Origin of the sequence: Actinoplanes sp. NPDC049118, assembly GCF_040648555.1 — a bacterium.
Classification (GTDB): domain Bacteria; phylum Actinomycetota; class Actinomycetes; order Mycobacteriales; family Micromonosporaceae; genus Actinoplanes.
Window position 1 is genome coordinate 57,672 of the sequence record NZ_JBEZDY010000031.1, and the last position, 53,062, is coordinate 110,733.

A 53,062-nucleotide genomic window follows, 5' to 3' on the forward strand; every position below is an offset into this window, starting at 1 on the left:
CCTGAGCAGGTGTTCGGTGTTGTCGGCGCCCGCCGAGGGCACCCAGCGGTCGCGCAGCAGCAGCCACATCGGCCGGTTCCCCGCGTTGGTGACCGTCAGAGCCGATGTGGCGGTCTCGCCCAGCCACACCGTCGCGTCGCGCTCGCGGCGCAGCGTGACCCCGGTCAGCGGGGCGGCGGCCAGCACGTCCAGCACGGCCGCGGCGACGGCGATCCCGAGCACGGCGAACGTCATCAGCCATGGTGAGGCGAGCAGCGCCGGCAGCGGTACGCCGAGCGCCAGCAGCAGCGCGAAACGCCTGGTGACCACGGTCGCTCAGCGGGGCGCGGGCACGGCGCCCAGCACGGTCCGCAGCACCGAGTCGGTCGAGATGCCGTCCAGTTCGGCCTCGGCCCGCAGCCGGACCCGGTGCCGCAGCGTCGGGATGGCGAACGCCTTGACGTCGTCGGGCAGCACGTAGTCGCGCCCGCTGAGCCAGGCCCGGGCCTTCGCGACGGCGAGCAGGGCCGTGGTGCCGCGCGGCGACGCGCCCAGCTCCAGCGCCGGGGACACCCGGGTGGCCCGGCACAGGTCGACCACGTACTCCAGCACCGGCTCGGCGACCGCGACGCCGCGGGCGGCGGCCCGGCCGGCGGCCAGGTCGGCGGCGGTGGCGACCGGTCCGACACCCGCGGCCTTGAGGTCCCGCGGGTCGAAGCCGTTGTGGTGCGCCCGCAGCACACCCAGCTCCTCGTCGCGCTGCGGCAGCGGCACGGCGAGCTTGAGCAGGAACCGGTCGAGCTGCGCCTCCGGCAGCGGGTACGTGCCCTCGTACTCGATCGGGTTCTGGGTGGCGACCACGATGAACGGCTCGGGCAGCCGGCGGGTCTCGCCGTCGGTGCTGACCGTGCGCTCCTCCATGGCCTCGAGCAGCGCCGCCTGGGTCTTCGGCGGGGTCCGGTTGATCTCGTCGGCGAGCAGCAGGTTCGTGAAGACCGGTCCGGGCCGGAAGTTGAACGCGGCGCTGCGCGCGTCGTAGACCAGCGAACCGGTGACGTCGCCCGGCATCAGGTCCGGGGTGAACTGCACGCGCTTGGTGTCGAGGTCCAGCGCGGCGGCCAGGGCGCGGACCAGCAGCGTCTTCGCCACGCCGGGCACGCCCTCGAGCAGCACGTGGCCGCCGCAGAGCAGCGCGATGACCACCCCGCCGACCACGGCGTCCTGGCCGATGACCGCCTTGGCGACCTCGTTCCGCAGGCGCTGCAGCGCATCGCGGGCCGCGCCGGCCTCCACGGGTACGGAAGACGTCACATCACATTCCCCTCGTCAGCCCGGTCACGTAGCGGACCAGGTTCTGTACGGTCGTCGCGGCGCGGGCCAGTTCCTCGTCACTGTCCTCGACGCCGCCGCCGAGCGTGTGCCGTACCTCGGTGACCGGGTGGCCGGTGACGGCGGCTACGCGCTCGGCCACCTCGTCGACGCCGGTGTCCGGCGGCATCCCGAAGTGCTCGGCGAGCCGGAGGCAGGCGGCCGTCTGCAGCGTCGCGAGCGAGTTGCCGCGCGCGCCGGCCCGCCGGTACAGCCCGCCCAGGCCGCGTACCGTCTCGGCGGCCCGGACCCGCACCGGCAGGGGTTCGGCGACCGGCGCGCCGACCCGCCGGGCCGAGGCGGCGGCCAGCGCGAGCGCGGCCAGCGCGAGCAGGGCCAGAGTGGCCCAGACCGCCGGCGGGAAGGCCCGGGCCAGCGGGCTGTCGGTGACGGCGTTGCCGCCGCCCTGTGCCTCGCCGTCCTGCCCGCCGTCCTGCGGGTCGCCGGCCGGATCGTCCTGCCGGTCGTCGCCGGGCCGGCCGTTGCCGGACTCGCCGTCGCCGGTGTCGTCGCCGGGCTCGCCGTCCGGTGTGGTGACGGGGTCCGGGTCCTCCTGCGGGAAGGGGTCGGCGACCGGATCGGGCTCCCGCTCGTGCAGGTCGAGCCAGATCACCCGGGACTCGCGAGCCAGCAGGCCGGCGGCGAGGGCCTGGTTGCCGTGCTCGTCGGCGCGGTCGTTGCGGAACGGGTCGGCGGCGCCGATCAACGTCATCGAGGCGCGGGCCGTGCGGAACTCGACGAGCCCGTCCTGGTAGCACCGCACCGCATCGTAGCCGTGCGGGTCGTAGCTGCGGCGCAGCGCCGCGGCCGGTCCGGCCGTGTTGACGAAGCCGGTCGCGCAGCCCGGCTGCGGCGCCGCCGCCGTCCAGCGGGGCCCGCCGACCGCGATGTCGAGGCCCGCGAGCCGCACCTGTTCCGCATCGGGCGCCACGAGGACCACCCGGATCTGCGGCGGCAGCGACGCCAGCCGGCCCAGGTAGACCGGATTGACCAGCCCCGGCGTGGTCACGAGGACGGTCGCGGGCGCGCCCGAGGCGGCGGCGGCCAGCGCCCCGAGGCTTCCGGTCCGCACGTCCACCTGGACGCCCTCGCCGGCCAGGCGGTCGGCCAGCCGGCGCGCGCCGTCACCGTCGCCGCTGGTGGGGGAGAGGAACGACGCGTCGGTGGGTTCCGACTGCTGCACGACATGCGCGATCCCGGTGAACGTCGCCAGGCCGGCGACGACGGCGAACGGCAGCGCGAACCGCATCCAGCGGCGGGACTTCACGGCGTACCCTCGCGCATCCGGTCGCGCACGTCCCCGGTGAGGGAGCGCATGCGTTCGTCGTGTGCGGGCAGGGCGGTGCGGTCGCCGTACCAGATCTCCGAGAACAGGTCGGTCGCGCCGCCCAGCGAACCGGCCACCGCGGGGCGGTGCGCGGCGGCGGAGGCCGCGACCTCCGCGGCGGTCGTGCCGGGCAGCGGCGCGACCACGCCCGCGGCGGTCAGGTCGCCGACGATGTCACGCAGCCGCTGCCGGATGGCCTCGGCGTAGCGCCCCTCGGCGGCGAGCCGGTCGGCCAGCAGGGTGCCGTCGGCGAGCACGACGGTCGGCGCGAAGGTCGGCTCCGGCCCGGTCGCCTTCCCGGCGGCCTTGGGTTTCCCGGTACGCCGAAGCCGCGGCAGCCGCAACCGAGGCAGCCGCAACCGTGGCAGCCGCAACCGGGGCATCCGCCAGCGCGGCCACCGGCGCGGCACCCACGCGGGGAACCAGTACCAGAGCGCGCCGGTCAGCCCGGCCAGCAGCAGCGTGAGCAGCAGCAGGGTCTGCGGCGCGACGACGTCGAAGACCGCGGCCGCGAACTCGTCCCAGGCCCGGGTCATCTCGTGTACACCAGGGGAGCGGAGTCGTCCTCGCCCCGCGCCCGGGCCCGCCCGATGGCGATGTCGAGCCCCTCGGTGCGGATCCGCGTCTCGAGCGACACCACGGCGGCGACGCAGGCGAGCGCGGAGTAGGCCACCGTGTTGGCGATCGTCCAGGCGGCCGGGGTGATCCAGGTGAGCCAGCCCGGGTCGCCGCCGCTGAGCAGGGAGAAGATCGACACCCACCCGCTGCCCAGCGCGAACCGGATGGCGAACCAGGTGACGTAGGCGGCCAGCAACGTCCAGAGGCCTCGAATGCCGCCCCGGGTGGCGAGCCCGGCGGAACGCCCGAGCGCGGTGAACGGGTTGGCGGACCGGTCGATGACGAGCACCGCGGCGGCGAAGCCGAACAACCCGAAGAGGATCAGCCACGGCACGGCACCAAGGAAGAACCCGACCCCGCCGGCGGCGCCGAGCAGCACCGCCGCGCAGACGGTCGCGACGGGCCGGGTACGCACCCAGAGCTCGCGATGCCGCACCGCCCGGCCGATCAGCGCGGGCCCGGCGGCGGCCGCGGCGAGCGCGCCGAGCAGCGTGAGGATGAAGGCCTCGGTGGCGAACCCGGCGGCGGTGGCACCCCACCACGCGGCGAAGTGGCCGCGGGCGGGCCCGTAGTAGGGCGGGGTGGCGAACGCGGCGGTACGCAGGGTGACGAGCAGGACCTGCTCGAGCAGGGCGAGCACGGCGGCGGCGCCGAGTAGCGGGACGGCCCGGGCACGCAGGAGCGAGATCGCCGCGTCCAGCAGCTCGCCGAGAGTCATGGGACGCAGCGGCAGGTCCGGCTGCGCAGGCATGGCGGCGATCCTACGAGATCCCCGCATCCGGTGGTATTCGTGTGCCCGCCGGCCGCCGCACGGCCCCGGACCTCGCACGGTGCGGGAGGCAACCTCCAGGTCACCGCAGTTGGCCGGTCGGCCTCGCCTGCCGATGCATCGGCGGTTATGGTGCCTCTTGGGCGCCCACGAGGCGCCCTGCGCCCTCCCTTCGAAAGGTTCCCGATGACCCTTCCCGCAGGCGTTTCGCGGCGTGGCGTGCTTGCCGCCGCCGCTGCCGGTGTCGCCGTACCCCTCGTTCTCGGCGATTCCGCCGAGGCCGCGCCCGCGCCCGCGCACGGCCACGGACACGGGCCCGCTCCGAAGACGTACGACCTCACCGTGCTCGGCACCTCCGACACGCACGGCAACGTCTACAACTGGGACTACTACAAGGATCTCGAGTACGACGACAGCGCGCACAACGACGTCGGCGTGGCCAAGCTCGCCGGGCTGGTCAACCAGATCCGCGACGAGCGGCGGGGCAAGGCCACGCTCGTGCTCGACGCCGGCGACACGATTCAGGGCACGCCGCTGGCCACGTACTACGCCAAGCAGGAGCCCATCACCACGACCGGCGAGCGGCACCCGATGGCCCGGGCGATGAACGTGCTGCACTACGACGCCATCACGCTGGGCAACCACGAGTTCAATTACGGGCTGCCGCTGCTCAACCTCTGGATCCGTCAGCTGGGCTTCCCGGCGCTGGCGGCCAACGCCGTCGACGCTCGCACGGGGCGACCGGCCTTCACCCCGTACGTGATCAAGAAGGTCTCGCTCGGGCGCGGCGCACCGACGCTGCGGGTCGGGATCCTGGGCCTCACCAACCCGGGCGTGGCGATCTGGGACAAGGCCAACGTCGAGGGCAAGCTGCGCTTCAACGACATGGTCGCCACCGCCGCGAAGTGGGTGCCGGTCATGCGGGCCCGCGGCGCCGACCTCGTGCTGATCTCCGCGCACGGTGGCGACAGCGGAACGTCGAGCTACGGCCCGGAACTGCCCAACGAGAACCCGAGCGCCCTGATCGCCGAGCAGGTGCCGGGCATCGACGCGATCCTGTTCGGACACGCACACGCCAACGTTCCGCAGCGCTTCGTGACCAACGCCGCGACCGGCGCGCAGGTGCTGCTCTCCGAGCCGTCGAAGTGGGGCCAGCGGCTCTCCCGGATGGACTTCACCCTGACCCGGGACCGCGGCCGGTGGACCGTCACCGAGAAGAAGTCGGACCTGCTGAACACGAACACGGTGGCGGAAGACCCGAAGGTGCTCGCGGCGGTGCGCTCGCAGCACGCCAAGACGGTCGCCTACGTGAACCAGGTCGTCGCCACGTCCACCGAGGAGCTGTCCGCGGCGGAGTCGCGGTACAAGGACACGCCGATCCTGGACTACATCAACAAGGTGCAGACCGACACGGTGACCGCGGCCCTGGCCGGCACCGCGCACGCGGCGCTGCCGGTGCTGTCGATCGCGGCACCGTTCAGCCGCACCGCGGTGTTCCCGAAGGGCGACGTCAAGATCAAGGACGTCGCGGGGCTCTACATCTACGACAACACCCTCGAGGCCGTCGTGATGACCGGCGCCGAGGTGCGTGCGTACCTGGAGTTCTCGGCGAAGTACTTCGTGACGCTGCCGGTCGGTGCGACGCCGGACCCGGCGACGCTCAACGACCCGAAGGTGCCGGACTACAACTACGACGTGTTCTCGGGCATCGACTACGACATCGACATCAGCCGCCCGGTCGGCGACCGGATCACCCGCCTGGAGATCGCGGGCGTCGCGGTGGCGGCGGATGCACAGTTCGTGGTCGCGGTGAACAACTACCGGCGCAGCGGCGGCGGCAACTTCCCGGGCATCGTGAAGACGCAGGTCTACAACGCGCAGCAGGAGATCCGGCAGCTGCTGATCGACTGGGCGCAGGCCAAGGGTGAGATCAACCCGGCGGACTTCTCCGTGCCGAACTGGCGGCTGGTCCGGGCCGGCGTCCCGGTCTTCTAGACGGACCGCAAACGGCAGGTGCCGTCGTGATGCGCCCCCCGGCGCACCACGACGGCCACCCGCCCACCCCAGTAGGTCCATGCACCATCGGGGACTTTCTCGGCGACTCGCACCTGCGCGCCGTCCGGGTCTGGCTGACCGCTGCCGCGGTCGTCGGGTCAGTCGGTGCCCTGTGACTCCCAGCGGCCGTCGGAGTCCGCGGTCAGCGTGAGCGTCGCGTTGCGCCCGTCGCTGAGGGTCAACCGGCACAGGTACTCGCGCATGCCGTCGGGGCCGCGTTCGGCGATGGCCCGGCACTCGGCCTCGGTCGCGGTGATGTTCGCCTTCTGGAGCTGGCCGTCGTGGATGACGGCGTCCTGCACGGCCGCGAGCCGCTGACCCTCACGGATGTCGTTGTACAGCGGCTTGACGACCACCGAGCCGACCACGAACCAGATGAACGAGGCGGCGGCGAGGCTGACCAGGAACGTGATCCAGTAGGGTGCGGTGCTGTTGCGCCCGCGCCGGGCGTCGGCGGCGCGACGACCCGCGGAGATCACCCCAAGTACGCCGAAGAGCAGCGTGAACACCGTCACGGGCCAGACCGCCGGCGGATGGGCGCGCGAGGCGTTCAGCATCTCGTCCGGGTACGGAACCAGCAGGGTGCCGTGCTCCGTCACCGGCTGCGCGGGCGCCGCCGGTGCGGGGGCTGTGCTGGTCTGCGCGGTGGCCGCCCACGGCGGCGCGGTCGGATACGCCGCCACCGGCGGATACGCGCCACCTGACGGCGCTGCCCCGGCTCCGGGATACGCGTCGGTCCGGGTCGTGGCGCCCGCCGGGGCGAACCCCACCGGAGCGCCGGCCGGGTGCGCCGCGGGCTGCGGGTGACCGCCCGCCGGGGCATACGGGCGTGCCGGTGCGTATCCGACCGGACCGCCTTCCGGGTTCGCGCCGGGCTGGGGGTGACCGCTTGCCGGGGGGAACGGGCGTGCCGGTGCGTATCCGACCGGACCGCCTTCCGGGTGCGCCGCGGGCTGCGGGTGACCGCTTGCCGGGGGGAACGGGCCGAGCCGGGTGGGCCCGCTCGGCGAGGGATAGGTGGCGGTCCGCGTCTGGCCGGCCGGCGGGTAGGCGTCCGGGTGCGGTTGGTCCCCGGCCTGGCGGTGGACACCGTGCAGCCGGAGTCCGCTCGTCTCCGGCCGGGCGTCGTCATCCGCGGTGCCGCCGTGCCGCGGAGCTTCGGCGACCGGCGCCGCTCCCTGGGCGTAGGCGGCGGCGCCGCCCTGGACGCCGGCGACGGTCAGCTGCGGGTACGGCACCGGCTCGGGGAAGTCGGCCGCGCCCTCCTGCGGGTACGCCACCGCCCGGTACCCGTCGGCCGGGTGGGCCGCGGGCGGTGCGGAGACCGCCGGCGCATAGTGATCCTGCGCCGGCGGGTACTGTGCGTAGCCCGTGGCGAACTGCGGATACTCCTGTGGGCCGTACGGATCCTGCGAGGTCATTGCGGGGGGCCTTTCCCGGTAGCGGCTCGGGAGCATTGCCGTGCCAGTGGCCCACCCCATCGGCGTGCAGCCGTTGGAGTTGAGTACTACTGCCGCACGAGCGCGCCGGTGGCCGAACGGCCGGGTCGTGCCCGGCCGCGGCCCCCGCCCGCGGTACGTCCGGCGGTGCTGCCCGGCGCCGTCAGGTGGCCGGCGCCACCGCCACCTGCATCTCGGTGATCCACTTGCTCAGGTCGTGCATCGGGCAGTCCAGGTAGATCTCGCGGGCGTAGCCGGTGCCGACCGTCCGGTAGTCGCTGTCGTCGATCCATTTCGCGATCAGCTGGCCGGTGCGGAACGCCTCCGACATCGGGCCGTGGTGCAGCAGGGTGGCGGCCCGCTCGATCGCCGGCAGGTCGACCACCTGGAAGCCCGGGTCGGCCGGCACGTCGCCGGTGATCGGGAACGCGGCGTGCTCTCCAACCGCTCGATGAGCTGCGGATACAGCGGGCTGAGCGCCTGGCTGATGTCCGGCCCGTCGTAGCTCGAGGCGGGCGCGGAGCTCACCGGGGTCGACCTTCTCGTCGATCAGCGCCTGGACCTGCTGCAGGGTGAAGCCGAGGTCCACCTCACCTTCGGGCCTGACACGGTGTGAGGGTCGAGCGCTCAGTTACCGGTGTTCTTGCCCCCGCCGTCGCCGCCCTCGGCCGGGCCGGTCGGCTCGGTCGTCGGAATCGTGGTGGGCGGCGTGGTCGAGGTCGGCTCGGTCGCCGGCGGGGTCGTCGCCGTCGCCGTCGGCGTCGCCGAGGCGGTCGGGGAGGCCGTGGCGGACGCGGGCTTGCTCGGTGGCGTCGTGCGGTTCGGCCGTGGGGTGGCGCCGTTCGGCTGGTTCTGGCCCCGGGTCGAGGTCACGGTCGGCTCGGCGGGCTCCTCGGACTCGTCCGGGTCGACGCTCGGCGCGGCCGGCACGACACCCTTGTCGGAATTCTGACCGGCGTCGGCGTCGTTGCGCTGCAGGAAGATCGCCAGGGCCAGCCCGCCGGCGAGGACGAACAGCCCGATCACCGTGAACAGCACGGCGAGCTCGTTCCTCGAACGGCCCTGCCTGCGGGGGACCGTCGCCGGCGCCGGCGCGGCCTCGAGCAGGTTGCGCTGCCCCGGCAGGACGCGGCCACCGGCGGCCGGGCTCATCGGCCGGGTCAGGGCCGTTCCGGTCATCGACGCGCCGCCCAGCGTCGTGGCGGCCGTCGCGGGGTTGAGCATCGACGGGCGGCGCAGGGCCGTGCCGGTCATCGAGGCGCTGGTCTGGCCGCGCCAATCGAGCGATCCCGCGGCGGCGAGCGCGGCCTCGGCGAACTCGGCGGCGTTGGCGAACCGGTCGTCCGGGTGCTTCGACATCGCGCGGCTGATCAGCTCGCGCACGGCGGGCGGTACCACGTTGGCCGGCAGCGGCTCCGGGTCGTCCTCCAGGTGGCGCAGCGCGACCTGCAGGGCGTTGTCGCCGTCGAACGGCGGGTGTCCGGCGATGCAGTGGTATGCGACCGCGCCCAGCGCGTAGACGTCCGTCGCCGGGGTGACGTTGCCCTTGGCGACCTGCTCGGGCGCCATGTAGAGGGCGGTGCCGACGATCGCGTTGAGGCCGGTCACGCTGGTGACGGCGGCCGAGCGGGCCACACCGAAGTCGACCAGGATCACGGTGCCGTTGGGCTTGACGATCAGGTTGCCGGGCTTGACGTCGCGGTGCACCGTGCCGTTCTCGTGTGCGGCGTGCAGGGCGTCGCCCGCCTGCGCCACGATCGACATGGTCTCGGCCACGCTGAGGCGGCCCTGGTCCTTGAGCCGGGCGGAGAGCGGTTCGCCGTCGACGAAAGCCATCACGAGGTAGGCGCAGTTGTCCTCGTCGCTCGCGTCGCCGGCGCTGTAGTCGTAGACCTCGACGACGCCGGGGTGACGGAAGGCGGCCATCATCCGCGCCTCGCCGTAGAAGCGGGCGGCGAACTCCGGGTCGGCGAGCATGGCGGTGCGCAGCACCTTGACGGCGATCGTGCGGCCGAGCACCACGTCGGTGCCGCGCCACACGTCACCCATGCCACCGGTGGCGATGCGCTCGTCCAACCGGTAGCGGTTGTCCAGGAGACTTCCCGAACTGAGCACCAGCTGGACCTATCTACTCGGGTGTCGCCACGGACGGATCATTACCGGCTCCGGCCGGGCTGTCGGCCGGGCACAACTGTACAGATTCACGATGCTTCCCGGCGAGGTCGGTGGGTTGCGGAACGGACGCGATGATCGGTTACCGGCGGGTCAGCGGGGGGTACCGTCCGGCCTGCCGCCGAGTCGGTGATGAGCCGGGCGAGGCGCCGCTGCCGGGTGTCCTCCCGCTTGGCGCTGACCACCCAGTGTGCGGCCGCGCGGCGATACGAGGCCGGTTGCGCCGAGAACCATTCCCATGCCCCCTCCTCGCTCTTGAAGCTCGCCGTCTGCCGCTCGTCGAGAACCGCGTCGGCGGGCTGCTCATATGAGTGCGCCGCCACCCGTTCGGGTTTGCGGGTCTCGAACGCCAGCAGGCCGGCCGGGTGCATCCGGCCCGCCGCGGTCAGCTCGACGATCTTGGCGATGCGACAGGAAGCCGCGGCCGTACGGACCGTCAGTTGTCGTACGCCGGAGTGGTGATCATGGTCGGCTCCGCCCGCTCCAGCTCCTCGTTCTCGGCCTGGCGCTCGAGGGCGGCCCGTGCCGTCGACGCGGCGGTCCAGCCCAGGGCGACGCCGATCAGGCCGGCGCCGACGATCAGGCCCCACGGCAGGCCCGGCCTGCGGCCGGCCAGCGCGTTCGCGGCCAGGTTGGCCCGTGCCCACGCCTCGTCGCTCACCGCGCTCAGCCTGGTGCCGGCCTTGTCGGCCAGCCTGCTGCCCTTCCGGCCGGCCCGGCCGGCCAGCTTCGACGCCTTCGAGCTCGCCGCGGAGGCGCCGGTACCGGCCAGGTCGGCGGTGTGCCTGCCGGCGTCCATGGCGCCCTCACCCGCGGTCGCCATCGCCGACGCCAGGTAGTCCCAGGCCTGTGCCGCGGTGCGCTCGGCGGTGTTCCTGCGAGAGAACATCTTCTCGTTACCTCCTGCGATCGCCGAACCGGCGTTGGGTGTCCGACTGCATTGGTGCCCCGTCCCGGCCGGGAGCAAACCCCCCGCGCCGAGAAAGCGACATGCCGGTGAATGTCCGGAGCCGGTCGGATGTGGACGCGGCCTCGACGGATTAAACGGTGGACATCGCTGGGTACGCTTGCTGCGGTTTCATATGTGGCACTCAGCCACCTGCCAGGTTCGGGCACCACGGTTCAAGGCAGTTTCACCGGACCCGACGGGGGTGGTCTCCGCTGCCCCCCGGATGAGAACGGCCTCGGTTCGGGCCGTTTCTCGTTTCGAGGAGAAGACGCCTGGGGTATCCCAGGCGGGTGGAGGTATTGGCGTGACGCTGTCGATAACGACGTCGACGCTGCCCGGTGGGGTGGTGGAGATCTCACCGTTCGGCGAGATCGACGTCGAGAACGCGTACCAGATCAAGGAAGCCGTGGCGGAGCGGCTCGCCGCCGGACATCCCGAGCGCATCGAGCTCGACATGCACGCCGTGGCCTTCATCGACTCCGTGGGCATCAGTGCCCTGGTGGCCGCGTTCCAGCTGGCCAGCGTCAGCGGCGTCAAGCTGGTGGTCACGCGCCCCAGCCGTTTCGCGCACCGTCAGCTGTGGGTCACCGGGCTGCTCGGGCTCTTCGGCGCGCCGGAGCCGTGCACCGATTGTCCGGATCCGTCCCATCGGCCCCTCGTGTCCCGGCCCTGACCGCGACTGATCATTGTCTTAACCATCTCTGAGACGGCTTGTCGGTGCCCTCGGCGGTAGGGAATAGTGCCCATTCGTGGCGCGACTTCCGATGGGCACCGCCATCCTCGGGCGATATGTGCTGATCGGCGCCATCGGCCAGGGTGGCGTCTCGACCGTGTACTCGGCCGTCGACGCCCGGCGCGGCCGCAAGCTCGCGATCAAGGTGCTGGCTCCGAGCCTGGCGGACGACCCCCGGGCCCGCGAGGACGTCCGGCGCGAGGCCCTCATCACCGACCGGCTGCGGCACCCGAGCGTGCCCCGCGTCTTCGAGTACGGCGAGGCGCCGCTACCGGACGGCACGGTCGTCCCGTACGTGGTGTTCGAGTTGCTGGCCGGGGTGCCGCTGACCGAGCGGCTGGCCGGCGGCCGGCTGGACTGGCCCGAGGCCGTCCGCATCGCCGCCACGGCCGCCGACGTGCTGGCCGTCGCGCACCGCCGCGGCGTGGTGCACCGCGACCTGACCGCCCGCAACGTGATGGTCAGCGCGGCCGCCATCAAGATCATCGACTTTGGACTGGCCACGGCCGCGCTGCGCACCGGCGACTCCGGCGCGCAGCCGATCGTGGTGCGCGGCGACAACCACAGGCTGCCCTCGCACCCGAAGACGGCCTTCGCCCGGCCCTCGGACGACGTGTACACGCTGGGCGTGCTGCTCTACGAGATGCTGACCGGCCGGTCGCCGTACCCGTCGGCGATCGCGGCCACGATCGTGGCCGCCGGCCGGGTCGCACACCTGGCGCCGACGCCGGTCCTGACCATCCCCGGCCTGCCGCCGGAGCTGCGCGACCTGGTCCGCGCCTGCATGGCGAAGCGGCCGGAGGACCGCCCGCGCAGCGCGGCCGTCGCCCTCGCGCTCTGGGGCATCCTGGACGGCGTGCGCCTGCCCGAGCCCAGCGTCAACTAGATCGCGGGCGTCTGCACCACGATCGACTCGAGGTTGAACGTCACGTCCGTGGCCTCGCCCGGCGACCGGATCGGTGTCACCACCGCGTAGCCCGCGGCCAGCGCGGCCAGGTCCGTACCCGCCTCGATCGGCTCGTCGGCGGCCTGCACCGCGGTGCGCACGAAGCCCTCGCCCGCCTCCGCGATGCTCATCTGCACCTGGCCGAACCGGGCCAGCCCGGCCCGGCGCAGCCCGCGGATTCCGTCGACGTGCAGGTCGGGCACGTTCAGGTTGAGCACGGTGCCGGCCGGGGTGTGGGTCAGCGTCGGCAGCAGCTTGATCGCCAGGCCGGCCGCGCTCTCCCAGTGCCGCTTCTCGTCGGCCGCCCTGTCCAGGTCGCTGGCGGCCTGGCCGCCGCTCTCCGCCGTGCCGTCGGCGGAGAGCACGTCCAGGGAGACCGCGAGCCCGTGCAGGCCCGCGTGCGAGGCGGTCAGCGTCGCGCCGACCGTGCCCGAGTGCACGACGGCCGCGCCCGCGTTCGCGCCCCGGTTGACCCCGGAGAACACGATCGTCGGCGGCGGCCCGAACGCACCGCGCAGGGCCAGCAGCACGATGAACGCGGGCGACGCGGCCACCCCGTACGCGGGAACGTTCTTCGCGCCGGTGAGTTCGCGCTGCTGAACGACGATCTTGCCGTTCTGCTCGACGGCCGTGATGGCGGCGCTGCTGCCGCTCGCCTCGGTGAGCGGGGCGGCGACGACGATGTCGAGGCCCTGGCGCGCGGCGGCCCGGACCAGGTGCCGGAGCCCGGGCGAGTCGATGCCGTCGTCGTTGGTGATCAAGATCCGTGGCGTCATACCGGCACCTTCGTGTCGACGGGCGTCAGTTTCACCCGCTCGGTCAGTACCTGGACCGCGTCGAAGCGCCCGGTGCCGAGCCCGTGGCGGGTGACGTTGAGGGCGCCGGCGGCGGCGCCGGTACGCACAGCGTCACACAGCGTGCCGCCCTGGGCGAGCACCGCCGCGACGCCGGCTGTCATCGAGTCACCCGCGCCGCGCGACTCGGCGGCGACCATCCTGGGCATGTCCACCTCGTACATCCGGTCCTCGATCAGGGCGAGCGCGCCCTCGTGGGCGCGGGACACCAGGGCCATCGCGGCACCGTCTTCGTGCAGCCTGTGCAGCGCCCTGGTCAGCGAGCCGGCGGAGTCGTCCGTGACCATGCCGTCGCGGACGAGCTCCTCGTGGCTGACCTTGACGACGTACGGGCCGGCCTCGAGCGCGGCGGTGAGGTGCGCGCCCGACAGGTCGACGATGACCTTGCAGCCGTTGGCGCCGAGGTCGGTGGCGAGCCGCCGGTAGACCTCGGCGGGCACCACCGAGGGATGCGCCGGCCCGCTGAGCACGGCGATGCCCGCCCGCAGCCCCTCCGCCAGCGCGAGGCTGTACAGCTCGTCCATCTCGTGCCGCGACAGCGGTTGGCCGGGGTCCTCGGCGAGCTCCTCACGCTCGCCGCTGCGCCGGTCGTGCACGTACCAGCCGGTGCCCCAGTCGCGCTTGATGGTCTTCAGCGTCACGCCGTTGAACTTCAGCAGCGGCTCCAGCACGCGGCCGACCTCGCCGCCGACGGCCGCGCAGAGGGTGACCTGCGCGCCGAGCAGGGTGATCATCCGGGCCTGCCAGACGCCCTGGCCGCCGGGGTGCACGTGCAGCTCGGCCCGGTCGTTCTGCCGCTCGAGCGTCACGGTCAGCTGGGGCGCGGGCACGAACACCATGACGCCTCTGTGGCTCATGGGCCCAGTCTTACGGACGGTCCGCCCCGCCGGGCAGGATCCGCGATTTAGCCGGCCGGGCTCGGCGCCGGCCGGATCACCCGGCCGGTCGGGATCGGCGATTACCGGGCCCCCGTCACCGGGCGACGGCCTCGGTCAGCTCCTGCACCGCTCTGATCAGGTCGGGGCGCCGGCGCATCAGGTCCTCCAGGCGTACGCGCCACCTGGCGGCCTCGACGTCGGCGATGGCGTGTTCGTTGCCGTCTCTCTCCACCGAGGCGGTGAGCAGCCGCTGGCGGGTGTTGGCGAGTTCGCCGTACCAGTCGGTGCCGAGCTTGCCGAGCATCTCGGTGGCGAGTGCGCTGTATTCCGGGCCGCCCGCGGCGCCGACGAACGCACGTGCGCCGTCCCAGGCGACCTTGGGCTGATGGATGACGGTCCGAGCCATGGTGTCCCCCCGCACTTTTGGCGTCATCGAGGAGTCTAGGCAGCTCACGACCGCCCTCGTGTGGCTTCGCCGCGGTTGCTACCAGCCGGCCGGTGTGCAGGCTCCGCCGGCGGTGACCGGCTCGACCTGCAGGGTCGCGTGCTCGATCTCGAACTCGGCGTGCAGCGTCTCCCGGGCCGTCGCCAGCACCGTGCCGAGCTCGGCGGCGGGCTCGAGGCTCAGGTGCGCCGAGGCCACGTCCATGCCCGAGGTGAGCGTCCAGACGTGCAGGTCGTGCACGTCGCACACCCCGGGAACGGCCGCGAGCCGGTCCCGGACCACCGCGACGTCGAGGTGCGCGGGCGCGGCCTGCACGAGGATGCGCACCGCCGAGCGCCCGAGGGCGAACGTGCGCGGCAGGATCATCAGTGCCACGATCACGGCGACGATCGGGTCGGCGTACGACCAGCCGGTGACCGCGATGATCCCGGCCGCGATGATCACGCCGACCGAGCCGAGCAGGTCGCCGACCACCTCGAGGTAGGCGCCGCGCACGTTCAGGCTCTCCTTGGCGCCCGAGCGCAGCAGCAGGAACGCGACGATGTTGACGACCAGGCCGCTGACCGCGACCACCAGCATCGGCCCGGCGGGCACGTGCGGTGGATCGGAGAAGCGGCGGAGCGCCTCGATCAGCACGTAGATCGCGACGCCGGTCAGCAGCAGCGCGTTGCCGAGGGCGGCGAGCACCTCGAGCCGGTAGAGCCCGAAGGTGCGCTGCGAGTCGACGGCGGCCCGGCCGGCGGCGGTGATGGCGGCCAGCGCCATCGCGATGCCCAGCACGTCGGTGAACATGTGCCCGGCGTCCGAGAGCAGCGCCAGCGAGCCGGTCAGCAGGGCGACGGCGGCCTCGACCAGCATGAACGCGGCCAGTAGCCCGGCCGCCCACCAGAGGCGGGACCGGTGTCGCGCGCCGGCGCGCAGCGCCTGGCCTCCGTGGTCGTGCCCGGCTCCCATGATGGGTCCTACCTTTCCGATGCTCCGCGGAACCCCGGCCAATATATGTTCACATCGCTATATATGCAAGTTGAACTCGGTTGCCATTACCGGGGTACAGGGTGTCGACAGACCGAACCCGCCTGGAAGGAAACGCCCGTGTCCAGACGTATTCTCGCGCTCGTCACCGCGGCCGCACTCGCGGTCGTCATCGGTGCCACCCCTGCGGGAGCCGCACATCGTGCACCGGGGCCGGCCACCATCGCGCTGCCCGACGGTTTCCAGCCCGAGGGCATCGCCATCGGCAGGCTCCCGTACGCCTACTTCGGCTCCCGGGTCGACGGCGACATCTACCGGGTCAGCCTCGGCACCGGCCGGGGCGAGGTGATCAGCCAGGGCCCCGGCACGCCGTCGCTGGGTCTCAAGCTCGACGGCCGCAACCGGCTCTTCGTCGCCGGCGGCAACGGCGGCGACGCCCGGGTGCTGAACGCCGGCACCGGCGCGGTGCTGAAGTCCTACGCCCTGCAGAGCGGCACGGCGTTCATCAACGACGTCGTCCTCACCGGCGGCGCCGCCTGGTTCACCGACTCGGCCAACCCGGTGCTCTTCAAGCTCCCGCTTGACCGCCGCGGCAGCCTCCCCGCCGAGGCGACCCGGGTGCCGCTGACCGGCGCCATCGTGCATCAGGCCGGCATCAACGCCAACGGCATCACCGCAACGCCGGACGGCCGCGGTCTGATCATCGTGCAGTCCGGCACCGGCAAGCTGTTCCGGACGTCGTACGCGGGCGTGACCACCGAGATCGACCTGGGCGGCGGGTCCGTGCCCAACGGCGACGGCATGTGGCTGCGCGGATGCACGCTCTACGTCGTGCAGAACCGGCTCAACGTGATCACCCGGATCCAGCTCGACCGGCACGCCACCCGGGGCGAGGTCGTCAGCCGCACCACCGACCCGCGCTTCGATGTGCCGACCACCATCGCGGAGTACGGCAAGCGCTTCTACCTGCCGAACGCCCGCTTCACCACGACGCCGACGCCGACCACGCCGTACACGGCGGTCGCCGTCCCGCGGCCCTAGGGGGTGGTCCAGTCGCGGGTGCCCACCGTCGTGAGGCGCTGGGTGGCCCGCGACAGGGCCACGTAGAGGGTGCGGGTGCCGCTGGCGTCCGTGGCGATCTCGGCGGGCTCGACCAGCACGACCGCGTCGTACTCCATGCCCTTGGCCTCCAGCGCGGTCACCACCTGGATCCGCTCGGGCAGCCCGGCGACCCACCGCGCGATCTCGTCCCGCCGCGGCACCGGCGTGATCACGCCGATCGTGCCGTCCACGTCGGAGAGGTGCTTCTCGGCGGACTCCCGCACCGCGTCCGGCAGCTGCGCGGCGCCGACGACCAGGTCGACCGGCTCGACGCCGGTGCTGCGTACCGCCGACGGCAGCGGCAGGTCCGGCATGATCGTGCGGATCACCCGGGCGGCGACCGCGAAGATCTCCGACGAGTTCCGGTAGTTGGTCGTCAGCGAGTAGGTGTTGCGGCGCCGCGAGCCGAGCGCCCGGTCGCGCGAGCGGTCCAGTTCCTCCGGGTCGCCGGACCAGGCCGTTTGCGCCGGGTCGCCGACGACCGTCCACGATGCGTACGCGCCCCGCCGGCCGATCATGCGCCACTGCATCGGCGACACGTCCTGCGCCTCGTCGACGACCACGTGCGCGTAGTCGCGGTAGTCCTCGTCGCGTACCACCTGGGCGCGCGACGCCGCCTGCCGGTCCGCGAACGTGCTGACCTCCTGCACCCCGTCGCGGATGTGGAACGGGTTGCCCTTCTTGCGCTGCGGCTGCCGCGGGCGGCCCATCAGCTCGTCCAGCTCGTCCAGCAGCGCCACGTCGGCGATGCTCGGGCCCTGCGTGGCCAGGCCGTCGAACGCGCCCTGCAGCAGCGCGATCTCCTCGCGCGACAGCAGCCCGTTCGTGTACGCCCGCAGCCGGGCCGGCTCGGCCAGCCAGCGCAGCACCCGCATCGGGGTGAGCCGCGGCCACCAGGCCCGCAGGAAGTCCCGGAAGTCGCCGCGATCGGCGAGTTCGGACTCGAACTCCCGCTTCTCCGGCAGGTTGCGGACGGAACCCTTGGCCTGCGCCCAGAGCGCGTCGAAGAGCCGGTCGAAGCCGGTGCCGCGCACCTCGTTGCGGCGGGCGCCGCGCGGCAGCGCCTTGCGCCGGATCCGGTCCAGGTCGTTGCCGTCCAGGCGCAGCAGGGCGCCGTGGTAGAGCAGCCGCAGCTCGGTCGGTCCGCCGGGCACGGCGTCGTGCGAGGCGCGCTCGAGCACCCGGCGCATCCGCAGCGAGCCCTTGAGCGCCGCCACGTCGGTCGGGTCCGTCCGGGCGGCGTCGTAGCCCGAGACCAGCGAGCCGAGCGAGCGCAGCGTCGCCGTGTCCTCGCCGAGCGACGGCAGCACCGTCGCGATGTAGTTGACGAACACCCCGGACGGGCCGACCACCAGGATGCCGCCGCCGGCGAACCGGCCGCGGTCGGCGTAGAGCAGGTACGCCGCCCGGTGCAGCGCCACCGCGGTCTTGCCGGTGCCGGGGCCGCCGGTCACGATCGTCACGCCCGAGGCGGGGGAGCGGATCGCGTCGTCCTGCTCGCGCTGGATGGTCGCGACGATGTCGCGCATGCCCCGACCGGTGGCCTTGGAGAGGCTGGCCAGCAGCGCGCCGTCGCCGACGACCCGCATGTCCGCGGGCGCGGCCTCCGGGTCCAGCAGGTCGTCCTCGATGTTGGTGACCCGCTCGCGGGTGGACTGGATCATCCGGCGCCGGACCACCCCCAGCGGGTCGGCCGGGGTGGCCCGGTAGAACGCCGCCGCGGCCGGCGCCCGCCAGTCCACCACCAGCGACTGCGAGTTCTCGTCGCGGATGCCCATGCGGCCCACGTAGTGCACCGCGCCGGTGCCCAGGTCGAGGCGGCCGAAGACGAGTCCCTCGTACTCGGCGTCCAGGGCGTGCCGGCGCCGCGCGCGGTGGTAGACCATCGCGTCGCGCTCGACCAGCGCGCCGAAGGTGCCGACCCCGGCGAGCTGGTAGCCCTCCTTCTCGGCCCGGGACGCGTCCTTACGAAGCTCGGCGAGCCGGGTGTAGACCCGGTCGACATGCTCCTGCTCGACCGCGATCTCCTGCTGCAGAACGGTGGCGTCGCTCAAGTCGGTTGTGCTCCCCGCTGGTGTTCCGCGTGCTGACGCCGCCCGGCACCGGCGCCAGGGGGCAATCGAACTTACTCCTGTTGCGGTATCCACGTCGACGGCGGCACGCCCGCAAACGCTTGACCTGGGAAATCGCGGGGAGAACCCGGCCCGGCCGCCCGGCGGCGGCGGGCCGGGGGCTCAGGCGGCCTGCTCGAAGCCGATCCGGCGGTCCCGGTCCCGGCGGCGCTCCGGCGGGGTCTTCGCGGCGCGCGCCGCCACCGCCAGCACCGCCGCGGAGACCTCGAAGGGTCGTTCCATCATCAGCATGTGGCCGGCGCCGGAGAAGACCGTCAGCTGGGTGCCCGGCAGGGCCTCGGCGATCGACTCCGCGCACGGCGGCGGGGTCAGCCGGTCCCGGTCGCCGACCAACGCGGCCGCCGGCACGTCGCCCAGCGCCGCGAGGGTCTCCAGCCGCTGCTGTGCGCCGACCGACGCGCGGAACCCGCCGATCGACCGCAGCGACGCCCACCCGAACGCCGACATGGTGATGTCCAGGTCGCCGGAGCGGAAGCCGTCGCCGAAGAGCAGCCAGCGCACGGCGGGGCGCAGGGCCGGCAGCATCGCCCGGTGCGGGCGCCACACGCCGAGGCGGGCGAGCAGCCCGGCGCCGGTGGTCTCGGCGGCCCGCAGGATGGAGGTCAGCCCGGTGGGCAGCCCGTAGCTGGTGTGCGTGGCGCCCTCGGCCGTCGTCGACACGAAGACCAGCCCGGCCACCCGCGCGGCGAAGTCGTCCGGGTGCGAGTCGGCGTACTCCATGATCGTCATGCCGCCCAGGGAGTGGCCGACCAGCACGACCGGGCCCTCGGGCGCATACACCCGCAGCACCTCGGCCAGGTCGTCGCCGAGCTGCCGGAGGGTGGCGGAGTGCCGCCGGGTCGCCGACGAGCGCCCGTGCCCCCGGGCGTCGTACGTGACCACCCGGGCGTCCGTGGCCTCGAGGGCGCTGAGCTGGTAATGCCAGGTACGCCGATCGAGGCACCAGCCGTGCAGCAGCACGACGGTGACCGGCGCGTCCGCCGGCCCGCTCGTCTCGACGTTCAACCGGACGCGGTCTGGAAGCATGAGCTTCGAGCGCTCGGACATGGGCACCTCCGTGATTCGCACGGCCCCCGTCGTACCCACGGGTAATAAGCATCACGCGCGATCGTCGGAATTGCCACTCGGCCATCCGGATCTTGCGCTGAACGGTCGTTCAGTGTCATCGTACGGCGGGGGTGATGTAGCTCGCATCGCCTGTCGGGAGCCCGTCACTCGTAGAGAATCGGTCGTATGACGGGTTCCTCGCCTGCCCAACAGGCCACCCCGGTGGCCGTGCCTGCCCCTTCCCCCGCCCCGGACCCGGCGCGCGAGCGCATAGTCCGCCCCGCGGACGCGCTTGCGGCGCTGATCGCCGGTAACCGCCGTTTCGTGAGCGGCCGCCCCGAGCACGGCCACGAGGTCTCGGCGGCCGCCGCGGCCTCGGGCGGGCAGCTGCCGCACGCGGTGGTGCTCGGCTGCATCGACTCGCGGGTGCCGCTGGAAGCGATCTTCGACCAGACGTTCGGATCGATCTGCGTGATCCGCTCCGGCGGGCACGTGATGGACCGCGCGGTGCTCGGCTCGGTCGGCTTCGCCGTCTCCGCGCTCAAGGTGCCGCTGGTGATGGTCCTGGGTCACGTCCGCTGCGGTGCCGTGGACGCGACGGTCAAGGCACTGCGCACGGGTGACCGGCCCGACGGCGACGTTGGCTACCTGATCGATGAGATCACCCCGGCGGTGCAGGCGGTCGGCCTGGACGACCCGGAGGTCGTCGCCAAGGCGATGCGCGCGCACGTGACCCGCACGGTCCGCCGGATGCGGGACGTCACCGGCGTGCCGGGCGCGATCGCCGAGGGCCGGGTCGCGGTGGCCGGCGCGGTCTACGACCTCGACACCGGCTGGGTCGACCTGTTGAGCTGATCCGGGCGCCCGGCGGCCTGATCAACTTGTCTTGATCTTCGGTGGATGCAAAAAGGCGCTCCCCGGGCGATCAGGCCCGGGGAACGCCTTCGCGGTCGCGTGCTCAGCCGGCGAAGACGCCGGCGTCCTCGAGGCGCTTCTCGGTGGTGTTCCAGCCGTGCTTCGGGAACGACTCGTTGAGCGAGGCGAGCTCGGCGCGGATCTTGGTGCCGTGGCCGGCGGCCGCGAGGGTGCGGATCTCCTCGACGAAGGCGTCCGAGTCGGTCCGGAGGTGGTGGGTCTTGCCGTTGGTGAGGTTGCGCACGTACGCGAAGCGGCCCTCGGCGAGCGGGATGAGGTACTTGAACTCGCCGAGCACACTCAGGGCGTCGCCCTTGCCGGCCTGGCCGGCGCGGACTGATGCGCGGGCGGTCTTAGAGGTGTTGCTCGCCACGGCGGTACTCCTAGCTAATGATTCTCGGCAAAGTTTGTCGGCAGAAAATGCCGCAGCAAGCCTACACGACACCCGCATGGCCGCACCGCCGGAGCGGGTTCGGCCGTTAGGTCAGGTGTGTCGCTGCGGCCCTGCACATGTCGATATTGCGGTTTCTCTGGCGCACCATCAGTACCACCCGGCATCATGGAGCACGATCAACCGCGGTCGAGGTCGTAGGGGAAGACGCACCTCGGTCTCCGGGAGGTCACCGTGCCAACGTGTGGCGTCGTATACGTCCACTCGACTCCACTCGCCGTGTGCCAGCACGTCGAGTGGGCGATCGCGCGCGTCCTGACGGCGGCGGTCAACCTGCACTGGACTGCGCAGCCGGTCGACCCCGGCATGCGGCGGTCCGAGTGCAGTTGGACCGGACGGCCTGGGACCGGCGCGGAACTGGCTGCTGCCCTCCGGCAGTGGCCGATGATCCGTTTCGAGGTCACCGAGGAACCTAGCCCCGGCGTCGACGGGGAGCGGTTCATGCACGTACCCGGCCGCGGCCTGTTCCGCGGCACCATCGGGGCGTCCGGTGACATCCAGATCGGCGAGGACCGGCTGCGGGCCATCATGGCCGCCGCCAGGGCTCCCGAGGCGCTCTCGCACGCCCTGGAGAAGGCGCTCGGCACCGCCTGGGATGCTGAACTCGAGCCGTACCGCTACGCCGGTGACGGCGCGCCGGTAACGTTGCTGACCCGCGTGGGGTAAGCGCCGGGGTAGCATCCGCGGCCCCGGACGACGCCGTTTGTCGAAGTTGCCGGGAGCTGATCCAATGGCGGCCGTGAATAGGGCGCTTCGCGTGGCTGTGGCCGTACCCCTGGCGATGCTGGTGGGGTGCGGCAGCGACGCGCCCCCGGCGCCGCCGCCCGCACCCGGGAGCGCGTCCCCGGCGATCGTGGCGCCGTCGTCGAGCGTGGCGCCGCGCCCGACCGGCGACCCCGCCACCCTGGCGCGGGCCGCGGTCGGCACCTTCACCGACGCGGACCTGGCCGGCCAGGTCCTGATGCCCTACGCGTACGGCGACGCGGCCGACCGGGTCGACAAGACCGCCGCCGCGGGCAACCAGAACCTCGCCGGCGTCGACACCCCGGCCGAGATGATCGCGAAGTTCCGGCTCGGTGGCCTGATCCTGGTCGGCTTCACCCCCGACGACCCGACCCGCGCCACCAACCCGGCGACGAACGTCGAGAACCCGAAGCAGGTCCGCGCCCTGACCGACGGGCTGCAGCGGGCCGCGACCCAGCTTCCCGGCGGGGCGCCGCTGCTGATCGGCACCGACCAGGAATACGGCGTGGTCACCCGGATCAGGCAGGGCGTCACGCTGCTGCCGTCCGCGATGGCCTTCGGCGCCGCCGGCCGGCCGGACCTGACCGAGGGCGCCTGGCGCGCCGCCGGCGAGGAGCTGGCGGCGATGGGTGTCAACCTCAACTTCGCTCCGGTCGCCGACACGCTCGGGCCGCAGGGCAGCTCCGTGATCGGCTCCCGCTCGTTCGGCGCCGACCCGAAGGCGAACTCCGCACAGGTGCCGGCGGCCGTCCGCGGCATGCAGGGCGCCGGGGTCTCGGCGGCCCTCAAACACTTCCCCGGCCACGGGCACACGACCGGGGACAGCCACGACGGCCTGCCGGTGGTCGCGCAGTCGAAGGGGCAGCTGGCGGCCGAGGACCTGCCGCCGTTCGCCGCGGGCATCAACGCGGGCGCCGGAGTGGTCATGTCCGGCCATCTCGACGTCGAGTCCCTCGACAAGGGCGTGGCCGCGACCTTCTCCCACAAGATCATGACGGATCTGCTCCGGACCGAGCTGAAGTTCACCGGCGTCGCGATCACCGACGCGATGAACATGGCGCCCGCCATGAAATGGCCGCCCGGCGAGGCGGCCGTCCGCGCCCTGAACGCGGGCAACGACATGCTGCTCATGCCGCCGAACCTGGCCGGCGCCCGGGACGGCATCCTGGCCGCGCTCGCGAACGGCACCCTCAAGCGCGAGCGGCTCGTCGAGGCGGCCACCCGCATCCTCACGCTGAAGTTCCGGGGCGCCAGGCCGCAGCCCGAGCTGTCCACAGTCGCGTCGGACGCGCACCAGAAGGCCGTCTCCGACGCCGACGCGGCGGCGGTCACCATCTTCCGGGGCGCCTGCACCGGCCCGCTGGTCAGCGGGCCGGTCACCGTGAGCGCCTCCGGCGGCCGGGAGGCGGCGCGGGTCGCCCTCGTCAAGGCGCTGCAGGCCGCGGGCGTGCAGGTGCAGGCCGCCGGCGGCACGGTCGTGCACCTCGTCGGCTACGGCGACCGGCTGACCGATCTGAGCATGGAGGCGGCGGTGACGGCCATGATGGACACCCCGTACCTGCTGGCGGGCTCGCGGTCGCCGACGCTGCTCGCCACGTACTCGTCGAGCCCGCTCGCCCTGGCCGCGCTGGCGAACGTGCTGGCCGGCAAGGCACCGGCGCCGGGACGGTCCCCGGTGCCGGTGAGCACCCTGCCGCGGAGCGCCTGCGTCAAGTGATCCGGCGGTAGCGACCGGGCGCGCTGCCGTGGTGTCGCCGGAACGGGTGGCGAACGCGAACTCCGAGCGGTACCCGACCCGGCGGGCGATCGCGGCGACGGTGGCGTCGGAGTCGCGTACCAGCCGGGCCGCCCGCGTCATCCGCCACCAGGTGAGGTAGCCGAGCGGCGGGCGGCCGACCAGCGTGGTGAAGCGCCGCGCGAACGATGCCCGCGAACGGCCGGCGCGCGCCGCCAGGGAGGCGACCGTCCAGGGCGGCCCGGGCTCACCCCCCGCACGGCGCCGGTGCGATCTCGGGCGAGCTGACCAGCGCGTGTGCGCGTCCGTACGGCCGGAACACCACGTCGCCCGCGGTCGCAGCGCACGGCCGTCGGCGCCCCCGCGCGGCAGCAGCCAGCAGGAGCCGCTCAGAACCACCTGGAAGCCCAGGGCGATCCCGGTGCCGGTTCCGGGCCCGGGGAGGTGCTCCTGCGGGTGGCCGCCACCTCGTTCAACCCGACGGAGACGGCACTGCCTCGGGGCGCCTGGCGCGGCTGCTGCCGGTCGAGTTGCCGCTGACCCTCGGCTGGGACGTGGCGGGCACCGTGGACGGCGAGCCGGTCGTGGCGATGCTGGAATCCGGTGCGGCCGCCGGGTTCGCGGTGGCGCCGGCCGCGGCCGTGGTGCCCGCGCCGGCCTCCGTCGCGCTCGCCGACGCGGCCGCGCTGCCGCTGGCGGCGCTGACGGCCTGGCAGGCGGTCTTCGCACACGCCGGGGTCGCGGCGGGAGGACCTGCCGGACTTGCACCGGCTCGCGGAGGCCGGCGGCGTGCACGGCAAGGTCATCGTGTCGCCGTAGCGGGAGGAGACGGCAGAAGGGGCGCCCCGGCCGGGACGCCCCTGTTTGTCGCCTGCCGTCAGAGCGGGATGTTACCGTGCGCGCCGCGCGCGGCCGGGGCCGCCGCCAGCGCCTCGGCGATGCGCCGGCGGGTCTGCTCGGGCGTGACCACGTCGTCCACCACGCCGATCTCCAGCGCGCGGTTGACGCCGCCCGCCGTCTTCAGCTGCTCCTGGACGAGCGCCTCGCGCAGCGGCTCGCGACCCTCCTGCGGTGCCGCCGCCAGCTGCTTGCGGTGCAGGATGTTCACGGCCGCGCTCGCGCCCATGACCGCGATCTCGGCGCTCGGCCAGGCGAAGACGGCCGTTGCGCCGAGGGCGCGGGAGTTCATCGCGATGTACGCGCCGCCGTACGCCTTGCGGGTCACCAGCGTCACCCGGGGCACGACCGCCTCGGCGAAGGCGTGCAGCAGCTTCGCGCCGCGGCGCACCACGCCGTCCCACTCCTGGCCGACGCCGGGCAGGTAGCCGGGCACGTCCACCAGCACAATCAGCGGCACGCCCAGCGAGTCGCACATCCGCACGAACCGGGCCGCCTTCTCGGCGCTGGACGCGTCCAGGCACCCGCCGAGGCGCAGCGGGTTGTTGGCGATGACGCCCACCGTGCGGCCGCCGAAGCGGCCCAGCGTGGTGGAGATGTTCGGCGCCCACTTGGCGTGCAGCTCCACGCCGGGCTCGTCGAGCAGGGCCTTGACCACCGGCTTCACGTCGTACGCCCGGTTGGCCTCGGCCGGCATCGCCTTGGTCAGGTCGTGGTCCCCATCGGCGCCCTCGGCGACGTCCGCCGGGGTGAGCCGGCCCTGGCGGCCGAGCAGGACGGTGAGTTTGCGGGCCTCGGCCAGCGCGCTCTCGTCGTCCTTGGTGGTGATGTGCACGACGCCGGAGCGGCGGCCGTGCGGCTCGGGACCGCCGAGGCGCTCCATGTCGACCTGTTCGCCGGTGACGCTGCGGACCACCTCGGGCCCGGTCACGAAGATCCGGCCGGCCTTGCTCATGATCACAATGTCGGTCAGCGCCGGCCCGTAAGCGGCGCCGCCGGCCGCCGGGCCGAGCACCACGGAGATCTGCGGCACGCGCCCCGAGGCGCGCACCATCGCCGCGAACACCTGGCCCACGGCGTCCAGGGCGACGACCCCCTCGGCGAGCCGGGCGCCGCCCGAGTGCCAGAGACCGAGCACCGGCACCCGCTCGCGGACCGCGGTGTCGATCGCGTCGACGACGTGCTGGCAGCCCTCGACGCCCATGGCACCGCCCATCCGGGTGGCGTCGGTGGCGAAGGCGATCGCCGGTGTGCCGTCGACCTCGCCGCGCGCCCACAGCACGCCGGAGTCGTCCTTGGGGGCGAGCAGGCGCAGGGTGCCGGCGTCGAAGACCGCCCGCAGGCGCCCCTCCGGATCGCGGTGGTCGACGGCGACGGCGTCGGCCGGATTCGAGGTCAAGGTCACGGCGTTCTCCGATTCAACGAACGATCACGCACGGGTGAAGACCAGGGCCACGTTGTGGCCGCCGAAGCCGAACGAGTTGTTCAGCGCCGCCGGGATGTCGAGCGGACGGGCCTTGTGTGCGGCCACGTCCAGCGCCAGCGAGTCGTCCGGGTCGTCGAGGTTGATGGTCGGCGGAACGACGCTGTCGCGGATCGCCAGGATCGTGGCGATCGACTCCAGCGCCCCGGCCGCGCCGAGCAGGTGCCCGGACATCGACTTGGTCGAGGTGAGGACGGGGTGGTCGCCGATGGCGATCCGCAGCGCGGCGACCTCGGCCATGTCACCGACCGGCGTGGAGGTGGCATGCGCGTTGACGTGCACGATGTCGGACTTGGCGACGTCCGCGTCGGCGAGCGCCTTGGCGATGGCCCGGATCGCGCCCGCGCCCTCGGGGTGCGGCTGCACGATGTCGTAGCCGTCGGAGGTGATGCCGGCGCCGGCGAGCCGGGCGTACACCCGGGCGCCGCGGGCGGCGGCGTGGTCGGCGCGCTCGAGCACGAGCGCGCCGGCGCCCTCACCGAGCACGAAGCCGTCGCGGCCCTTGTCCCAGGGCCGGGAGGCCTTCTCGGGCGCGTCGTTGCGGGTGGACATGGCCCGCATAGAGGCGAAGCCGGCGATCGGCAGTGGGTGGATCACGGCCTCGGTGCCGCCGGCCATGACCACGTCGGCCCGGCCGGAGCGGATGAGGTCCAGGCCGAGGGAGAGCGCCTCGGCGCCGGTCGCGCAGGCGCTGGCCATCGAGTGGACGCCCGCCTTGGCGCCGAGCTCGAGGCCGACCCACGCGGCGGGGCCGTTGGGCATCAGCATCGGCACGGTGTGCGGGCTGACCCGGCGCGGCCCGGAGGCCTCCAGGATGTCGTCCTGCTGCAGCATGGTCTGCGCGCCGCCGATGCCGCTGCCGAAGCTGACGGCGAGCCTCTCGGGGTCGAGCCCCGCGTCCTTGAGGCCGGCGTCGGCCCAGGCCTGGTGTGCGGCGATCAGTGCGATCGCCTCGGAGCGGTCGAGCCGGCGCAGCTTGACGCGTTCGATGACCTCGGAGGGGTCGACCGCGAGCTGTGCGGCGATGCGTACGGGCAGCTGCTCGGCCCACTCCTGGGTGAGGACACTCACCCCGGAGCGGCCGGCAAGCATGGCGTCCCAGGTGGACGCGACGTCCCCGCCAAGCGGGGTCGTCGCGCCGAGCCCGGTGACGACGACGTCTGTTCTGCTCATGTCAGTGATTCGCCTCGATGAAGGAGACGGCGTCGCCCACGGTCTTGAGGTTCTGGACCTCGTTGTCGGGGATCTTGACGCCGAACTTCTCCTCGGCGGCCACCACGACCTCGACCATGGACAGCGAGTCGACGTCCAGGTCGTCGGTGAAGGACTTCTCCTCGGCGACGTCGTCCGGGTTCACCCCGGCGACCTCCTCGAGGATCTCGGCGAGGCCAGAGGTGATCTCAGCGCGGGTTGCCATTGCGGTGGGTTCCTTTCGGTGGTGGGGGTAATCGCGGACAGTATCCAGCCTTATTACGGGCAGCGGATGACCTGTCCCGCGTAGGTGAGGCCGCCGCCGAAGCCGAAGAGCAGAACCGGGGCGCCCGAGGGCACCTCGCGCCGCTCGACCAGCTTGGACAGGGCCAGCGGCACGCTCGCCGCGGAGGTGTTGCCGGATTCGATCAGGTCCTTGGCGATGACGACGTTCGGACCCAGGCCGAGTCGCTTCACGATGCCGTCGATGATACGGGTGTTGGCCTGGTGCGGCACGAACGCCGCGAGCTCGTCCGGCCGGACGCCGGCACGCTCGCAGGCCTGCAGCGCGAACGGCGCCAGCGCGGTGGTCGCCCACCGGAAGACGCTCTGCCCCTCCTGCTGGATGTACGGCTGCCAGCCCTCGATCCGCAGCACGTCGCCCTTCTCCGGCGCCGAGCCCCAGAGCACCGGGCCGACGCCGGCCGGCTCGCCCTCGGGGGCCACGGAGACCACGGCCGCGCCCGCGCCGTCGCCGAACAGCACGGCGGTGGTGCGGTCGGTCCAGTCGGTGATGTCGGACAGCTTCTCCGCGCCGATGACGATCGCGTTGCGGCTGGCGCCCGCGCGGATGGCGTGGTCGGCCGTGCCCAGCGCGTACGAGAAGCCGGAGCACGCCGTGTTCAGGTCCATCGCCGCCGGGGCGGCGATGCCCAGCCGGGCGGCGACCCGGGTGGCCACGTTCGGGCAGCGGTCGATCGAGGAGCAGGTCGCCACGACCACCATGTCGATGTCGGCGGCGGAGAGCCCGGAACCGGCCAGGGCCTTCTCCGCGGCGAAGGTGGCCATGTCGGCGACGGACTCGGCGTCGGCGACGCGGCGCTCGGCGATGCCGACCCGGTCCCTGATCCACGCGTCGTTGGTCTGGACGATCTCCGCGAGGTCGTCGTTGGTGATCACGCGCGAGGGCTGGTAGTGACCCATCGCGACGATGCGGGAACCCGCGTTCATCGTCTTGCTCCTTCGATCGCGGCGGACTGGATCACTGAACCTCTGCCGACGTGGCCAGGGCGGCATTGCCCGGCGAAGCCAGGTTGAGGAAGGCTCATTGCAGCAGTCCGCCGATGCGGGCGACCGGCTGGCCGGGGGCCACCGGGTCGTCGTGGTGGGCCAGCCACTCGGTGAGCACGCCGGCGCCATGCGCGGCGATCTCCACCGGTCCCTGGCGGGTCACCACCTGGCCGACGACCTGACCGGCGCGCACGTCGGCGCCTTCGATCAGGTCCCCGGCGGGCTGGAACACGCCGGCGCTGGGCGCCACCACGACCCGGAACAGCGGGGTCGGCTCGTGGGTGGACACCGTGCCGTGCCGGGCGATCAGGTCGCGGGCGGCGGCCAGGTCGTCCGGGGTGTTCAGCGTGACGATCTCCGGGGCATCGTCGCCCTTGAGCTCGCGTTTTGCCAGGCCGGCCAGGGTGCCGGCCGGCGGCAGCTCGATGATGCCGGTGACGCCGAGGTCGCGCAGGGTCCGCATCACCAGGTCCCAGCGGACTCCGGCGGTGACCTGCCGGATCAGGCGTTGCAGCATCTCGCGGCCGTGGACGACGGCCGCACCGTCCAGGTTCGACAGCAGGATGCGGGTCGGATCGGCGACGGTGACGCCGCCGGCCACCGCGTTGAGGGCCCGCTCGGCGGGCGCCATGTACGGCGTGTGGAACGCGCCGGCGACCGGCAGGTTGATGATCCGCGCCTTGGCCGGTGGCTCGGCGGCGAACTTGGCGAGCGCGTCCAGCGCGCCGGCGGCGACGATCTGGCCGGCGCCGTTGCGGTTCGCCGGGTACAGCCCGTGCTTCCCGATCGCGGAGATGACCTCGTCGGTGTCGCCGCCGAGGACCGCGCACATGCCGGTGGGCTCGAGGGCGCAGGCGGCGGCCATCTCGCGGCCGCGGACCCCGGCGAGGGTGATCGCGGCCTCGGCGGGCAGCACGCCGGCGAGGGCGGCGGCGGCCAGCTCGCCGACGCTGTGACCGGCGACCAGGCCGACGTCGTACATCGGCAGGTGCTCGGCGGCGAGCAGGGCGGCGGCGACGAGCAGGGGCTGGGTGCGCGCGGTGTCCCGGATCTCGTCGGCGTCGGCCTGGGTGCCGAGGTGGATCAGGTCGACGCCGGCCAGCGCCGACCACCAGCGGAGGCGGGCCTCGGCGCCGGGCAGGTCGAGCCACGAGGAGAGGAAGCCGGGCTTCTGGGAACCCTGGCCGGGTGAGAGAACTGCGAGCACGTTGGTGACTCTTCCGGATGGGGGCAGGTTCCGGGGTTGCTGCACGAGACCAAACCCTACGACCGGCGTTGTAGCTTTCCTACAAACACTCCCGAAAAATGTCCGGTTTTGGGGTGAATTATGGGCACCTCGAGTGCTTAACGATCTTTCAGATCCGGCCCGGCCCGGCAGTGATTTAGCTCGCAGGGTCGAGCCGGCCGATGGCGAGCGCGAGCCGCAGCGCGAAGGCGTCCCGCCCGTCCAAGGGGGACAGTCCGGTCACCTCGGCGACCCGCCGGAGTCGGTACCGCACGGTGTTCGGGTGCACGAAGAGTTCGCGGGCCGCGCTCTCCAGTACCCCGCCGGCGGCGAAGAACGCGTCCAGCGTCTCCAGCAGACCGCCGCCGGCCCGGACGACCGCGCCGTACGCGTCGTGCCGCAGCGCCCGCCGGGCCTCGGAGTCCCCGGCCAGGGCGCGCTCCGGCAGCAGGTCGTCGGCGGCGACCGGGGTGGGCGCGCCGGGCCAGGCGGGCGCGGCCCGGAAGCCGGCCAGGGCGGCCCGGGCCGACTCGGTGGCGTGGTCCAGCGACGGCACTGCCGGCCCGACCACGATCGGCCCCTCGCCGAAGCTGGCCGCGAGCTGCCCGGCGGTGGCGAGCGGATCGGCGGCGCCGCCCATGACGATTACCAGGCGGTCGCCGTGCACTCCGCCGATGACCTCGACCCGGGCGCGCCGGGCGGCCCGGTAGACGGTGTGCAGCACCGCGGTGATGTCGCCGCCGGGCGAGCGCCCGACGACCACGGCCACTGGCGGCGCGTCCGCCCAGCCGAGCGCGGCGGCCCGGCTGGCGAGCACGTCGGAGGAGTCGCCGCGCAGCAGGGCGTCGACCAGCAGCGCCTGAAGCCGGGCGTCCCAGGCGCCCCGCGACTCGGCGGCGCGGGCGTAGACCCGGGCTGCGGAGAAGGCGATCTCCCGGGAGAATTTGAGGATGGCCAGTTCGAGCGCCTCCTCCTCGCCCGCGGCGGCGAGGCTGGCGACCTCGGACTCGGCGACGTCGATGGTGACCTTGACCAGCTGGACGGTCTGGGTCAGCGTGATCGAACGGGCCAGCGCGCGCGGCGCGGCGGCGAAGACCTCGTCGGAGATCTCCTGGGTGCCGGCCGCGGTGCCGCCGGAGCGCAGCCACTCCACCAGCGAGCGCACGCCGGCCTGTGCGACGAGCATCACCCAGGAGCGCTGGTCGGCGGGCAGGGCCCGGAACCACGGCAGGGTCTCGTCCATGCGGGCGACGCTGGCGCTGGCCAGGGCCCCGGCGCGGCTCTCGACGCGGCGCAGCGTTGCGGCCAGTGGGGGCCGGCGGCCCGACCCACCGGATTTCGCTGCCTTCGCCACCGGTCCAGCCTGTCACGATCCTGTTCGTCGTGGTCAGGGCGGGCCTCGGGGTTGTACCGTTCCGCGCGGTCACACGTACATCTCAATTCTGTACCTTTTGAGATTTTTGTCCGTAATAGCGGTGTGCCTCGTCGGCGATTTCGGTCGGTGACCTGGCAGTGTGTCGTCCTAGCGCCCCGGTATCCGCCCGCGCCGGGGGGTAATACGGGGCGCCGAGGTGCCGATGAGACCGGGTACCAAAGACCGGCAGGGAAGGAGGCAGTGATGACGGAGCGCGAGGACGGCCAACTGTGCGCCGACGCGGAGCAGGTGGCCGCCGAGGAGTCGCTCACCCCACTCGCCGACGAACCGGCCGGCGACGTCCCCCACCGGGTCGGCTGCCGCACCGAGCTTCGCGGCTGGGCCGGTGCACACCTGCACGGCGCGGTACGCCCGCGCCGGCGCGCCGCGGGCCGCGGCCGCCCCCCGGGCCGCTGGTGCTGATCTCACTCGGTTGAGTGACTGATTGCGGTGTGGCGCGCGCGTTCCGTGACGTCGGCGCCCCCATCCCGACACCGTGAACGGGTGGACGACAAGAGACGGCTCATTCTCGACCAGGCCCTGGCTCTCGTCGACGAACAAGGGCTCGGCGCCATGTCCATGCGCGCCGTCGCGGAACGGGTCGGGCTCACCTCGATGGCGCTCTATCCGTACGTCGGCGGCAAGGACGCTCTGCTCGACGGGCTGGTCGACCTGCTGCACCTGGAACTCGGCAGCGAGTACGGCGAGGACCCGGCCGGTATCGACTGGCGCCAGCGGCTGCGGGCCCTGGGCCGGGCGGTACGGGCGCTCTCCCGCGCGCATCCCGGCGCGTACCCGCTGCTGCTGAGCCGGCCCTCCGCCGGCGCCTCGGCGTCGTGGCTGGCCGCCGCCCTGCGGGGCTGCCTGCACGACGCGGGCGTGCCCGCCGGGCAGGTGCCGCGGCTGACCCGGATGATCTGCGCGTTCCTGCTCGGGTACACCGTCGGCGAGGTGACCGGGGGCCTGCCCGCCGACGACGCCGCCGGGCACGACGACGCCGCCGCCGAGTTCGACGCGGATCTCGACGACCTGGTCCGGCTGGTGGAGGTCACCGTTGGCGTCGGCTGAGGCGGTTCCGCGACGACCGCCAGCAGTAGTGGCCTATAAAGAGATATGTCCGACGGGTACGTTACCCAGCGCTACGTCCATCTGCGCCGCGCGGCGTTCCTGATGTGTGGTGACTGGGCGATGGCCGACGACCTCGCCCGGACCACGCTGGCCCGCTTCCTCAACGAGACCGACGTCGGGGACCCGGACCTCTGGGTGTACGCGGACCTGATGGCCGGCTTCAAGAAGCAGCGCGGCCGCCGCAAGCGGGTCTTCGTCGCCCCCGAGGACAGCGCGGCCGGCAACGACATGCACACCGTGCTGGTCCTCGACGCGCTGCACGGCCTCACCCCGCGCTGCCGGGCGGTGCTCGTCCTGCGCCACTTCTGCGGCCTGGCCATCGACGAGACCGCCGACGCCCTCGACCTCGACGACAGCCGTGTCCTGGCCCTCGAGGCCGAAGGGCTGGGTGCCTTCGCGTCGCTGCTCGCGGCAGCGCGCCCGGCCGGCGCGCGATGAGCGCGCTGCTGACCGAGGTTCTGCAGCGCGCCTGCGAGAGCGAGCCGCCTCCCGGCGACGCCGCCGACGACATCGCCGTGCGCGCCGAGCGGCTGCGCCACCGCCGCGCCCGCGGCGTGATCCTCGCCGGCGTCGCGGCGGTCATCATCATCATTCTGCTCGGGTACGCACTCACCACGGTCCTGCTGCCCGGCCCCAAGCCGCCCTCGACCGCCGCGGTGGCCGTACCCCAGCCGCGCCCGTCGAACGTCCTCGATCCGGTGCTGGCGGTGCTGGCGCCCCTGATCGACGCCAAGGGCTACCGGATCGTGCCGGGTCAGCCGCCCTCGGGCGACGGCTGGCGGCGGTACGCGGTGCAGGACGCTGCCGGTGCGCCCCGCGGCATGGTGGAGGTGGCCATCTTCGACGCGGAGGCCGGGCTCTGCCTGCCGGTCCTCGCCGACCCGGACGCCTGCGCCCTGCCGGACCAGACCACCGCGGGCTTCGAGTACGCCCGCTACTCCGCGACGGACGACGTCGACTGGCAGGTGAACCAGGCGATCGCCCGCCGGGTGGTGGACGGCCGGACGGTGGCGGTCATGGCCACCGGCGAGCGCGGCACCGGCAGCGCGGAGGCGGGCGAGCCGCCGCTGACCGCGGCCGAGGTGGCGCAGGCCGCGACGGACCCCCGCATGCCGGACGCCTTCGGAGTGGGGGAGCGGTGCAACCGCCCGGCCCCGGCCTGCCCGATCCTGAGGTTCCCGGTCCGCCCGAGCGACTGACGACGATCGGGCGGAACCGGGTCAGACCCGGCGGCGGATCAGGTAGGCGATCCCGGCGAGGCCGAGCAGGATGACGATCAGCACCGCCGTGTTGAGCAGGAACAGCCGGCGGAAGTCGGCGAGGACGTGGTTGACGTTCTCGACCGGGTCCATCTCGTCGACCGCGACGTCCTCGCCGACGCCGCCGCCGATGCCGCCGCTGACCACGTCCGGCTTCGCCTTCAGCGGTACCCCGCTCAGGCGCAGCGACTCCGACATGGTCAGTCGCCCGTAGAACCAGCCGGCCTGCTTCTTGCCGGTCGGCTGCTTGGCCGGCCGGTATGCCCGGGGCCCGCCGGCGGCGTTGGGATAGAGGTCGTAAACCTGGGTGGCCTTCTCCTTGACCAGGACGGTGACGACGAACTTCGGGCCCATTTTGTCGGCCTTCGGACGCGACGTCGTCGGCGGCGTGTTCGCCAGCCAGTTGACCTCGCTCAGCAGCCGCTTGAACAGGTCGTCGCGCTCGTCCTGCCGCACGATGATCTTGTCACCGGGGAACTCGCCGGCGATCTGCACCGCCGTGGGCTTGGCCGGCGCCTTGGGCGCGGTCACGGCCGAGTCGGCGAGCGGGGGCACGGCGGCCCGCACCGCGGCGGCCGGAGCCAGCCCGACGCTGAGTGCGACACCCGCCGCCAGAACACCGGCCGCCGATAGAAATCGGGCGATCACCCCTTGAACCACCGTCCGGCCTCCCCGCCCCCGTGGATGTAAACATGCGCGCTGCTCGTGTCGGCTCGGCTCGCTCGGGCCGGCGCCGGCACGGCCGTCATCACAGCCTTGCCGCAGATGGTCTCGGCCGCATCCCGGGCCGGGACGAATTGGAGCTATCTGGGATCGGTTTCGGTGGCGAGGACGGTCGCTGATCAGCGGCCGAATAGTACCCAGGCATGGCAAGTTCCGGCGTGCCCGGTCACCCGTGCTGCTGACGTTCATACCCCGTAGGACGGTCGGGCCTGGTCAAGGGGTTGCCTGGTGCGGTACGCGCGCGCCCCGACCCGGGGCGCGCGCGTATCGAAACGGTCACGAAACAACCGGCGACCGGAGAACCTAGCCCAGCTTGGCGCGGGCCGTGGCGAGCCGGGCGAGCGTCCGCTCCCGGCCCAGTACCTCGAGCGATTCGAAGAGCGGCAGGCCGACGGTGCGTCCGGTCGTGGCGACGCGTACCGGTGCCTGGGTCTTGCCCAGCTTGAGCCCGCGCTCCTCGCCGACCCGCTCGAGGGCCGCCTTCAGCGGCTCGGCCGACCACTCCGGCTGCGCGGCGAACGCCGCGGCGGCGGCGTCGAGGATGTCGGCGGCGCCTTCCTTCATCGCCTTGTTCCACGACTGCTCGTCGGAGACGGGCTCGTCGAGGAAGAGGAAGTCGACGTACTCGACGATCTCGCTGAGCACCGCGATGCGGGTCTGCGCCAGCGGCGCGACCGAGGCGAACACGGTCGGGTCGAAGGCCGACGGGTCCCACGGCGGCGCGGGGATCGTGTCGGTGCCGCCCAGCCAGGGCGCGCACACCGCGGCGAACTCCTCGGCGTCCAGTGCGCGGATGTAGTCGCCGTTGAACGCCCGCAGCTTCTTCACGTCGAAGAACGCGGGTGAGTGGCTGACCTCCGAGAGCTTGAACTCCTCCTCGACGACCGACCAGGGCACGATCTCGCGGTCGCCGGAGGGCGCCCAGCCGAGCAGCATCAGGTAGTTGCGCATCGCGGCGGCGAGGTAGCCCTCGTCGCGGTAGGACTCCAGCGCCACCTTGTCGCGCCGCTTGGAGAGCTTCTGCCGCTTTTCGTTGACGATGACCGGGACGTGCGCCCAGACCGGCGGCTTGACGCCGAGCGCCTCCCACAGCAGCTGCTGCTTCGGGGTGTTGGGCAGGTGTTCCTCGGCACGGATCACGTGGGTGATGCCCATGGTCATGTCGTCGACGACGTTCGCCAGCAGGAAGACGGCCGAGCCGTCGCTGCGGGCGATGACGAAGTCCTCGATCAGCTTGTTCTCGAAGGTTGGCTCGCCGCGGACCATGTCGAGGACCACGGTCTCGCCCTCGTCGGGCGTGCGGAAGCGCAGCGCCCGGCCCTCGCCGGGGCCGAGGCCCCGGTCGCGGCAGAAGCCGTCGTAGCCGGTGTGCTTGTTGCCCGAGCGGGCCACCGCGTCGTCGCGGGTGCAGCCGCAGTAGTAGGCGCGGCCCTCGGCATAGAGGCGGGTCGCGGCGGCGGTGTGTTCATCGGCGTACGTCGACTGGTAGTAGGGACCCTCGTAGGTGCCGCGCTCGATGCCGATCCAGTCGAGCGCCGAGATGATGCCCTCGGTCCATTCGGGACGGTTTCGGGCGGCATCGGTGTCCTCGATGCGCAAGACGAAGACGCCACCCAGCTGCTGGGCGACGATCCAGTTCTGCAGCGCCGAACGGGCGCCGCCGACGTGGAACATTCCGGTCGGAGAAGGGGCGAAGCGTACGCGAACTGTCACCAGGCCAGCCTACGGCGCTCGTCGAGGTCTTTGTCGGCGACCTTTTATCACGCCGTATATTGACGATTATTAGTAAGGCTTCTTAAGCTTTGAACGCTCGATGTCATCCCCGACGGCGCCCCCACGCCGGACAGAGAGAGGTTCCCCCATGAAACGACAACTGGCCGCAGCAGCGGTCGCGGTCACCGTGGCCGCCGCGAGTACGGTCGCCTTCCAGGGCAGCTCCGAGGCCGCCGTCCTGCCCGGCAACTTCAAGAGCGTCGGCTACCAGCCGTCGTGGGCGGGCAGCGTCAACAGCATCCAGTACGGCAAGCTGACCCACATCAACTACGCGTTCGTGCTGCCAAACTCCAACGGCACGCTGCAGGCGGTGCCGGATCCGGGCAAGCTGACGTCGCTGGTCTCGCTCGGCCACCAGAACAACGTCAAGGTCGGGCTCGCGATCGGCGGCTGGAACGACGGGAACGACTCCGCGTTCGAGGCGCTCGCCGGCAACTCCGGCGCCCGCACCACCTTCGTCAACGCCGTGCTGGGCCTGGTCGGCCAGTACAACCTGGACGGCATCGACATCGACTGGGAATACCCCGACCCCGGCACCTCCGCGAACAACTACACGGCCCTGATGCAGCAGCTCAGCACGGCACTGCACAACCAGGGCAAGCTGCTGACCGCCGCGGTCGTCTCCGAGGGCGGCACCGCGAACGGCGTGCAGCCGGCGGTCTTCGGCCTGGTCGACTGGCTCAACATCATGGCCTACGACGGCGGCAGCCCGCACGCCAACTACGACTGGTCGATCGCGAGCGTCAACTTCTGGAAGGGCCGCGGCCTGCCGGCCGCGAAGGCGGTGCTCGGCGTGCCGTTCTACAGCCGGCCCGGCTACCGGACGTACGCACAGATCGTCGCCGCCAACCCGGCCTTCGCCAACCAGGACTGCGCCACGATCAGCGGCGTCAACGAGTGTTACAACGGTCTGCCGACGATCCGCCGCAAGACACAGTGGGCGATGGCGAACGCCGGCGGCATGATGAACTGGGAGCTCTCCCAGGACGCGACCGGCGCGAACTCGCTGGTCAGTGCGATCTACACGACGGCGACCGGCGGCACGCCGCCGACGAACCCGCCCACGGGGCGCACCGGCCGGATCACCGGCATCGCCGGCAAGTGCGTCGACGTCGCCTCGGCCTCGTCGGCCAACGGCACCGCCGTGCAGCTCTACGACTGCAACGGCACCGCCGCGCAGACCTGGACCGTTGCCGCCGACAGCACGCTGCGCGCGCTGGGCAAGTGCATGGACGTCGCGGCCGCGGGCACGGCGAACGGCTCGCTGGTGCAGCTCTACGACTGCAACGGCACGGGCGCACAGCAGTGGCAGGCGCAGGGCAACGGCACGCTGCGCAACCCGGCGAGCGGCCGGTGCCTGGACGCGTCGAACAACAGCTCGGCGAACGGCACCCGCCTGCAGCTCTGGGACTGCTTCGCCGGCGCCAACCAGCGCTGGGTCCTCCCCGCGTAACGGGGTGCTCCGTGCGGTCCCCGGCTAGGGGACCGCGCGGATGCGGACCACCATGACCGCGCCGAGCAGCGTCACGGCCGCCGTCAGCGCGTACAGCGTCGGATAGCCGCCCAGGTGGGTGACCAGCGGCGCCGCGATCGCCGGGCCCAGCACCTGCGGCGCCGCCGTCGCGATGTTGATGACCCCGAGGTCCTTGGCCCGGTCCACCGCCGCCGGAAGCACCTGGGTGATGAGCGCGTTGTCCACGGCCAGGTAGACCCCGTAGCCGGCGCCCAGCAGCACCGAGGCCACGAGCGCCACCGGCCAGGTCGGCCAGATCGCCAGCAGCAGGGCGGCGACCGCGATGACCACACCGGACCAGACCACGAAGATCTTGCGCCGCCCGGACCGGTCGGACAGCCGCCCGCCGACCACCGCCGTCGCCACCATGCCGAGCGTGTACAGCAGGATCATGATCAGCAGGCCCTCGTCCGGGTCGGCGAGCCTGACCCGGTCGGTGAGGAAGTACAGCAGGTACAGCGTGCCGAGCGCGTTGCCGAGCTGGACCAGGAACCGGGTACCCCAGGCCCAGGCGAAATCGGGGTTCTCGCGGAAGATCCGCCAGAGCGGCGTCCGAGAGCGCGGCCGTTTCGCCTCGACCGGCAGCGGATCGTCGGGCGTCAGCAGCGCGAACGGCACCGCGAGCGCGACCAGGACCAGGGCCATCGCCACGTAGCCGGACGCGACGCCGGTGACGACCGCCGTGCACAGCACCGCGCCGAGCACCAGGCCGAGCGCCTGCGGCATGCCGATCCAGCCGGAGACCGCGCCGCGCTGGCCGACCGGCACCCGGTCCGGCACCGCGGCGGTCAGCGTGGCCAGCATCATGTTGAGCCCGACCTGGGTGCCGGCCCAGCCGAGCGCCACGCCCACGATGTGCTGCTGCCCGGAGAGGGCCAGCAGCGACAGGCACGAGATGGCGGCGCCGGCGAGCGTCCACACGTGCCGGCGCCCGTACGCCCGTCCGCCGATCCGCAGCCGGGTCCGGTCGGATAGCGCGCCCGCCGCCGGGTTGACGATGATCGCGACCAGCGCGCCCAGCGCGGTGACCCAGCCGAGCGCCGCCTCCTTACCGACGACGCCGATCTCGGTGATCTGCTCGGGCAGCAGCACCTGCACCGGCGTGAAGAACGCCATCCAGAGGCCGAGGTTCGCGGCGAAGAGCAGGCCGACCCAGGAGCGCCGGACCGGCACCACCGGCTCGGCCAGCGCGGCCGGCGTGCCCTGCGTGACGCTCATGGCACCCCCGGGAGAACGCGAAAGATCCTCGGACCCTAGAGGATCGAGATCCCCTCGGGAAGGGCCCGGCGAACGCTCGCGGGCAGCCCGCCGAACGGCGTGACCGTGGGGTGGTCGCCGACGAGTTTCCAGACACCCTCGATGCGGCCGTTGACCACCAGCGTCGGTGAGATCCAGCCCTGCGGCCGGGACACCGCCGACCTCGGCCCGGTGCTCACCCGGTCGAGCTGCCGCAGGCTGCCCACCACGTACGGATCGAACGCCGGCAGCAGGAGCACGGTCTCCCCACCGGTCGCCGGTGCCGGGTCCGCGTGCCGGAATCCGAGGCCCGGCACCGGCCGCAGCCGGGCCTCGAGCCGGGCGAACGCCCGCTTCGCCAGCGGCGGCCGGAGGTCGATCCAGCGCGCGAACTCGGCGGGCTCGGCGGGCCCGTACGCATCCAGACATCCGAACGCGAGCCGGTCGATCGCCTCGTCGGCCGGCACCTCCGTCCAGTCGCCCAGCCAGGCGCGCGGCGCCACGAAGGTCACGTTGCGCCCGCGCGGCGGCCCCGAGCAGAGCAGCCCCCGGAAGGCCAGCGGCTTGAGGATCGCACCGAAGCCCTGGGTCAGCGGCCCGCGCAGGTCCTCGTGCCCGGTCGCGTCGATGACAGCGCCGGCCAGTTCGTCCCTCGTCAGGACGTCCTCGATCCGCACGGTTGCTCCTCTCGGGACCGGTGCGCGCCTTGACGGGCGAGGGGCGCATGGGTAATTTACCAACTAGCTAATTAACCAGAAGGTAAAATACAGGAGGGCGGAGACGATGGGCAAGATCTACGCGGTGGAGTACGTGACCCTCGACGGCGTCTTCGAGGAGCCGGCCTGGAGCGGGCCGTACTTCAACGACGAGCTCGCCGGCTGGCAGGCCGCGAACCTCGAGGAGGCCGATGCGCTGCTGCTGGGCCGCAAGACCTACGAGGGCTTCAAGGAGGCCTGGCCGCAGATGGAGGCGGAGACGGGCGACTTCGGCAAGAAGATGAACGGCATGGGCAAGCAGGTGGCGACCACCACGCTCACCGAGCCGGAGTGGAACGCCGAGTTCATCCAGGGCGACGTCGTCGAGGCGGTCACGAGGCTCAAGGCCGGGCCCGGCACCCTGATGATCAACGGCAGCGCCAGCCTGGTGAACCTGCTGACCCGGCACAACCTCATCGACGAGTACCGCATCATGGTCTACCCGGTCGTCGTCGGCGAGGGCCGCAGGCTGTGGGACGACGGCACCAAGGTGGCCCTGAAGCTGACCGACTCCTTCACCACCAAGACCGGCGTCGAGGTCATCACCTACGTACCGGCATGAGCGTTGGCGGTGTCGACCGGTTGAGCGTCGTCTTCGGGGCGCTGGCGGATCCGACCCGGCGTTCGATCCTGGCCCGCCTCGCCGAGGGCGAGGCGACGGTCAACGAGCTCGCCGAGCCGTTCGCGATGACGCTGCCGGCGGTCTCCAAGCATCTCAAGGTGCTGGAACGCGCGGGCCTGATCTCCCGCGGGCGCGAGGCGCAGTGGCGGCCCTGCCGGCTGGAGGCCGGATCGCTACGCGAGGCTTCCGAGTGGGTCGAGCGCTACCGGCGATTCTGGGAGTCCAGCTTCGACAGGCTCGACACCCACCTCAGGCGGCTGATGGAGGACGCGGACCCGGGACCGGGATGAGCCGGCACCGAACGCGGAAGAGGGGAGCCCACGGGGCTCCCCTCTCCTCGGCCGTCGATCAGCTGTCGCCGCCGGTCTCGCCGACCGGTGCGGCGTTGACGTCGTCGATCGCGTACTTCTTCGCGGCCTCCGCCGGGACGTGCGTGGGCACCTTGCCGCGCAGCGCCAGCTGGCGCAGCGTGGCCACCGTGACCGACTCCGCGTCCACGTGGAAGTGGCGGCGCAGCGCGTGCCGGGTGTCGCTCATGCCGAAGCCGTCCGTGCCCAGCGACGTGTAGTCGTTCGGCACCCAGCGGCTGATCAGGTCGGGCACCGCCCGCATCCAGTCGCTGACCGCGACGGCCGGGCCCTCGGTGCCCTCCAGCTTGGTCTGGATGTACGGCTTGCGCGGCTGGTCGCCCGGGTTGAGCAGGTTGTGCTCCTCGGTCGCGATGGCGTCGCGCCGCAGCTCCGTCCAGGACGTCACCGACCACACGTCCGCGGCGACACCCCAGTCCTGTGCCAGCAGCTGCTGCGCCTTGAGGGCCCACTGCATGCCGGTGCCGGACGCCAGGATCTGCGCCTTTGGGCCGGACGCCTCCGGCGCCGGTGCGTACCGGTAGATGCCCTTGAGCAGGCCCTCGACGTCGACCCCGGACGGCTCGGCCGGCTGCAGGATCGGCTCGTTGTAGATCGTCAGGTAGTAGAAGACGTTCTCCTGGTGCTCGCCGTACATCCGGTGCAGGCCGTTCTCGACGATGTGCGCGATCTCGAACGCGAACGCCGGGTCGTAGGCCACCACGGCCGGGTTCGTCGCCGCGATCAGCAGCGAGTGCCCGTCCTCGTGCTGCAGGCCCTCACCGTTGAGCGTGGTCCGCCCGGCGGTCGCGCCGAGCAGGAAGCCGCGGGTCATCTGGTCCGCGGCCGCCCACAGCTCGTCGGCGGTGCGCTGGAAGCCGAACATCGAGTAGAAGATGTACAGCGGGATCATCGGCTCGTCGTGCGTCGCATACGAGGTGCCGGCCGCGATGAAGCTCGCGGTCGAGCCGGCCTCGTTGATGCCCTCGTGCAGGATCTGGCCGTTCGTCGCTTCCTTGTAGGAGAGGAAGAGCTCCCGGTCGACCGACGTGTACGTCTGGCCGTGCGGTGAGTAGATCTTCTTCGTCGGGAAGAGCGAGTCCATGCCGAACGTGCGCGCCTCGTCCGGGATGATCGGCACCCAGCGGGCCCCGAACTCCTTGTCGCGCATCAGGTCCTTGAGCAGCCGGACGAAGGCCATGGTGGTGGCGACCTTCTGCTTGCCCGAGCCGCGCTTCACGTCGCCGAAGGTCTTCGGGTCCGGGATCGCCAGCGACTTGTGCTTGGTGCGCCGGCTCGGCACGAAGCCGCCGAGTTCCTTGCGGCGATCGAGCATGTACTGCAGCTCGTCGGACTTCTCACCGGGGTGGAAGTACGGCGGCAGGTAGGGGTTCTCCTCGAGCTTCGAGTCCGGGATGTCCAGGTAGAGCCGGTCCCGGAACTGCTTGAGGTCGTCCAGGGTCAGCTTCTTCATCTGGTGCGTGGCGTTGCGGGCCTCGAAGTGCGAGCCGAGGGTCCAGCCCTTGATCGTTTTGGCGAGGATCACGGTGGGCTGGCCGGTGTGCTCGGTTGCCGCCTTGTAGGCCGCGTACAGCTTCTTGTAGTCGTGGCCGCCGCGCTTGAGGTTCCAGATCTGGTCGTCGGTCATGCCCTCGACCAGCTTGCGGGTGCGCGGGTCCCGGCCGAAGAAGTTCTCCCGCACGTATGCGCCTGATTCGCCCTTGTATGTCTGGTAGTCGCCGTCGGGCGTGACATTCATCAGGTTGACCAGGGCGCCGTCGCTGTCGGCGGCGAGCAGCGGGTCCCACTCGCGGCCCCAGACCACCTTGATCACGTTCCAGCCGGCGCCGCGGAAGAACGCCTCCAGCTCCTGGATGACCTTGCCGTTGCCGCGTACCGGGCCGTCGAGGCGCTGCAGGTTGCAGTTGATCACGAAGGTCAGGTTGTCGAGCTCCTCGCGGGCCGCCAGGCCGATCGCGCCGAGCGACTCGACCTCGTCCATCTCGCCGTCGCCGAGGAAGGCCCAGACGTGCTGCTCGCTGGTGTCCTTGATGCCGCGGTTGTGCAGGTAGCGGTTGTAGCGGGCCTGGTAGATCGCGTTCAGCGGGCCGAGGCCCATGCTGACCGTCGGGAACTCCCAGAAGTTGTTCATCAGCCGGGGGTGCGGGTAGGACGGCAGCCCGCCGCCCGCGTGCGACAACTCCTGACGGAAGCCGTCCAGGTCGTGCTCGCTGAGCCGGCCCTCGAGGAACGCGCGGGCGTACATGCCGGGGGAGGCGTGGCCCTGGAAGAAGATGTGGTCGCCGCCGCCGGGGTGCTCCTTGCCGCGGAAGAAGTGGTTCATGCCCACCTCGTAGAGGCTGGCGGACGACGCGTAGGTGGAGATGTGGCCGCCGACGCCGATCTCGGGCCGCTGGGCGCGGTGCACCAGCATCGCGGCGTTCCACCGGATGTATGCCCGGATGCGCCGCTCGACGAACTCGTCACCGGGGAACCAAGGCTCGCGCTCGGGCGAGATCGTGTTGATGTAGTCCGTGGAGGTCAGGGGCGGTACGCCCACCTGTCGCTCCCGGGCCCGTTCGAGCAGTCGCAACATCACGTAGCGTGCGCGCTTGGCGCCGCCGTCGTCGATGACTCCGTCGAGCGACTCGACCCACTCGCTGGTTTCCTCGGGGTCGATGTCCGGAAGCTGGCTCGGCAGGCCGTCGCTGATCACCGGGCGCTTGCGTTCCGTGGCCACAGGCATTCCTCAAAGTCGGTGTCGGGCCGTGCGCTCATCGTGTGAACCGCACGGGGAATAGGTCCATCCTGCCCCCTGCCGGTGGCTGTCGTCACGCCTACCGCGCTCGTACGCGACGCTCGACACAGGTACTGACCAGTAACTTCGCGTCAGCCGGCGAGAAAGCTGAAGCGGACCTGCCGCTGCGGGTTGTCGCCGTTGGGATCGACGAGACAGATCGACTGCCAGGTACCGAGGGCGATGCGCCCGCCGATGACTGGGAGTGAGGCGTACGGCGGGATCCAGGCGGGCAGCACATGATCACGGCCGTGCCCCCGGGAACCGTGCCGGTGCCGCCACCGGTCCTCGGCGGGAAGCAGGCTGTCGATGGCCGTCAGCAGGTCCTCGTCCGATCCGGCACCGGTCTCGATGATGGCGAGCCCCGCCGTGGCATGCGGCACGAAGACGTGCAGCAGGCCGTCGCCGCGCCCACTGACGAACCGCTCGGCCTCGCCCGTGATGTCCCGGACGGTAGGCCGGTCTCCGGTCCGCACGGTGATCACGGTGGTGTCCATGACGGCAAAGTCTGCCATCCGCGGGTGCGCCGCTACGTGAAGAGGTCCAGCACGAGGAAGGACACGCCGAGGAAGAGAAACCAGCAGCCGCACTGCGCGACCCGACCGACCACCGTCATACCGCCGACTCCACCACCGGGGCGGCCGGCCCGCGGCGTTTCCGGCACACCCTCACCCCCACCGGCGATGCGGTCTTTCGGGTGAAGCGCCGAACGGCGCCGCCGCCACCGACCCCGATGGCACCACGCGCGGTGGCGGTGCCGGCCACCGTCGGCAATGCTGGGTCGCGTGACCACCCCGCAAAACCTCGACGAGCGCTTCCGCGACGCCGTCTCGGCCCTGCAGCCGGGCGAGCAGCGGCGAACGCCCGACGAACCGGTCCGTGACGGCTCCGCCCTGACCGGGGTCCAGGCCCGGGAACTCTTCGACGCACAGCTCGCCAGCCGCCACCTCGACCTCGCCGCGCGCTGGCTGCGCAGCTTCAACGAGGGCTTCTACACGATCGGCTCGTCCGGCCACGAGGGAAACGCGGCCGTCGCCGCCGCGTTGCGCCCCGACGACCCGGCGCTGCTGCACTACCGTTCCGGCGCGTTCTACTGTGTCCGCGCCTTCCAGGCCGGCCTGGAAGGCGACGCGGAGTCCGACAAGGACCCGCTGGTCGAGGCCGCGCGCGACGTCCTGCGGGGGGTGGTGGCCTCGGCCGCCGAGCCGATCGCCGGCGGCCGGCACAAGGTCTTCGGCCGCGCGGACCTGCAGGTCATACCGACCACCTCGACGATCGCCTCGCACCTGCCCCGGGCCGTCGGCCTCGCCTTCGGCATCGCCCGCAACCCGCAGGCGCCCTGGCCGGACGACGCCCTGGCGGTCGCCTCCTTCGGCGACGCCTCGGTCAACCACGCCAGCGCGACCGCCGCCTTCAACGCGGCCGGGTGGTACGACCACCGCGGCCAGCGGCTCCCCCTGCTGCTGATCTGCGAGGACAACGGGTACGGCATCAGCGTGCCGTCGCCCGAAGGCTGGACCGCGGCGACACTGCGCGCCCGGCCCGGCATCCGATACCTCGCGGCGGACGGCTGCGACGTGGCCGCCACCTACGACGCCGCCCGCGAGGCCGTCGACTGGGTCCGTGAGCAGCGCCGCCCGGCCGTGCTGCACCTGACGATGGTCCGGCTCATGGGTCACGCGGGCGCGGACGCCGAGATCGCGTACCGGCCCGCCGAGGACATCGCCCGCGATCTGGCGCGCGACCCGCTCGCCGGCACCGCGCGGCTGCTCGTCGAGAGCGGTTCCGCGACCCCGGAGGAGCTGATCGCCCGCTACGACGAGGTCGGCTGGCAGGTCCGCAAGGTCGCCGAGGAGGTGCTGGGCGAGGCGAAACTCGCCACCGCGGGCGAGATCGTCGCGCCGCTGGCGCCGCGCCGCCCGCTGCGCGCGGCCCGCGGCGTCGCCGACGCCGCCGACCGGGCCGCCGGGCCGGGCGCCGCCGCCCGGTTGCAGGCCTTCGGCGGCCGGCTGCCGGAGCACGGCGGCCCGCTCACCCTCGCCCAGACCATCAACGCCACCCTCACCGACGCCCTGCTGTCCGAGCCCGGCGCGATCCTGTTCGGCGAGGACGTGGCCGTCAAGGGCGGCGTGTACGGCGTCACGAAGAACCTGCACGACCGGTTCGGCGCCGACCGGGTCTTCGACACCCTGCTGGACGAGACGTCCATCCTCGGCCTCGCCCTGGGTACCGGCCTGGCCGGGCTGCTGCCGATCCCGGAGATCCAGTACCTGGCGTACCTGCACAACGCCGAGGACCAGCTGCGCGGCGAGGCGGCCACCATGGGGTTCTTCTCCAGGGGCGCGTTCCGCAACCCGATGGTCGTCCGGGTCGCGGGCCTGGCCTACCAGCAGAGCTTCGGCGGGCACTTCCACAACGACAACTCGGTGGCGGTGCTGCGCGACATACCGGGCCTGGTGCTCGCGGTGCCGGCCCGCCCCGCGGACGCGGCCGCGATGCTGCGCTCCTGCCTGGCCGCCGCGGCGGTGGACGGCAGCGTCTGCGTCTTCCTCGAGCCGATCGCGCTCTACCACACCCGCGACCTGTACGAGCAGGGCGACAACGAGTGGCTGGCGCCGTACGCGGGTCCGGGTGACTGGCCGGGCGGCCACATGCCGATCGGCCGGGCACGGACCTACCCGGTGGGTTCGGCGGACGACCTGACGATCCTGACCTTCGGCAACGGCGTACGGATGTCGCTGCGGGTCGCGGCCCGGCTGGCGGCGCAGGGATACGGCTCCAGGGTCGTGGACCTGCGCTGGTTGTCGCCGCTGCCGGCGGCCGACCTGGTCAGGGAGGCCTCGGCGACCGGCCGGGTCCTGATCGTGGACGAGACCCGGCGCTCCGGTGGCGTCGGCGAGGGCATCCTGGCGGCCCTGGTGGACGGCGGATTCGTGGGCGCGGCCCGCCGGATCGCGTCCGCGGACTCCCTTGTTCCGCTGGGTCCGGCAGCGCAACATGTCCTGATCGGGGAAGATGCCATCACACAGGGTGCCCATGCCCTGCTGGCGCGGTAAATTGCCACACACTCGGTGCGCCACTTGCGCGCAGCGCCGCAACTGTGTGGACTACCCAGACCGGGGTCGGCATTCCGGCCCCACCACGGAACAAGGAGGCATTCGACAGTGAGCGCGACCGCTGGTCAGGCCGACGGCGTACGTAGCCCGGCGGACCGGTTCGGGATCGAACCGGGCATGGTGGTCATGGAGATGGGCTACGACGACGATGTCGACGAAGACCTCCGTGACGCCCTGGCCGAACGTTGTGGCGAGTTGGTCGACGAGGACACCGACGAGGTGGTCGACGCGGTACTGCTCTGGTATCGCGACGGCGACGGTGACCTCTTCGAGCTGCTCACCGATGCTTTGGGGCCGCTGGCCGACACCGGAGTGGTGTGGCTGCTGACCCCGAAGGCCGGCCGCGAAGGCCACGTCGAGCCGAGTGAAGTCAGCGAGTCCGCGCCGACCGCCGGCCTTCAGCAGACCTCCACGGTGAACGCGGGCCAGGACTGGACGGCCGCGAGGCTGGTCTCACCCCGCGGCGCCAAGAAGAAGTAGCTTCGGCGCTGTTCCGGCCGGCACCCCAGCGACGGGTGACCGGCCATTCGACGTGCGCGAGGGTCCGCGAGGCTAGGGTGGGCTGGTGTCGATCAATGTGGGAGCCCAGGCGCCGGACTTCACCCTGAAGGACCAGAACAACCAGGAGGTCCGCCTCGCCGACTTCAAGGGCCGCAAGGCGGTCCTGCTGGTCTTCTACCCGCTGGCCTTCACCGGCACCTGCCAGGGCGAGCTGGCGGAGATCCGCGACAACCTCTCCGAGTACGCCAACGAGCACGTCCAGGTGCTGACGGTGAGCGTCGACTCGGTGTACAGCCACAAGGTCTGGGCGGACCGCGAGGGCTTCGACTTCCCCCTGCTGGCGGACTTCTGGCCGCACGGCGAGGTGGCGCAGGCGTACGGGGTCTTCCACACCGAGGCGGGCTTCGCCAACCGGGGCACCTTCGTGATCGACAAGCAGGGTGTGGTCCGATATGCCCACATGCAGGGCCCCGGCGAGGCCCGGGATCAGAAGAGCTGGCGCGACACTCTGTCAGAGATCATTTTCTGACCTCCGGCGCCGCGAGCCGACGCGGCGGGGCACGGTAGGATGACCACTCCGGTTGCCACCGAACCGGGCGCGTAGCTCAGCGGGAGAGCACTCGCCTTACAAGCGAGGGGTCGCAGGTTCGAAACCTGCCGCGCCCACCATCCTGACCAGGACCGCAACGAATCGCCAAGATCGACGAGTGGCTGCTGACAGCAACGCTGACAGCAACGACGTTCACGACAGCCGCCCGTCGAGCTTGCCCAGCGCCTGACGCATGGCGTCCAGGTTCGTGTGCGCGTAGACCTTCAGGGTTAGTTTCACATCGGCATGTCGAGCAATCGCCTGGACGACGTGCGGCGGCACGCCCAACTCCATCAGCATCGACACCACCGTGTGACGCATGTCATGCAGCCGCACGGTCGGAAGGCCGGCCCTTTCCCGTGTGGCGCTGAAGTGCCGATTGAGATTGCGCGGTTCCATCGGCGTGCCGAGCCCGGAGGGGAAGACGAGCCCGTGCTCCTGCCAGACGGCCGAGAGCCGTTCTCGCTCGGTCTGCTGCGCCTCCTGATGTTCGAGCAGGACCAGCCAGGTCCACTCGGGCAGAGGGAGAGGGGCCTCCGAGTCTTCCGTCTTGGCATCCGAGAGGATCAGCTTCCCGCCGACACGTTGCACGGTCTGCTCGATGGTGAGCGTTCCGGTGTCCAAGTCGAGATCGCTCCAGCGCATGCCGAGTAGTTCGCCACGACGTAATCCCATGGTCGCGGCCACCACATAGAGCGGATAAAGTCGATGGTCCTCGGCGGCCTTGAGAATGGCCCGGACCTGCTCCACTGACAATCCCTTGCCGATCCGGTATCGAGGCGACGGGACGCGTACCAGAGTGGCGACATTGCGCGAGATGAGTTCTTCTCGAATGGCCTGATGGAGCGCATTCCTCAGAACACCATGCACATATTGAATCTGACGAGCCTTCGGATATTGCTTGCAGCACTTACCGACTGAGCAGCACTGCCGGGGAGTGGGACGATTGGCGTCGGCTTTACTCGTGCAGCACAAGCACTTGTTGCGAAACTCGTCGAGGAATTCCCGGACGTGCTGAACCTGCAGTGAGTCGATTCGCTTGGTGCCGAGTGCGGGTATCAAGTGCAGCCGGACAGCGCTCTCATAGCCCCGCGCGGTGGTTGCCCTCAGCGAGCTCACATAAACGCGCAACCAGTACGGCAGGTACTCTCTGAGCTTCCACGCCCGATCTGGCAGCGGGATGCCGCGCTGAGTGCGCGACTTCAGTTCGACCAGCTTGCTGTGCGCCTCCTCCCAGGTGTCGCCGTAGACGTACTTGCGCTTGCGCGTGCCCTCGGTCGTCAGGGCGTAGGCCTGGCCGACCCAGCGGCCATCACTCTGCCGTTGGTATATGGACCCCTCTCCGTTGGCATTCTTTCGTCCAGATGATCTCCTGGGGCCGGTTGGTTCCCGGGCCATCATTCCTCCTCGCTGAGAATGGCGATGGTTTCCTCTATGGCGGCCACCGGAATGAGCCGCCGACTGCCGACCTTAAACGATCGAAGGCGTCCGGTGCGAATCAGGTCGTAGACAAGGGAGCGTCCGATGCGAAGCTCTCGTGCAGCCTCCTCCACGCGTAAGACGCGCGGCGAGGTGTCGGATGTGGTGACCAATGCTGTGCCCTTCCGTGCGTCGACAAGTGAAGGATTATGCTGCCGCCGGAATGCTCCACGGCGCGGATGATCCAATCTCATGGGCCAGCTCTTCACTGGCCATCTCTTGTCGGGCGCGGGCCATGGCTGCGGCGGTGTTGGCGAGCAGGGCGTCGCCGTTGTTGTGCCAGCCGACTCCGGCGAAGGACAAGGTGCCGACGATCAGCGTCGTCTCGTCCGGGTGGTCGACCGCGCGGACGGTGCCGGGGTCGGTGACGCCCTGGTCCTGGTCTTCGGTCCGGCGGTAGACGATCCGGGTCTCGCGCAGGGTGGCGAAGCGGACGACGCGGCGGCGGGTCTTGGTGAGGAAGTGCCCGGCGAAGCCGAACCGGTGTGCCCATCGACGCAGCCGCGCATACGGGTTGGTGGACCCGGCGGCGTTGGCCGGTTTGGTGTCAAGGCTGGCTTGACGTTCAGCGACGCAGACGGGGCAGGCGCGGTAGCGGGTGTGGGTGCCGCAGTCCGGGCAATCCCACGGCTCGACGAAGGGGCCGCCGAGCGGTCCGGTGAAGCCGCGGTAGGCGCGTAGGCCGCCACCCTGACCGGTCCGGTGAGTCTCCGGATCGCGGCCGAGGCGCCAGCAGGCGGCGAGGAGCCGGGCGATGTGGTCGCCTCCGGCGTTGGCGCGGTCGCCGATGGTGTCGGCGTCGAGGCGGGTGGAGGAGAAGCCGGTGGCCTCGGTGCTCTTGGTGGTGTACTTCGCGAGGTAGCCGGCCTTTTGCGAGGCGATCTGTTCGCCGATCATGTCGTCGGTGATGCTGCCGTCCCCGGTGAGGGTGAGCGGCTGGATGTCGAAGCCTTTGTCGGGGTCGCCCCACCGGATTTCCCAGCCTTGGGGCCGGTCGGGGTGTGCCGGTGTGGTGAACGAGATGGATCTGACGGCGTGTTGGAACGCGGCGATGATGTCGTCGACGTCGACCCCGGCCGGGGGGACGAGGACGGCGTCGGGGTCGTCGGGGTGTACGCCGTCGAGGCGGACCAGGGCGTGGAAGTGTACGACGGCGCGGCGTTGCATCTCGGCGGCTTTGCCGTGGGTGAGCTGCGCCGGTGCCACCTTGCGGACCTTGCCGGTAGCGGTGGTTTTCGCGACCGGGGGTAGGCCGCGGTCCTTGCAGAGTTTGGCGAGGTAGCGGTCGGCGGCTTGTTTGGTGCGGTGCCACAGTTCGGTGGAGAACAGGTTCCAGACGACGTGGTGGTCGTGGTCGTAGCAGTCCAGGCACAGCGGCTGCCCCAGGGCGGGGTCGTCGCCGGGGTGGCGTGCCCAGCAGACGACCGGACGTCCGTGCTCGCACGGGCCGGGGGTGTCGCGGCGGGCGTGGCAGGGTTCCGAGCGGCAGTCGCAACGCTTGCGGTTGGTGCAGGTGTGATGACGGACGACGCGGGTGTGCACGGTGCCGAAGCCAGGGGCGGTGAAGGTGGGGAACACGGCCGGGTGCTTCGCCACCGTGGCGGGGATGCCTTTACCGCCGATCAGGAACGAGCGGAGGATCTGGAACGCGTCGCGCTGGTAGGTGCGGGCGCAGGACGGGCAGACCGACGCGAGTCGGGTGCCGCAGGCCTTGTAGATCGCGGCGTCGGGGAGCTGGTCGGTGTGCCGGGAGTCGAGCAGGTTCCCGGCGGTGCTGAACGTGTCGAGGGTCCCGGACAGGCGGACCGGTCGGGTGCACCCGGCGGCGGCCTGCACATGGGTGAGCCAGTCGAAGTAGTCCGGCCGCGACGCGCGGGCGAGGGCCTGCCCGGCAGCGGACAAGGCTGGGGCGGGGGGTGTCCAGGTGGGTTCGGCGTTCGATCCCGTACCCCGGGCAGAGTGCTCCCGGGGTGCGAGGTCCAGCGTCGAACTCATCAGGCAGCAACCCCGGTCGGGGTGGTGGGGTGCTGCGGGCCGTGGTGGCCGGTGAAGGTCGCGGTGACCGAGTGCTCGATGACGGTGACCCGGCAGGCCGGGCACTGCCGTGCGGCGGGTTCGTGACGGCCACAGGCGATGGTGGCGGTGGTGTCGCCGGACCGGATGGTCACCGGTGTGCGGCAGGGGCCTCCGTCGACGACGGCGACGATGCGGCGCCAGGTGTCGTAGGGGTGGGGTTCCGGGTCGGCGGGGCAGGTGTGGGTGCGGTGGTGAACGTCGACGTGGATGAAGGTCATCGGACACCGCCGAGGACGGGTGTGTTGCCGTTGATCTGGTTGTGGTGGCCGGGTTTGACCGTGGCGAGGAGTTGTCCGGCGATGGCCGGGGTGACGCTCATCCGGGCGGCGAGCTCGTCGACGGTGATGGGCTGGCCGGTGGTCTGCTCGTGCTGGACGACGGAGAACCGGGCGACCGAGAGGAGGTGAGCGGGAGGCTCTGGCCGGGGTGCGGTGTCGATGACGGCCGGTGCCGCAATGGCCGGCGTTTCCTCGGTGGCGGCTGTTTCGTCGGTGGTGACGGCGGGCGGCGTCGGGGTGTGGGCGGGGGCCAGGACGAGTTTGACCAGGGCCATGAACGCCAGGGCGGGCACTGCGGAGAGCAGCCATCCGGACGGGCCGGGTTTGGCGACCGCGAGTTGCGCGGATAGGGAGAGTCCGGCGGCGGCGATGAGCAGGGTGAGGGGGTAGCCGATTGGGCCGTTGGTGCGGCGGCGTCGCCGGATGGTGAGCAGGGCGGCGACGGGGACGAGTTCGGAGATGACGGCGTTGGCCCAGCCGAACCAGTCGGGTGTGCCGGTCGGGGTGTTGTCCATCGTCCAGTCGTGGACGTGGGTGAACGATGCGGCACCGGCCGCGACGGCGACGAGTAGGAGGATGGCGACGAGGACCAGGCCCTCGGCCTTCTCCGTCCGGGATTTGAGGGTGGTCATCGGATGCCTCCGTTGTTGGTCAGCGGGATGACGCTGGTGATGCCGAGGCAGTTCGGGCACCAGACGGCGGCGAGGCCGTTGTGCAGGAGCGCGTTGATGCGCTCGTCGAGGGGCATGAAGTCGGCCGGGAACAGGCCGTAGTCGCCGCAGACGTCGCACCAGTCGTCGGTGGGGCACATGCGGAAGACCGGTCCGAGATCGGGGTGAACGCCCATCGGGGTGAAGCCGTCGATGCACCAGGGGCAGGCGGCGTTGGTTTCCTGGTCGTGGGGCACTGGTGTGGTCATCGGGGGCCGCCTCCGGGTTCGCAGATCAGGCATGCGCCGGTTGAGCGGGGGATGTAGTAGGACCGGGTGATGCCGCAGTGGCGGCAGGTCCGCCGGGCGAGCAGCATCCGTGCGATCACGGCAAGCTGCGGCGGGGTGGCGGTGCGTTTGGGTGCGGCGAGGTCGCGGCGGTAGAGGTAGGCGACGCGGCGTTGTCGGCGGTGCCGCCAGAGCATTTGCGCGACGACGGGTTGCCCGCCGGGCCGAAGTCCGTCGGCGCGGAGTTGGCGCCGGGTGGCCAGGTTGTCGGGGGCGTAGTGGTAGGGGAAGGTCGGAAAGCCGTAGCGGGTCCCGAGCGGGTCGTAGAACTCGGCCCGGATGCCGGTGCGGGCGGTGAGGGCGTCGAGGTCGGTCATCGCCGGTCACCGCCCCAGCGCTGTTGGGCGGCCTGGCGGGAGATGCCGAGCCGGTCGCCGATCTCGGCCCAGGAGTAGCCGTGAGCGCGCAGGCCGATGACGGCGTCGCCGATGGCGTCGTCGAGTTCGGCGGACAGTCCGACCATGTCGGTGAGCGCTTCGACGTCGCCGGTGGCGACACGTCGGGCGTAGGCGCGGATGATGCGCCGGATGAAGGCGGCGTATTCGTCGTTCTCGACGACGTCGCGGCGGCGGGGACGCGGTGGCCGGCTGTTGCCGGACGGCTGGATTGTCAAGGTGTGGTTGACGTCGACCAGGCTCACCGGACACCCCCGGTGGGGTGGGCGTTGTCCCAGTCGTCGGCGGCTTCGGTGAGCGCCTGGACGACCTCCTCGACGGTGCGGTTGTGGTCGTCGTTCCAGCCGCC

54 protein-coding genes, 1 tRNA gene and 1 pseudogene (1 of these 56 running past the window's edge) are annotated in these 53,062 nt (G+C 72.0%); 18 read left to right on the forward strand and 38 right to left on the reverse strand.

All coding sequences use genetic code 11. The features are described from left to right. The 5 genes in view from AB0B58_RS35470 to AB0B58_RS35490 are tightly spaced (at most 6 nt apart) and all read right to left on the reverse strand, a layout consistent with a single transcriptional unit that may run on beyond the window. Positions 1–309: the start of a DUF58 domain-containing protein gene (locus tag AB0B58_RS35470; RefSeq protein ID WP_360233194.1), read on the reverse strand. Its footprint begins 1,011 nt before the window's first position; only the first 309 of its 1,320 coding nucleotides appear in the window; it begins with the start codon at positions 307–309; the stop codon falls past the left edge of the window. Positions 310–315: 6 nt separating this feature from the next. After that, positions 316–1,290 (reverse strand): MoxR family ATPase, encoded by a 975-nt coding sequence (locus AB0B58_RS35475; protein ID WP_360233197.1) that lies wholly within the window; start codon positions 1,288–1,290, stop codon positions 316–318. Position 1,291: 1 nt separating this feature from the next. Beyond that, entirely contained in the window at positions 1,292–2,614 is a 1,323-nt protein-coding gene (locus AB0B58_RS35480; RefSeq protein WP_360233200.1) for a DUF4350 domain-containing protein, read from the reverse strand. After that, positions 2,611–3,210, reverse strand: coding sequence for a DUF4129 domain-containing protein (locus tag AB0B58_RS35485; RefSeq protein ID WP_360233202.1), 600 nt, complete (start codon positions 3,208–3,210; stop codon positions 2,611–2,613). The genes AB0B58_RS35480 and AB0B58_RS35485 overlap by 4 nt, the downstream gene beginning before the upstream one ends. Next, the gene (locus tag AB0B58_RS35490; protein WP_360233205.1) at positions 3,207–4,043 is read right to left on the reverse strand and encodes a hypothetical protein; all 837 of its coding nucleotides are present in this window, start codon (positions 4,041–4,043) and stop codon (positions 3,207–3,209) included. The genes AB0B58_RS35485 and AB0B58_RS35490 overlap by 4 nt, the downstream gene beginning before the upstream one ends. Before the next feature lie 204 nt (positions 4,044–4,247). On the opposite strand from AB0B58_RS35490, the gene AB0B58_RS35495 reads away from it, so the two are divergent. Beyond that, positions 4,248–6,056 carry a 5'-nucleotidase C-terminal domain-containing protein gene (locus AB0B58_RS35495; RefSeq protein ID WP_360233208.1) on the forward strand — a complete coding sequence of 603 codons (1,809 nt, stop codon included), beginning with the start codon at positions 4,248–4,250 and terminating at the stop codon, positions 6,054–6,056. 158 nt (positions 6,057–6,214) lie between these two features. Here the strand turns inward: AB0B58_RS35495 and AB0B58_RS35500 are convergent, their stop codons facing one another. The 5 genes from AB0B58_RS35500 to AB0B58_RS35520 all read right to left on the reverse strand — a co-directional run bounded on the left by AB0B58_RS35500 (position 6,215) and on the right by AB0B58_RS35520 (position 10,616). Continuing rightward, positions 6,215–7,537, reverse strand: coding sequence for a hypothetical protein (locus AB0B58_RS35500; protein ID WP_360233211.1), 1,323 nt, complete (start codon positions 7,535–7,537; stop codon positions 6,215–6,217). 181 nt (positions 7,538–7,718) lie between these two features. Beyond that, positions 7,719–8,144 carry a GyrI-like domain-containing protein gene (locus AB0B58_RS35505; RefSeq protein WP_360233214.1) on the reverse strand — a complete coding sequence of 142 codons (426 nt, stop codon included), beginning with the start codon at positions 8,142–8,144 and terminating at the stop codon, positions 7,719–7,721. 38 nt (positions 8,145–8,182) lie between these two features. After that, positions 8,183–9,670 carry a protein kinase domain-containing protein gene (locus AB0B58_RS35510; RefSeq protein WP_360233217.1) on the reverse strand — a complete coding sequence of 496 codons (1,488 nt, stop codon included), beginning with the start codon at positions 9,668–9,670 and terminating at the stop codon, positions 8,183–8,185. An 86-nt stretch (positions 9,671–9,756) separates the two neighbouring features. Further along, positions 9,757–10,098: a YdeI/OmpD-associated family protein gene (locus AB0B58_RS35515; RefSeq protein ID WP_360233220.1), complete on the reverse strand. Its 342-nt coding sequence runs from the start codon at positions 10,096–10,098 to the stop codon at positions 9,757–9,759. A 65-nt stretch (positions 10,099–10,163) separates the two neighbouring features. Beyond that, entirely contained in the window at positions 10,164–10,616 is a 453-nt protein-coding gene (locus tag AB0B58_RS35520; protein WP_360233223.1) for a hypothetical protein, read from the reverse strand. A gap of 364 nt (positions 10,617–10,980) precedes the next feature. Between AB0B58_RS35520 and AB0B58_RS35525 the strand changes: the two genes are divergently transcribed. After that, entirely contained in the window at positions 10,981–11,349 is a 369-nt protein-coding gene (locus AB0B58_RS35525) for an STAS domain-containing protein (protein WP_360233226.1), read from the forward strand. 76 nt (positions 11,350–11,425) lie between these two features. Continuing rightward, positions 11,426–12,295, forward strand: coding sequence for a serine/threonine-protein kinase (locus AB0B58_RS35530; RefSeq protein WP_360233229.1), 870 nt, complete (start codon positions 11,426–11,428; stop codon positions 12,293–12,295). Here AB0B58_RS35530 and AB0B58_RS35535 read toward each other — a convergent pair. The 4 genes from AB0B58_RS35535 to AB0B58_RS35550 all read right to left on the reverse strand — a co-directional run bounded on the left by AB0B58_RS35535 (position 12,292) and on the right by AB0B58_RS35550 (position 15,486). Further along, a complete protein-coding gene (locus tag AB0B58_RS35535; RefSeq protein WP_360233232.1) occupies positions 12,292–13,131 on the reverse strand; it encodes a 5'/3'-nucleotidase SurE in 840 nt (279 codons plus the stop codon). The two genes, AB0B58_RS35530 and AB0B58_RS35535, sit on opposite strands and share 4 nt — an antisense overlap. Beyond that, positions 13,128–14,066, reverse strand: coding sequence for a PfkB family carbohydrate kinase (locus tag AB0B58_RS35540; RefSeq protein WP_360233235.1), 939 nt, complete (start codon positions 14,064–14,066; stop codon positions 13,128–13,130). Before AB0B58_RS35540 ends, AB0B58_RS35535 begins: the two co-directional genes overlap by 4 nt. A gap of 115 nt (positions 14,067–14,181) precedes the next feature. Continuing rightward, positions 14,182–14,493 (reverse strand): hypothetical protein, encoded by a 312-nt coding sequence (locus tag AB0B58_RS35545; RefSeq protein WP_360233238.1) that lies wholly within the window; start codon positions 14,491–14,493, stop codon positions 14,182–14,184. Positions 14,494–14,571: 78 nt separating this feature from the next. Further along, positions 14,572–15,486 (reverse strand): cation diffusion facilitator family transporter, encoded by a 915-nt coding sequence (locus AB0B58_RS35550; RefSeq protein WP_360233241.1) that lies wholly within the window; start codon positions 15,484–15,486, stop codon positions 14,572–14,574. Positions 15,487–15,624: 138 nt separating this feature from the next. Here AB0B58_RS35550 and AB0B58_RS35555 point away from each other — a divergent pair, with 138 nt between their 5' ends. Beyond that, on the forward strand, positions 15,625–16,545 hold the full coding sequence (locus AB0B58_RS35555; RefSeq protein ID WP_360233244.1) for a superoxide dismutase: 921 nt from the start codon (positions 15,625–15,627) through the stop codon (positions 16,543–16,545). Here AB0B58_RS35555 and AB0B58_RS35560 read toward each other — a convergent pair. Both AB0B58_RS35560 and AB0B58_RS35565 read right to left on the reverse strand, forming a co-directional pair. After that, entirely contained in the window at positions 16,542–18,659 is a 2,118-nt protein-coding gene (locus AB0B58_RS35560; protein WP_360233247.1) for an AAA family ATPase, read from the reverse strand. The genes AB0B58_RS35555 and AB0B58_RS35560 overlap by 4 nt on opposite strands. A gap of 180 nt (positions 18,660–18,839) precedes the next feature. Continuing rightward, complete coding sequence (locus AB0B58_RS35565) at positions 18,840–19,784, reverse strand: alpha/beta hydrolase (RefSeq protein WP_360233250.1); 945 nt, start codon at positions 19,782–19,784, stop codon at positions 18,840–18,842. A 228-nt stretch (positions 19,785–20,012) separates the two neighbouring features. Between AB0B58_RS35565 and AB0B58_RS35570 the strand changes: the two genes are divergently transcribed. Then, on the forward strand, positions 20,013–20,639 hold the full coding sequence (locus AB0B58_RS35570; protein ID WP_360233253.1) for a carbonic anhydrase: 627 nt from the start codon (positions 20,013–20,015) through the stop codon (positions 20,637–20,639). Positions 20,640–20,742: 103 nt separating this feature from the next. Here AB0B58_RS35570 and AB0B58_RS35575 read toward each other — a convergent pair whose 3' ends face one another. Continuing rightward, positions 20,743–21,072 carry a hypothetical protein gene (locus tag AB0B58_RS35575; RefSeq protein WP_360233256.1) on the reverse strand — a complete coding sequence of 110 codons (330 nt, stop codon included), beginning with the start codon at positions 21,070–21,072 and terminating at the stop codon, positions 20,743–20,745. A 252-nt stretch (positions 21,073–21,324) separates the two neighbouring features. Between AB0B58_RS35575 and AB0B58_RS35580 the strand changes: the two genes are divergently transcribed. Continuing rightward, positions 21,325–21,816: a DUF3145 domain-containing protein gene (locus AB0B58_RS35580; protein ID WP_360233259.1), complete on the forward strand. Its 492-nt coding sequence runs from the start codon at positions 21,325–21,327 to the stop codon at positions 21,814–21,816. A gap of 64 nt (positions 21,817–21,880) precedes the next feature. Next, positions 21,881–23,611 carry a glycoside hydrolase family 3 N-terminal domain-containing protein gene (locus tag AB0B58_RS35585; protein WP_360233262.1) on the forward strand — a complete coding sequence of 577 codons (1,731 nt, stop codon included), beginning with the start codon at positions 21,881–21,883 and terminating at the stop codon, positions 23,609–23,611. On the opposite strand, the pseudogene AB0B58_RS35590 reads toward AB0B58_RS35585, so the two are convergent. From AB0B58_RS35590 to AB0B58_RS35620, 7 genes and pseudogenes are all read right to left on the reverse strand, one after another. Then, a pseudogene (locus AB0B58_RS35590) lies at positions 23,604–23,878 on the reverse strand (helix-turn-helix transcriptional regulator); the annotation flags it as partial. The gene AB0B58_RS35585 and the pseudogene AB0B58_RS35590 overlap by 8 nt on opposite strands. A 628-nt stretch (positions 23,879–24,506) precedes the next feature. Further along, entirely contained in the window at positions 24,507–25,931 is a 1,425-nt protein-coding gene (locus tag AB0B58_RS35595; protein ID WP_360233266.1) for a carboxyl transferase domain-containing protein, read from the reverse strand. Between the two features lie 24 nt (positions 25,932–25,955). After that, positions 25,956–27,182, reverse strand: coding sequence for a beta-ketoacyl-ACP synthase II (gene fabF / locus AB0B58_RS35600; protein ID WP_360233269.1), 1,227 nt, complete (start codon positions 27,180–27,182; stop codon positions 25,956–25,958). Between the two features lies 1 nt (position 27,183). Continuing rightward, positions 27,184–27,426, reverse strand: a complete 243-nt coding sequence (locus tag AB0B58_RS35605) for an acyl carrier protein (RefSeq protein ID WP_023359558.1) — start codon at positions 27,424–27,426, stop codon at positions 27,184–27,186. Between the two features lie 53 nt (positions 27,427–27,479). Then, positions 27,480–28,430: a beta-ketoacyl-ACP synthase III gene (locus AB0B58_RS35610; protein WP_360233273.1), complete on the reverse strand. Its 951-nt coding sequence runs from the start codon at positions 28,428–28,430 to the stop codon at positions 27,480–27,482. 94 nt (positions 28,431–28,524) lie between these two features. Next, positions 28,525–29,697 carry an acyltransferase domain-containing protein gene (locus AB0B58_RS35615; RefSeq protein WP_360233276.1) on the reverse strand — a complete coding sequence of 391 codons (1,173 nt, stop codon included), beginning with the start codon at positions 29,695–29,697 and terminating at the stop codon, positions 28,525–28,527. A gap of 175 nt (positions 29,698–29,872) precedes the next feature. After that, positions 29,873–31,069 carry a helix-turn-helix domain-containing protein gene (locus tag AB0B58_RS35620; RefSeq protein WP_360233279.1) on the reverse strand — a complete coding sequence of 399 codons (1,197 nt, stop codon included), beginning with the start codon at positions 31,067–31,069 and terminating at the stop codon, positions 29,873–29,875. A gap of 264 nt (positions 31,070–31,333) precedes the next feature. Here AB0B58_RS35620 and AB0B58_RS35625 point away from each other — a divergent pair, with 264 nt between their 5' ends. The 4 genes from AB0B58_RS35625 to AB0B58_RS35640 all read left to right on the forward strand — a co-directional run bounded on the left by AB0B58_RS35625 (position 31,334) and on the right by AB0B58_RS35640 (position 33,456). Continuing rightward, a complete protein-coding gene (locus tag AB0B58_RS35625; RefSeq protein ID WP_360233282.1) occupies positions 31,334–31,552 on the forward strand; it encodes a hypothetical protein in 219 nt (72 codons plus the stop codon). 81 nt (positions 31,553–31,633) lie between these two features. Then, complete coding sequence (locus AB0B58_RS35630) at positions 31,634–32,197, forward strand: TetR/AcrR family transcriptional regulator (RefSeq protein ID WP_360233285.1); 564 nt, start codon at positions 31,634–31,636, stop codon at positions 32,195–32,197. 45 nt (positions 32,198–32,242) lie between these two features. Next, positions 32,243–32,695 carry a sigma factor-like helix-turn-helix DNA-binding protein gene (locus tag AB0B58_RS35635; protein ID WP_360233288.1) on the forward strand — a complete coding sequence of 151 codons (453 nt, stop codon included), beginning with the start codon at positions 32,243–32,245 and terminating at the stop codon, positions 32,693–32,695. Then, positions 32,692–33,456, forward strand: coding sequence for a hypothetical protein (locus AB0B58_RS35640; protein ID WP_360233291.1), 765 nt, complete (start codon positions 32,692–32,694; stop codon positions 33,454–33,456). Before AB0B58_RS35635 ends, AB0B58_RS35640 begins: the two co-directional genes overlap by 4 nt. A gap of 21 nt (positions 33,457–33,477) precedes the next feature. On the opposite strand, the gene AB0B58_RS35645 is transcribed toward AB0B58_RS35640, so the two are convergent. Beyond that, a complete protein-coding gene (locus AB0B58_RS35645; protein WP_360233294.1) occupies positions 33,478–34,164 on the reverse strand; it encodes a hypothetical protein in 687 nt (228 codons plus the stop codon). A 378-nt stretch (positions 34,165–34,542) separates the two neighbouring features. Beyond that, the gene (gene gltX, locus AB0B58_RS35650; protein ID WP_360233297.1) at positions 34,543–35,952 is read right to left on the reverse strand and encodes a glutamate--tRNA ligase; all 1,410 of its coding nucleotides are present in this window, start codon (positions 35,950–35,952) and stop codon (positions 34,543–34,545) included. Positions 35,953–36,100: 148 nt separating this feature from the next. On the opposite strand from gltX, the gene AB0B58_RS35655 reads away from it, so the two are divergent. After that, positions 36,101–37,465 carry a glycosyl hydrolase family 18 protein gene (locus tag AB0B58_RS35655; RefSeq protein ID WP_360233299.1) on the forward strand — a complete coding sequence of 455 codons (1,365 nt, stop codon included), beginning with the start codon at positions 36,101–36,103 and terminating at the stop codon, positions 37,463–37,465. Between the two features lie 24 nt (positions 37,466–37,489). Here AB0B58_RS35655 and AB0B58_RS35660 read toward each other — a convergent pair whose 3' ends face one another. Both AB0B58_RS35660 and AB0B58_RS35665 read right to left on the reverse strand, forming a co-directional pair. After that, on the reverse strand, positions 37,490–38,743 hold the full coding sequence (locus AB0B58_RS35660) for an MFS transporter (RefSeq protein WP_360233302.1): 1,254 nt from the start codon (positions 38,741–38,743) through the stop codon (positions 37,490–37,492). 35 nt (positions 38,744–38,778) lie between these two features. Next, positions 38,779–39,438 (reverse strand): DNA glycosylase AlkZ-like family protein, encoded by a 660-nt coding sequence (locus AB0B58_RS35665; RefSeq protein ID WP_360233305.1) that lies wholly within the window; start codon positions 39,436–39,438, stop codon positions 38,779–38,781. A 106-nt stretch (positions 39,439–39,544) separates the two neighbouring features. Between AB0B58_RS35665 and AB0B58_RS35670 the strand changes: the two genes are divergently transcribed. After that, positions 39,545–40,078, forward strand: coding sequence for a dihydrofolate reductase family protein (locus tag AB0B58_RS35670; RefSeq protein WP_360233308.1), 534 nt, complete (start codon positions 39,545–39,547; stop codon positions 40,076–40,078). Beyond that, on the forward strand, positions 40,075–40,428 hold the full coding sequence (locus tag AB0B58_RS35675) for a metalloregulator ArsR/SmtB family transcription factor (protein WP_360233311.1): 354 nt from the start codon (positions 40,075–40,077) through the stop codon (positions 40,426–40,428). Before AB0B58_RS35670 ends, AB0B58_RS35675 begins: the two co-directional genes overlap by 4 nt. Positions 40,429–40,486: 58 nt before the next feature. Here the strand turns inward: AB0B58_RS35675 and aceE are convergent, their stop codons facing one another. Continuing rightward, the gene (gene aceE / locus AB0B58_RS35680; protein ID WP_360233314.1) at positions 40,487–43,225 is read right to left on the reverse strand and encodes a pyruvate dehydrogenase (acetyl-transferring), homodimeric type; all 2,739 of its coding nucleotides are present in this window, start codon (positions 43,223–43,225) and stop codon (positions 40,487–40,489) included. A gap of 149 nt (positions 43,226–43,374) precedes the next feature. Then, positions 43,375–43,779, reverse strand: a complete 405-nt coding sequence (locus tag AB0B58_RS35685) for a YjbQ family protein (RefSeq protein ID WP_360233317.1) — start codon at positions 43,777–43,779, stop codon at positions 43,375–43,377. A gap of 276 nt (positions 43,780–44,055) precedes the next feature. On the opposite strand from AB0B58_RS35685, the gene AB0B58_RS35690 reads away from it, so the two are divergent. The 4 genes from AB0B58_RS35690 (at position 44,056) to AB0B58_RS35705 (ending at position 47,568) form a co-directional block, all read left to right on the forward strand. Further along, positions 44,056–46,338 (forward strand): thiamine pyrophosphate-dependent enzyme, encoded by a 2,283-nt coding sequence (locus AB0B58_RS35690; protein ID WP_360233320.1) that lies wholly within the window; start codon positions 44,056–44,058, stop codon positions 46,336–46,338. A gap of 108 nt (positions 46,339–46,446) precedes the next feature. Beyond that, positions 46,447–46,878: a DUF3052 domain-containing protein gene (locus AB0B58_RS35695; RefSeq protein WP_360233323.1), complete on the forward strand. Its 432-nt coding sequence runs from the start codon at positions 46,447–46,449 to the stop codon at positions 46,876–46,878. A gap of 85 nt (positions 46,879–46,963) precedes the next feature. After that, positions 46,964–47,428, forward strand: coding sequence for a peroxiredoxin (locus tag AB0B58_RS35700; RefSeq protein ID WP_360233326.1), 465 nt, complete (start codon positions 46,964–46,966; stop codon positions 47,426–47,428). A gap of 65 nt (positions 47,429–47,493) precedes the next feature. Then, positions 47,494–47,568 (forward strand) — tRNA-Val (locus tag AB0B58_RS35705). 73 nt (positions 47,569–47,641) lie between these two features. Here the strand turns inward: AB0B58_RS35705 and AB0B58_RS35710 are convergent. The 8 genes from AB0B58_RS35710 to AB0B58_RS35745 are packed head-to-tail and all read right to left on the reverse strand — an operon-like array spanning position 47,642 to position 52,931. Further along, positions 47,642–48,886 (reverse strand): site-specific integrase, encoded by a 1,245-nt coding sequence (locus tag AB0B58_RS35710; RefSeq protein ID WP_360233329.1) that lies wholly within the window; start codon positions 48,884–48,886, stop codon positions 47,642–47,644. Beyond that, positions 48,886–49,161 carry a helix-turn-helix domain-containing protein gene (locus tag AB0B58_RS35715; RefSeq protein ID WP_360233332.1) on the reverse strand — a complete coding sequence of 92 codons (276 nt, stop codon included), beginning with the start codon at positions 49,159–49,161 and terminating at the stop codon, positions 48,886–48,888. Before AB0B58_RS35715 ends, AB0B58_RS35710 begins: the two co-directional genes overlap by 1 nt. Then, positions 49,115–50,962, reverse strand: a complete 1,848-nt coding sequence (locus tag AB0B58_RS35720; RefSeq protein ID WP_360233335.1) for a replication initiator — start codon at positions 50,960–50,962, stop codon at positions 49,115–49,117. Before AB0B58_RS35720 ends, AB0B58_RS35715 begins: the two co-directional genes overlap by 47 nt. After that, complete coding sequence (locus AB0B58_RS35725) at positions 50,962–51,261, reverse strand: hypothetical protein (protein WP_360233338.1); 300 nt, start codon at positions 51,259–51,261, stop codon at positions 50,962–50,964. Before AB0B58_RS35725 ends, AB0B58_RS35720 begins: the two co-directional genes overlap by 1 nt. Beyond that, a complete protein-coding gene (locus AB0B58_RS35730) occupies positions 51,258–51,953 on the reverse strand; it encodes a hypothetical protein (protein ID WP_360233341.1) in 696 nt (231 codons plus the stop codon). Before AB0B58_RS35730 ends, AB0B58_RS35725 begins: the two co-directional genes overlap by 4 nt. Further along, a complete protein-coding gene (locus AB0B58_RS35735; protein ID WP_360233344.1) occupies positions 51,950–52,240 on the reverse strand; it encodes a hypothetical protein in 291 nt (96 codons plus the stop codon). Before AB0B58_RS35735 ends, AB0B58_RS35730 begins: the two co-directional genes overlap by 4 nt. Beyond that, positions 52,237–52,635, reverse strand: a complete 399-nt coding sequence (locus AB0B58_RS35740; protein ID WP_360233347.1) for an RRQRL motif-containing zinc-binding protein — start codon at positions 52,633–52,635, stop codon at positions 52,237–52,239. The genes AB0B58_RS35735 and AB0B58_RS35740 overlap by 4 nt, the downstream gene beginning before the upstream one ends. Next, entirely contained in the window at positions 52,632–52,931 is a 300-nt protein-coding gene (locus AB0B58_RS35745) for a hypothetical protein (protein WP_360233350.1), read from the reverse strand. Before AB0B58_RS35745 ends, AB0B58_RS35740 begins: the two co-directional genes overlap by 4 nt. Between the last annotated feature and the right edge of the window lie 131 nt (positions 52,932–53,062).

Bases quoted from the DNA above. Each gene is read 5' to 3' on its own strand.
- AB0B58_RS35485 (WP_360233202.1), bottom strand. From the start codon at position 3,210: ATGACCCGGGCCTGGGACGAGTTCGCGGCCGCGGTCTTCGACGTCGTC.
- AB0B58_RS35490 (WP_360233205.1), bottom strand. From the start codon at position 4,043: ATGCCTGCGCAGCCGGACCTGCCGCTGCGTCCCATGACTCTCGGCGAG.
- AB0B58_RS35495 (WP_360233208.1), top strand. From the start codon at position 4,248: ATGACCCTTCCCGCAGGCGTTTCGCGGCGTGGCGTGCTTGCCGCCGCC.
- AB0B58_RS35500 (WP_360233211.1), bottom strand. From the start codon at position 7,537: ATGACCTCGCAGGATCCGTACGGCCCACAGGAGTATCCGCAGTTCGCC.
- AB0B58_RS35515 (WP_360233220.1), bottom strand. From the start codon at position 10,098: ATGCACCCGGCCGGCCTGCTGGCGTTCGAGACCCGCAAACCCGAACGG.
- AB0B58_RS35520 (WP_360233223.1), bottom strand. From the start codon at position 10,616: ATGTTCTCTCGCAGGAACACCGCCGAGCGCACCGCGGCACAGGCCTGG.
- AB0B58_RS35535 (WP_360233232.1), bottom strand. From the start codon at position 13,131: ATGACGCCACGGATCTTGATCACCAACGACGACGGCATCGACTCGCCC.
- AB0B58_RS35540 (WP_360233235.1), bottom strand. From the start codon at position 14,066: ATGAGCCACAGAGGCGTCATGGTGTTCGTGCCCGCGCCCCAGCTGACC.
- AB0B58_RS35545 (WP_360233238.1), bottom strand. From the start codon at position 14,493: ATGGCTCGGACCGTCATCCATCAGCCCAAGGTCGCCTGGGACGGCGCA.
- AB0B58_RS35550 (WP_360233241.1), bottom strand. From the start codon at position 15,486: ATGGGAGCCGGGCACGACCACGGAGGCCAGGCGCTGCGCGCCGGCGCG.
- AB0B58_RS35565 (WP_360233250.1), bottom strand. From the start codon at position 19,784: ATGTCCGAGCGCTCGAAGCTCATGCTTCCAGACCGCGTCCGGTTGAAC.
- AB0B58_RS35585 (WP_360233262.1), top strand. From the start codon at position 21,881: ATGGCGGCCGTGAATAGGGCGCTTCGCGTGGCTGTGGCCGTACCCCTG.
- fabF (WP_360233269.1), bottom strand. From the start codon at position 27,182: ATGAGCAGAACAGACGTCGTCGTCACCGGGCTCGGCGCGACGACCCCG.
- AB0B58_RS35605 (WP_023359558.1), bottom strand. From the start codon at position 27,426: ATGGCAACCCGCGCTGAGATCACCTCTGGCCTCGCCGAGATCCTCGAG.
- AB0B58_RS35610 (WP_360233273.1), bottom strand. From the start codon at position 28,430: ATGAACGCGGGTTCCCGCATCGTCGCGATGGGTCACTACCAGCCCTCG.
- AB0B58_RS35625 (WP_360233282.1), top strand. From the start codon at position 31,334: ATGACGGAGCGCGAGGACGGCCAACTGTGCGCCGACGCGGAGCAGGTG.
- AB0B58_RS35635 (WP_360233288.1), top strand. From the start codon at position 32,243: ATGTCCGACGGGTACGTTACCCAGCGCTACGTCCATCTGCGCCGCGCG.
- AB0B58_RS35640 (WP_360233291.1), top strand. From the start codon at position 32,692: ATGAGCGCGCTGCTGACCGAGGTTCTGCAGCGCGCCTGCGAGAGCGAG.
- AB0B58_RS35655 (WP_360233299.1), top strand. From the start codon at position 36,101: ATGAAACGACAACTGGCCGCAGCAGCGGTCGCGGTCACCGTGGCCGCC.
- AB0B58_RS35660 (WP_360233302.1), bottom strand. From the start codon at position 38,743: ATGAGCGTCACGCAGGGCACGCCGGCCGCGCTGGCCGAGCCGGTGGTG.
- AB0B58_RS35670 (WP_360233308.1), top strand. From the start codon at position 39,545: ATGGGCAAGATCTACGCGGTGGAGTACGTGACCCTCGACGGCGTCTTC.
- AB0B58_RS35675 (WP_360233311.1), top strand. From the start codon at position 40,075: ATGAGCGTTGGCGGTGTCGACCGGTTGAGCGTCGTCTTCGGGGCGCTG.
- AB0B58_RS35685 (WP_360233317.1), bottom strand. From the start codon at position 43,779: ATGGACACCACCGTGATCACCGTGCGGACCGGAGACCGGCCTACCGTC.
- AB0B58_RS35690 (WP_360233320.1), top strand. From the start codon at position 44,056: ATGCTGGGTCGCGTGACCACCCCGCAAAACCTCGACGAGCGCTTCCGC.
- AB0B58_RS35710 (WP_360233329.1), bottom strand. From the start codon at position 48,886: ATGGCCCGGGAACCAACCGGCCCCAGGAGATCATCTGGACGAAAGAAT.
- AB0B58_RS35715 (WP_360233332.1), bottom strand. From the start codon at position 49,161: ATGAGATTGGATCATCCGCGCCGTGGAGCATTCCGGCGGCAGCATAAT.
- AB0B58_RS35720 (WP_360233335.1), bottom strand. From the start codon at position 50,962: ATGAGTTCGACGCTGGACCTCGCACCCCGGGAGCACTCTGCCCGGGGT.
- AB0B58_RS35725 (WP_360233338.1), bottom strand. From the start codon at position 51,261: ATGACCTTCATCCACGTCGACGTTCACCACCGCACCCACACCTGCCCC.
- AB0B58_RS35730 (WP_360233341.1), bottom strand. From the start codon at position 51,953: ATGACCACCCTCAAATCCCGGACGGAGAAGGCCGAGGGCCTGGTCCTC.
- AB0B58_RS35735 (WP_360233344.1), bottom strand. From the start codon at position 52,240: ATGACCACACCAGTGCCCCACGACCAGGAAACCAACGCCGCCTGCCCC.
- AB0B58_RS35740 (WP_360233347.1), bottom strand. From the start codon at position 52,635: ATGACCGACCTCGACGCCCTCACCGCCCGCACCGGCATCCGGGCCGAG.